The organism is Snodgrassella sp. ESL0304 (genome assembly GCF_013344995.1).
Taxonomy (GTDB): Bacteria; Pseudomonadota; Gammaproteobacteria; order Burkholderiales; family Neisseriaceae; genus Snodgrassella; species Snodgrassella alvi.
Genome location: NZ_JAAEDR010000010.1, coordinates 1 through 57,671, shown reverse-complemented (window position 1 = coordinate 57,671; position 57,671 = coordinate 1). Strand labels below are relative to the sequence as shown.

The window sequence follows — 57,671 nt, the reverse complement described above, 5'->3', positions numbered from 1 at the left end:
TATCTGAATATCTGGAAAGCGTGCTGTCATTTCATCTACTGCTTCCAGATTCATACTGGCATCTTCACGAATGGCAGTATGCGGACAGCCACCGGTTTCTACGCCCATAATTCGTTCTGGTGGCAACAGGCTGTTTTTGGTCAGAAATTCAGCATCTTCCTGCGTATAGATATCATTGGTAATCACCGCAATACTATATTCCTGAACCATATGACGGGTAAGTTTTTCAATCAGTGCAGTTTTACCGGAACCTACCGGACCGGCAACGCCGATTTTAATGTATTCACGCATGGTGTTCCTTCTGCACCATTCCGTTTACTCGGTCTGATACAGTATTTCACGACTAACTCAGCTGCTTCTATTCAGACAGAACAGCTTGTTTATTAAACAATCAGTTCAGAAGCCATTTCTGTCTGAACTGATTTTATCCGGGTATTGTTATCAGCCTGCAAACAGCATACCGAAACCAATCAGACCAATCACGCTGCCGGTAAACCGCAACACCCACTGATGTTTACTCATTACTGTACCCAGTGCAAATCCGATGGCATGCAAAGCCGCCGTTGCAATAATGAAGCCACAGGCATAACTGAATGCACCATGTGAGCCCATTTCGGCACCATGTGCAATACCATGAAACAAAGCAAACAGGCCAACCAGCAGCATAGCGGCACCAGCCGGTACTTTTTTCAGCCAGGCCGCAGCCAGCCCCAATACCAGTACGGAAACGGCAATCCCCTGCTCCAGCATTGGTATTCGGATATCCTGTGCTCCCATCACAAATCCGGCAGTCATCACACTGACAAAAGTAACGGGAATCAGCCAGCGTGCTTTACCCTGAAAAGTTGCCGCCCATAAACCCACTGCTACCATAGCCAGCAGATGATCCCAGCCACTGAGCGGATGCTGAACACCTGCCATCCAGCCTTCCGTAAGGTGTCCGGGATGGGCAAAGGCAAATACCGGGGTTAATAATAATAAAGCAAATATTTTTTTCATATTTTCCTCCAGTGTTGAGACATTAACTCATATACAAACGGCTATACAAACGTTCGTGCTGCATTGCCCGAATGTCCGTTGCCAGTGTTGTAGCGCCAAGTTGCTGTTGTTGCGGTTGCATACTTGCAATAACTATATGAGCTATTACTGCATGCAATTCAATTAACATTTCCTGTCCGGCCATCTGGCTCAGCGGTATCAGCTTAACCCCGTTGGTAATTAAACCTATTACGGCATTGTAATAAAATGCCTGCAATGCTGCCGCTTTATCCAGTTGCAGAGACGCAGCAAGTAATCCAAATACCAGCGGGTAAAACCCGCGTACCTGTTGTGCTGCTAAAGCAGCCTGATAGGAAGCCACTATTGCTGAGCTGGTATGTGGTACAAAAATTTTCAGCAGGCGTGTGCCAAGCTTATAACTGCTTTCCCGTAATTCACGTGCGATTTTTGTCGCCCCTATCTGCCTGTCCAGAGATATCAGGACATTCAGATTATGTTCAGTAGCGGCAGTATAAGCCAGAGACATGTAAGCACCATCATTATGTAACCAGTTTTGCTTTAGCTGTGTTTCAGCAAATGCTTTCAGTGTAACAGCATCATAAATAATGCCCTGCTGAACAAAAGTCTCCAGCCCTCCGGAATGGTTAAAACCACCGATTGGCAGCGTCGGGTCGGCCAGTTGCAGCAATAATCCTGCACGTGTCAGTGTTTCAATATCAATTTTTCGGTCTGAGCCGGACATATAGTGCAATTCATTAATGATGGTGATGACCGGTTATATCATGGCTATGGCTGTGTCCTGCGCCGATACCCGGCGCTGAATTAGCCCGCAACTGTTCACTTAATCTTCGTTGCTGACGTGTCGGTGCAAATCCGGCAGCCTGCAGCCACTCAAATAAAGGTTTATCAAACGGCAACAGTAATTCATTACCATCCAGAAACAATGGTGTGTGTTTATTGCCGATTTCATAGCAGGCACGTGCCATTTCCGGCAAAGTTTGCGGAGCAAGTACCATGACTTCACTTGGCTCGATTTGCACTGCAATGACCAGCTGTTTATCCAGATAAACCACATCATCATGATGCAGTCGCTGCCCCTCTTTCAGCAGGCGAAAAGCAATTTCGCACCCGCTGGCAGTTGTAGTACGGATAATGCGCCGGTCTGCTTCAAACCATTGCAGGCAGACAGTATCCAGCATCTGAGTAGTAATCTGCTTTTCCTGTTTAAGAGTTTGCAGATTGCCGATAATGGTTTGGACAATTAGATTCATTTGTGGTTTTATAAAAAATATTATTGCATATTAAAACAGAAAATATCGCTGCGCCAAAGCCACTTTATTTACTGGTTTACAGGTAATATGTTCGCCATTCACTTGCACTTCATAAGTTTCCGGATTTACGTTGATTTCCGGCATAGCATTATTGTGAATCAGGTCTTTTTTACCGATTGCACGGCAATTATGTACAGGCAGAGTCTGTTTAGATAAACCGTATTTTTTGCGAATATCATTATCCAACCCTGCCTGAGAGACAAATAACACGGCAGTATCCTGAACAGCACGCCCCAGCGCGCCAAACATCGGCCGGTAAATAACTGGCTGCGGTGTCGGAATGGAGGCATTTGGATCACCCATACGTGCATAACTAATGCTGCCGCCCTTGATAATAATTTCCGGCTTAACACCAAAAAATGCTGGTTTCCACAGAACCAAATCGGCAATTTTACCTGTTTCAATTGAGCCGACATAGTCACTGATGCCCTGAGCAATAGCCGGATTAATGGTGTATTTCGCCAGATATCGCTTAATACGGAAATTGTCATTCGCACCTGTTTCTTCGGCCAGACGTCCGCGCTGCTGTTTCATTTTATCGGCAGTTTGCCATGTTCGCAGAATGACTTCTGCCACTCTGCCCATAGCCTGCGAATCTGAACTCATAATCGAAAATACACCCATATCATGCAAAATATCTTCGGCAGCAATGGTTTCGGGACGAATACGTGAATCAGCGAACGCCACATCTTCTGCTACACTTTTATCCAGATGATGGCACACCATCAGCATATCTAGATGTTCGTCTATGGTATTAACTGTAAACGGACGGGTAGGATTGGTGGAAGCCGGTAATACATTCGGATACATCGCAGCCTTAATAATATCCGGAGCATGTCCGCCGCCTGCACCTTCGGTATGAAAGGTATGGATTACACGGCCATTAATTGCCCGCATGGTATCTTCAAGAAAACCGCCTTCATTCAGCGTATCAGTATGAATTGCCACCTGTACGTCCATCTCATCTGCCACCCGTAATGATGCATCGATGACAGCGGCTGTAGCACCCCAGTCTTCATGGATTTTTAACCCCAGTGCTCCGGCATTTATCTGTTCACGCAGCGGCTCCAGAGTGCCACAGTTACCTTTACCGAAAAAACCAAGGTTAACCGGCGCTTGTTCAGCAGCCTGTAACATTTTCTGAATATGCCATGCGCCCGGTGTGACTGTGGTGGCATTGGTACCATCAGCCGGACCGGTACCACCGCCAATCATGGTAGTAATACCCGATTCGATGGCATGAGTAATCTGTTGAGGAGAAATAAAGTGAATATGGGTATCAATCCCGCCTGCGGTCGCGATCAGGTTGGCGCCATTATGCACTTCGGTAGCAGCACCAATAATCATCCTGGGGTGCACTCCATCCATTGTATCCGGATTACCTGACTGACCTACAGCAACAATTTTGCCGTCACGAATACCAATATCAGCTTTTACAATGCCCCAATAGTCCAGTATCAGTACATTAGTGATAACCATATCAAGCACATTTTCATTACTGCGCGTTGCTGTAGCAGACTGTGCCATTCCGTCCCGGATGGATTTACCACCACCGAATTTTCCTTCGTCACCATATGTAAGCAAATCACGCTCTACTTCTACAAATAATTCGGTATCACCCAAACGTACTTTATCGCCTACTGTTGGTCCGTAAGTAGCAACATATTGCCGGCGGGAAATTTTCAGGCTCATAGCTGGTTTCTCTGTCTAAATAATTTGTATCGATTTTCGGTAAGTTATTTTTGCTATTAATCAGAATATATATCAATCTGTTATTGCTCAGACGGATAAATTATTCACTGTTTACGCTGCCATTTATGGCATTATGAAAACCAAATATTTTTTTGTACCCGCCAAATTCCGTCAGTTCAACCGTTTTCGATTCTCCGGGTTCAAACCGGACTGCGTTACCGGAAGGAACATTCAGACGCATGCCGCGTGTCTGTTCCCGCTCAAACTCAAGTGCCGGATTGGTTTCATAAAAATGATAGTGGGAACCCACTTGTATCGGACGGTCACCACGATTAATGACAACAATGGTCATTGTACGGCGGTTCTGATTGGCCATAATGTCATCTGCGGCCAGAATATATTCTCCCGGAATCATGCTGTTTCTCCTGAATTTGTTTTGAGCAGATATTATTTGCTGTTTAATAATAATTCGCCTGCAGCTAATCTCAGAATAACTGACGTTTATTTCAGCGGATAGGCTGATGTACGGTAACCAGCTTTGTCCCGTCCGGAAAAGTAGCTTCAATCTGGACTTCATCTACCATATCGGCAACACCTTCCATAACATCAGCAGTGGTGAGCAGTGTTGCTCCGTACTGCATAAGTTCGGCCACGCTCATACCGTCCCGTGCAGCTTCTTGTAGCTGGCTGCTGATATAAGCTATCGCTTCCGGATAGTTTAGTTTTACTCCCCGCGCCCGGCGTTTGGCCGCAAGTTCTCCTGCCAGAAACAGCATCAGTTTTTCCTGTTCACGACTGGTTAAGTGCATAGTTTCTCTCTGTAAATTATTGGATTGATGAATTAATTTTATATGACTTTATTATATATCTTAGATAGATTTATCTATCTTTGTAATATTGATAAATTTTATAAATGATCAGACTTAGAAAAATAATTAAAAATATTCTTCCTAAGATGGAGCCAGTTTTATAGGTGGTACTATTTTCATCCACATTCGCAAAAGCATTTGTTATAGGAATAGTAAATATGGCACTTGACCATAAAAAATGTTTTATGTATTTCATAATCTGATTAAATTTGAGTTAAAAAATTAGCTTTCAAAATGCTTATTTAAACTTAAATTTATTAAACAAATGTTATAAAAACATAATAAACTTAAATAAAACAGTTTGTACAGTTAAATCGTAAATCCTTATATAAAATTGCCTGTTCTGATTACTTATACCGTAACAGAAGCAGGCATTTTAAAATATTTAATTTTTAAGTCTTTTAACTTGCTTTACACTGATTAAATCACCCCCTGAGCTTTAATCCGCGGCTGACTATCCAGCTTATTCAAAGCAGACAAATAAGCTTTGGCACTGGCGACGAGAATATCGGTATCAGCTCCCTGGCCATTAACTATATAGCCTTCGCGTGATAAACGCACGGTTACTTCACCTTGACTTTCAGGGCCAGCAGTAATCGCATTTACCGAATAAAGCTGTAAATCGGCAGAACTGTTAACTTTAGACTCAATGGCTTTGAATACCGCATCTATCGGTCCTGAACCATGACCGCTGGCCCGTTTTTCGTTTCCGTCCAGATTAAAAACAATTTCTGCTACCGGCTCTTCTCCGGTTTCACTGTGAATACTCAGAGATACATATTTGTAACGATCCGGTGCACGGCTAACCAGCTCATCTGAAACCAGCGCATGCAAGTCTTCATCAAAAATTTCACGTTTTTTATCTGCCAGCTCTTTAAAGCGGGCAAAGGCTGCATTCAGTGCTTCTTCACTATCCAGCTCGATACCCAGCTCCTGTAATTTAGTCCGGAAAGCATTACGACCGGAAAGTTTACCCAGTGTAAGCCGGTTTGTACTCCAGCCAACTGATTCAGCAGACATAATTTCATAAGTTTCGCGGCATTTCAGCACTCCATCCTGATGAATACCGGACTCATGGGCGAAAGCATTTGCGCCTACAATGGCTTTATTTGGCTGGACAGGATAACCGGTAACTGTAGAAACCATTTTTGAGGTAGGAACAATTTGTGTGGTATCAATATTGGTTTCCAGACCAAAAATGTCGTGACGGGTCTTCAGTGCCATTACTACTTCTTCCAGACTGGCATTACCTGCCCGTTCACCCAGACCATTAATAGTACACTCTACCTGTCGTGCACCACCACTTACTGCGGCCAGTGAGTTTCCTACGGCCAGCCCCAGATCATTATGACAGTGTGCCGACCAGATAACCTTATCACTGCCGGGTGTTTTCTGAATCAATTCACGGAAAAATGCTTCAGTCTGAAAAGGAATGGCATAACCCACTGTATCCGGAATATTGATGGTAGTAGCACCTGCTTCAATAACTGCCTGACAAATCTCGGCAAGAAAATTGATATCACTGCGCAATGCATCTTCGCAGGAAAATTCCACATCATCAGTATATTCACGTGCAATTTTTACTGCTTTAACTGCGGTTTCTTTAACCTGTTGCGGTTTCATGCGCAGTTTATGTTCCATATGCAACGGGCTGGTAGCAATAAAAGTATGAATGCGTTTGCGCTTTGCCGGTGCAATGGCTTCGCCGGCCTTACGTACATCTCGTTCATTAGCTCGTGACAGTGAACATACCGTGGCATTCTGAATAATTTCGGCAATACTGTGAATAGCATCGAAATCACCCGGACTGGCAGCAGCAAATCCTGCCTCAATGACATCTACACCTAACTTCTCCAACTGGCGTGCGATGCGGATTTTTTCTTCTTTGGTCATGGCTGCACCCGGCGACTGTTCTCCATCGCGCAGAGTGGTGTCAAATATAATGACTCGATTATTGGTACTGGTCATTCTTGGTCTCTCCAAGGTAGTGTTATTGTGTTGCATAAATGCATTGATATCCAGCGGCTTATTTTGTTTCTCAGCCATCAGAATAATTTTTTGTAACTGATTTAATGGTAATGAACCACGCTTACGCCATTTATAAATAGCAGCTGTAGAAGCAGCATTATCCGGATAATGTTGTTTGAGTGCTTCTGCCAAAGCATTGACGCCACCAAAATAGGCAATTAAGCGGTCTATATTCAATTGCATAACTGACCTTTTGTCCAATTTACTCATTTTATTGTGCTACAATATATTCCGTTAAGCTAATATACGTAAAATTAGACATTAAAGCAAGTTAAATTTCTATTTTTCTTAATAGAATAATTTTATTTAGACATTTTAGACAAAAGAGAGATAATTATTTTTGAGTTTATACTTGTGATAAAAAACCGCCGGTTTATCTTTTACTCAGATAAATGGCGGTTGTATGGCAAACAGCTGTGATTTTAATTTGCCAGATCCCCTTTCAGAGCAACACCTGCAACCACTCCGCCGGCATGACACTCATATTCTTTTGTACTAGCCATACTGTTTTTCTTATAATAGCTGACAATATTGGTTACTTTACTGGCATTATGTGCAACGGCCTGTTCCTGTAGCTGTTTTACAGCAGATAGAAATGCCCAACGGCAGGCTTCTTCATCTGTTTTGCCTACACTATTGGTTTTACGGTTGCTAACCAGACCGGCACGCACTACCCGTCCGGAACTCTGAGCAAAATAAACTTTTATTTTCGGATTCAATACCTGTGCAGCTTCCGGTGCATTAATTGCATCCTGAATAGACAAAAGCAATTTATCATCACGTGCATAAGCAGCAGACACACAAGCCAGCAATGCTGCCAGCGTTATTACTTTAGAAAACTTTTTCATTCCTTACTCCTTTTAATTAATGAAGTGTACTACATGATGAATCAAGATTGTCTGATTTTGCTTGCATCATCCGAAGTCTCCGGACAATATAGTAACCTGAAACTGGATCAGGCAGACAAACAGCGTTTACAGAAAAATCCGCATTTAGCTCAGCATACCGACTGGCAAAGCAGCCGGTTTTTGAAACAGCAGCTTTCAGCTTTCTATAAACGGCTTTCTCTAACACATAAGAAAGGTTATGCCGGTTTAATCGCCTGTTCTTCAATACAGCATATTCCGGGTATTGATATGGAGTATGCACAGGAACGTGATTTTATATCACTGGCAAAGCTCTGCTGTACAGATAACGAACAGAAATGGCTATCTGAACAGCAGAATCTATCTTGCTCTTTCTACCAGTTATGGACACTTAAAGAAGCATTGATTAAAGTCAGACACGGTCAGTTATCTGATATGCACCAATATAATTTAATACCTGACGGATATGATGGAATTTATATTCCGGCATTGGATAATCCGGTTCAGGCATACAGCTGTATTGTTGATAATTGCTGGCATATCAGTGTAGTCTATCCTGCTGTCTGCTCTGCATCCCCGTTAAATTGTACTTATGGATTTGGTCGCTGGCATAACTACAAATTTAACTGGCATCAATGGCCCGTTAGCTCATCCGTTTAAATATCAGAGATGAATTTACCCCTCCGAAAGCAAAATTATTATTCATAACAAACTCTGTATCAATTTTGCGGGCTTCGTTGACAACATAATCCAGCTCACCGCACCGGCTATCAATCTGATTAAGATTCAAAGTTGGTGCAAACCAGCCTTCATTCATCATGTGAATTGAAAACCATGATTCCAGTGCACCGCAGGCGCCAAGAGTATGTCCAAGATAACTTTTTTGCGAACTGATCGGCACGTATCCGAATACATCCGCCGTAGCAAGAGTTTCCGCAATATCTCCCTGTTCAGTTGCTGTACCGTGACCATTAATATAACCAACCTCAGCAGCCGGCAGATGCGCATCTTCAAGTGCCATCTGCATACAACGGCGCATTGTCGTACGTTCCGGTCGGGTGATGTGCGAGCCATCACTAGTACAGGCAAATCCCACAACTTCAGCATAAATTCTGGCTCCGCGTGCTTTAGCCATTTCGTACTCTTCCAGCACCAGAATACCTGCACCTTCACCAATAACCAGACCATCACGATCAGCATCATAAGGACTTGGTGATAGCTCCGGAGTCTCATTACGCAAACTTGTTGCATATAACGAATCAAACACGAAAGCTTCAGAAACACATAATTCCTCACCACCTCCGGCCAGCATCATATCAATTTTGCCAGATTTAATTGCTTCATAAGCATAACCAATTGCCTGATTACCTGAAGCACAGGCACTGGATGTAGGAATCACCCTTCCGGTCAGACCAAAGAAAATTGACAGATTAGCAGCCGTAGTATGCGGCATTATACGTACGTAGGTATTGGCATTAAAATTTGCAGAGCTGCCATTAAGAACAAGTTCGCTGATGTCGCGAATATCCTGCGGACTACCTGTAGACGAACCACATGCTACGCCCATCCGCCCGTCCTTAATAGACTCATCTCCGAGCAGTCCTGCATCTGCCAGTGCATTTTCAGCAGCCTGTGTACACATCTGGGCTACTTTTCCCATACTGCGCAGTTGTTTGCGCGTCCAGTGTGCAGGAGGAGAATAGTCTGTCACCGGCGCAGCCAGTCTGGTATTTAAATCCTGATACCGATCCCAGCTTTCCATACGGACTACTTTATTTTTATAAGCCAGCAAACCGCTTTTAACTGTAGACCAGTCATTTCCCAGCGCGCTGACACCGCTCATGCCTGTAATCACAACACGTCTCAACATAAACCTCCGTTTACAGCCAGCACCTGCCGGGTAATGTAAGCAGCCTGTTCTGATACCAGAAAAGCTACTGCATGGGCTACTTCCTCTGCCCGTCCCATACGATTCATAGGTATAGCCTTCAGAATCTCAGCAACAGGTACATGTTCATCAATCATTTCTGTTTCGATCAGCCCGGGCGCTACACAATTAACAGTAATTTTGCGTCTGGCCAGCTCAACTGCCAGTGCCTTGGCTGCCCCAATCATACCGGCTTTGGATGCACTGTAATTTACCTGCCCCCGATTACCTATTATTCCGGAAACAGAAGCAACGCAAACAATACGCCCGGCTTTCCGCCGGCGTATCATGGGCATCATCAGCGGATGCAGTACATTGAAAAAACCATCCAGATTGGTATCCAGCACCTGATCCCAGTCATCGTTACTTAGTGCCGGAAAAGCGTTATCACGAGTAATACCAGCATTCAGTACCACACCATAATAAGCACCATGCTGTTCTATATCATTTAGTAAAACTTCCTGACAGGCTTGCCGGTCACTGATATCAAAAGTCAGTATGCGGCTGTGAGAGCCAAATGCCGCTATTTCAGCAGCTACTTTTTCAGCATCAGCACGCCGGCTGCGACAATGCAGTACAATATCCCAGCCAGCCTGAGCCAGCGTCAGTGCAATTGCTCTGCCAATTCCACGCGCGGAACCGGTAACCAGAATAGTTTTATCATTATTCATCATGTATTAGATCATTTTCAGTAGGACTGTATACATTAAGTGCTGCTTCCGCCAGCAACTGATTCGGATTTCTGGCTTCATCACACAACCATAACTGGCTGTCAAAAACGCCAAAGCCGTTTGTATCCTGTAAAGAAGCATGAATTTTAATCTGCAAAATAACGGGTACTGGTAATGCTGAAAAATAAAGTTGAAGCTTTCTTGTTCCCAGTAAAAAACCCAGTCGCACCGGTTCACCGGCGTCATGAGCTAATGCTCCGGCCCATGCTGCTACGCCCTGCGCCATGATTTCCATTGCTGCCCATGAATGAAGACATTCTCCCTTTACCAGGATCTGATCTGGTTTTACGTATGCATAGGCTGTTAAGCTATGTTCATCATAATTTACAATTTCATCCAGTAGCACCATTTTGCCACTATGCGGCAGCAGGGAAGCCACATCATAAATCGGGGTTTGCATTATTGCTCCCCATAATCAGTGCGGTATTATTACCACCAAAAGCAAATGAAGTACTTAATGCTATGCGCGGACTATCAGCATTGAATGCTTCTTGAAATTGTGTCAGATGAATGAATGCTAATTCGGGATCAAGATTTGTTTTTGCCCGATGCGGGGGTAATTTACCATCAGGATTAATTTGGCGACTGATTACTGTCCATAAAAAAGCTGCTTCGAGTGCACCTGCTGCCCCAAGTGTATGACCAGTAAGTGCTTTAGTTGAAGCACAGGATACTTCCTCACCCAATTCGTTATGAATAGCCAGCGCTTCCATAGCATCATTCTGAGTAGTGCCAGTACCATGCAGATTAACCCAGCCAATAGCACTGGCCGGCAACTGTGCTTTATGTAAAGCCTGCTGAATTACTTTTCTGGCTCCTTCTGCATCAGGTCGCGGACTGGACATATGATAGGCATCACTGCTTGAACCATATCCTAATAGAGGCAGACCTCTGGACGGATTCCGGGTCATTACAAATACAGCTGCTGCTTCACCAATATTGATACCATCACGCATGGCGGTAAATGGCTGACATTGCCCGGAAGATAATACCTGTAATGCATGAAAACCATTAATAGTCAGCGCTGAAAGAGTATCTACTCCGCCACAAATTACAGCGTCGCACATACCAGTACGCAATAACCGTGCCGCACTTATGAGTGCTCGTGCTCCTGAAGTACAGGCAGTTGATATACCATAGCGGACATTACGCAGCTGATACATCTCAGCCACAAAATCTGCCGGTGAAGACATTAACTGCAAGGTCTGATTATAACCACTGTTTGCCCAGTCCTGCCGCGTAAAACCATACTCAATAGCGGCCCTGTTATCATCACTGCCAGTTGTCGATGTACCGAGTACAACTGCTACCCGATCGGTCCCATATTCAGTAATGGCAGCCTGAATGTCATCTTCAATCTGTAAAAGTGCGTGCCAGAGCAACTGATTATTACGACTACAGAAATTCGGATTCAATCCGGCCGGAAAAGGTCTTAATGCTGTCTGGACTGATCCGAATAAATATGATTTACCGTTTACCCAGAAATCGCTACGGGTAAGATAGCTGTCTGCTTCACCCAGCAAAGCACTTATATGCTCATGCACACCATAGCCAAGAGCACTGACCATAGCAGGACGACTTAGAAAAACCGGTTTATTCATCAGTCACCTCCCGGATTTTCCAATGCTGTTTATGCCATTCTATTTCTGCAGCCATACCATCTGTACCAGAAGAAACTCTTACATCATTCAGTTCAGCAGGTACAGACCAGTGATACTGATGACCAAGATAAACATAGGCAGCAGTAAATAGCTGACGTGCTTTGGGATTAGGAGGTAAAAAACCGTCATTATGCCATTTTCCCTGTTGCAGAATCTGTCTGGATATCGGCGCACCTAAACCATCAACCTGTACAAACCGCCATTGCTGCTCCGACAACGGTTCTATTAACAGCAAACTGTTACTGCCATCTTTATCTGTAACCTGCAAAGTGAGCGTTTGCTTCAATACCGGTAACGAATCAATCACAGGTAAACTTTGACAGGCGCTCAGACAAAACAACATCATCAGCCAAATAACAAAATTCTTTAACATATTTTGGCTTGACCACAAATTTCTGCCAGAACAGCCAGACGACGTTCTGAATTGATAACATAAGGGTTGGTTTCATCCCATGCATAGCCGGCAAGAATAGAGCTTATCATACGTCTGATTTCAGGATTTATTTTTTCAGCATATATAACATCCTGAAAAGCTGTGCTATACCAGCCATTGACATAAGTCTTAAAGGTGTTAATACCTATCTGTAATTTATCAGCAAAATCCTGCTGCCAGTTTACTGTTTCTCCGGAAAACTGCCGGTGCAACACATCTGTAGCCAGTTTGGCCGAATGCATGGCAATCGTTACGCCGGATGAAAAAACCGGATCAAGAAATTCTGAAGCATTTCCTAATAAAGCAAAGCGTTTTCCATACAGACTTTTAACGTTAGCAGAATAATTGCGTAAGGTCCGGAATGGTACATCGTTGTGCCATTGTGCATTGACCAGAATGCGTCTAAGCATTGGCACTTCACTGACAAATTTTTGTAAAATAGCCTCCGCTCCCTCTGCTCCATGATTGTTCAGACATTCCGGCAGGCCGACCACACCAATAGAGGTACGATTGTTACTGAACGGAATAAACCAGAACCACACATCACGTAAATCAGGATGGGTACATATCAGAATTTTGTTACGGTCAAATACCGGATCTGTAACATTATCATCAATATGAGTAAAATAAGCCATGCGTTCAGGCAAGAAAGACGGCTGTTCCAGATCAAGCAATTTTGCCAATACCCGTCCGTATCCGCTGGCATCCAGCACAAATTGCGTCCGAATCTGATAAGGCATTCCCTGTGTATCCGTTACTGACAGAACAGCAGCATCCTCCTCAAACTCAATCCCGTTAACACTATGCTCAAAACGAACTTCTACGCCCTGTTTCTGTGCTTCACTAATAAGAATATGATCAAAACGCCCCCGCATTACCTGAAAGGTAGTACCCGGACCCGGTGAAAATTTATCGGTAAAATCTATAGTGGTATAGCGATTACCCCAGCTAAATGCCGCACCATTTTTAAACTGGAAACCATCGTCAACACCTGCATTTACTGCTTCCAGCATTCCGGCCTCTGCAATAAATTCCATGCAATGAGGTAACAGGCTTTCACCAATCACAAACCGGGGAAAAACTTGTTTTTCAAGTACACAAACCCGATAACCTTTTTTATTTAATAAAGCACCGGCAATAGCTCCGGACGGACCTGCACCAATTATTACTACATCAAACTGACTCATTACACCTCCCCCTGTTATCGGCTCCGGGCAACAAGGCCAGAGCCAGTATCATGCTAAAAAATACCCCAAGAGCAACACTGCGACCAAAACTGGCAATAGCCGGAGTTGCGCTGAAACCAAGAATAGCAAACGAAATCATTGTTGTTGTCGCAGCCAGCAATACACCGGCCAGACGTTCGGCTACTGCCATCTGTTTGACGGAAACATAGATTGCATAATCCATACCTATTGCCGTTACCAGAAACAGACCAAAAATAGCAAATAAAGACAATGGCCAGCCTGCATAAGCAAATACAGCCAGACAGGCTAATGAAGACAGAACAGGTACAGCCAGCATTAAAAGTCCTTTACGCCAGCCAAAAGCATAAGCCAGCAATACGATGGCCACCAGATAAGAAGCTATCTTCAAAGCAATTGCCTGATTTCGCGTATGTGTAAATAACTGATTTAATGCCTGTAAATTATTAACAAAATAAATACCGTTATTTTTATCGGCCAGCTTCTGTAAAGCAGTAACCTGACTTACTCCTGACAAACTGACAATAGCCGCAACTTTTCCGTTACTCATTTTGCCCAGATACAAATCCTGCCATGCGGTTCCCAGTTCATTATCAAGACTTTGGGAAATTGTTTGCAAAGGTAGTTTTTGTAAACCAGTCAGATAATCCCGGATACTGTGATCATCTATGCCCAAATTAACTAAATCACGCCAGTTATCTGTATTGCTTGACAGACGACTTACATCCTGCTGGCGCTGCTTTTGGATGCTAAGCGGCATAACCCACTGATCAAGAGACTGAAAACCAGATAATTGTTTTTGTATAACCAAATCCTGTAATGATTTGCCCAGAGTACGACTTTTCAGTAACAATTCATCATCATTATCTGCCTGTAATACAAAATACTGTCCGGACGGCATCGTCTGAGTAAGTAAACCGATTTTTTGTGCCTGTGCCATCCATTGTGGTGACAGATTGGCCCACTGGCGGATATCATCCTGAGTGTTCAGCCGCAATAAGCCTCCGCCAATAAGCAGCAGAATCAGTAATACCGGCCATTTTTTCTGTACCATAATCTGCCTCTTGCGGACGATAAATTTACCGAAAGACAACATGGCACTCAAAGCCTGAGGATAGATATATGCCTGAGTAGTAGAAAAAAATGCAGGTAAACAAAGTAAGCTGAATAAAAATGCACTAATCAGCGCAGCAGCAGAAAATATCGCCGTCTGCTGCAATATCGGCAAAGGTGTAATCAGTAAAGCCGCATAACCCAGTAAAGTAATAATCAAACTTAATAAAAAGGCTTTAGCTGCAATATGTAAAGCCTGCCAGCGATTCCATTGCTGCTGAATCACGCCACTGGCCAGCCAGTGCAAAGGAAAATCCAGCAATACACCCATCAAACTGGTTCCCACTACCAGAGTGAGAATATGGATATGTCCGAAGAGCATTACGGTAGCTGCCAGACCAAATAAGATGCCTACTGCCAGAGGAAGTAATAAATATAAAATACGCAGACTGCGGAAAAGCAACAACAGCAGCAGAAAAGTTAAACCCATACCCAGTATACTCATATACTGGCTTTCCTTCTCTCCGGTGGCTTTATTTTCTGCGGCAAAAATAGCACCACCAGCCATCAGTACCTGCACATCCTGAGATGCCTGAGTATCATGAATTACTTTAAGAAGACCATCTGGTACATTAATCAGTCCGGCTTTTTCCGGTAAACGCGCCCGTAGTAAAACCCATGTAGTATCACCATCATCTATATTCAGCCAGCCCGTCTGAAAATTATAATAAACAGGTCCGTCCTGACTGGCCTGATGCATAATGATGTTACCCAGTCCGAGCCAGTCCTGATCAACAGGCAATATGCTACGCTCAGCAAACGGATTAACGAGTGTTTGCGCCTGTCTGGCAAAAGCTTCTTCAGGCTGATTGATAATATTGCGCCAGCTTTGTTCTGAAACGACAGCCAGGCTCAGTCGTTGCATACTGGCCTGCAAAGCAGCAATATCTGGCTCAAGTTTACCTGTAACAGACTGGAATATATGACTATCCTGCCATTTTTGCTGAATCATCTGTGCCGCCTCAACCGCCTTATCAGGCGATTTACTGCCCACTAAAACCACAATATCACGGTTCATGCGCTGATTCATGCGCATTTTAGCCATTTGCTGTGCCTGTGTATTCTGCCCGTCATCAGGCAACAGGCTGGTTAAATCAGTATCCAGACGATTCTGTTGCAGAAAGCTATAAAATAACGCTACCGCCACAAAAAATATCAGCAGTAAATAAAGACCAGCCCAGACGCGTTTACGGTAAAACGGCATTTTGCTCAAACCTGTTCAGGGCTGTATTAATTTTCAAAGCGGAAAATGTAATTTCTGTACGATCGCCCTGCACTTCAGACAGTACAATTTTTTTCACCGACTCATCACCCTGAATATCAATTCTGGTGAAAATTTGTTTCATCAATACACTTTTCGGCTGTAATTGTAATTTCCAGTTTTGAGCAGTACCTTGCAACTGCATAGTAAACTGGCTTTGTATGCTATTGGTTTGCCCGGCAAGCAGATCCAGAAAAAGCTTTACCTGATTTTTTTGCGCACTGGCTGATTGTTTGCTGGCAATCCATTTATTATTGGCGTTTAGCTGATCAATACCTGATTTACGCACCCTCATGGTATCTGCAAAAGGTTTTTTCATCTGCCATAATAAGCCGGCTTTTGGTACCAGTACAAACTGTCCCTGTGCAATAATGGGTTTATTGGTACCGCGCAAAAAACGCTGCTGCGTGAAATCACCTTTTATATTTTGCGGCCGTTGCAATTGATTTTGTAGCTCAGTTAAATCAAAAGCCCATAACAATCCACTAAACAGGCAACACCAGCAAATAAATAAAATTTTTCTCAACATATTAATCTTCCCCTTTCAAACCATTTTGCATGGCATTTCGCACTGCCTGTAACCAGCTTTCAGGCGTCTGAAACTGAGTTTCCCGTGTCTGCATACACACAGCAACCTGCATACTTGATGCCTTGGTAAGCTTTTTGCCGCTGATAATGTCACTAATGACATAATCAAACTTCAAACAGCTTTCATATTCTTTTAATACAACTTCAACGCGGATTTTCTGTCCGAAAACAGCCGGTCGTACATACTTGAGATTCAGTTGCACAATCGGCCAGCCATAACCGTTGGTTTTCATGACGTTGTAATCATAACCTATAGCACTTAAAAAAGCACAGCGTGCTACTTCCAGATATTTGACATAATGTCCGTGCCAGACAATATCCATTGAGTCGACATCAAAGAAAGGTACTTCAATAATCACACTGTGCCGTAACTGCTTATATTGCTCTGTCATTCTGATTCCAAAAATCAAAAAAATTAAACCATTGTCTTGGTGCTTTACAGCAATAAGTACCTAACAATTGAGCATATTGCTGAACATATTGTTTAATACAATGCTCCCTTTTTTGCCGTTTCCAGTTCACATTTGCTGCAAAACGCTGAATATGTAAATGATACTTACCCTGCTGTTTAAAACAGAACAAGGTATTGACTGGTACTTTTAATAATCCGGCTAATAACCATGGTCCCTGCGGCCAGTTTGCTGTCTGCCCGAGAAATGGGATGGCTACAATTTTCTCTCCTCTTACCGGTACACGGTCAGCAGCAATAGCCAGCCACTCACCACGCTGCACTCTTTCATTCAGCTCCATCATTACCTTTGTATCCAGAGATGTCACCTGAATTAAACGAATCCGTGAAGCACCGGCGTCTTTTAAAGCCTGATTAAATTTCACTGCATGGCTGCTATGAATCAGCACATTCAGTATAAGACTCTTATGTTTTTTGACTAATGCACGGCAGATTTCTGTATTTCCTAAATGTGAACAGACAAATATCTGACCCGTAGTACCTGCAACAGGATGATCAATATACTGAGTAAGATTATCCGGATCATGAATAATCAGATCTTCATATCTGATGCGCCCCTGCCAGACCGCGAAGCGGTCGACTATAGCCTGAGCAAAAGCATAAAATTGCCGGAATACAGATCCTTTTACGGACAGAATCCGGGACAGCTCTGTATGGTTTTCTGCTAATAAATGCTGATAACAGGCAACATTTCGGCGTGCCGATGACGCGGTCAGATAAAAATATGCCACTACTATACAAACTATCGGTGACAAAAGCAGTACAGGACAATATTTAACCAGATAACGGGTCAGAAGCAAGGCAAAGCTACTTCCCCGTTCCTGCTGATTAGCCCAGTGTCGGATTGAATTAGCCATGGAGCTTCCTTTTCCGGCGCTGCCTCAAAATCTCCGGTAAATTCAATAACATATTGACAAATAAACGTGCATGCATTCTGGAAATCAGAACATTATCCTTCCAGACCCGAAAATGGGAAATACCATCGGAAGCATAAGTAATCGGCGTATCAATCCAGATAAAGACACAGCCCCGCCGATGCAGATGCACCAGAAGCTCAGCATCAAAATCCATGTAATTACCGATTTTTTTTTCTCTGATCACATCAAAGGTAGGAACCAGCGGATAAATACGGAATCCGCACATTCCATCCTGAATATCCATTGATAACGTATTTACTGCCAACCAGAAATTAGTAATTTTACGTCCATAAAGACGTGCTTTTGGTGTATCGTCATTGTAAACTGGTCGCCCGCAAATAACTGCATGAGGCTGTGCTTCAGCGGCAGTTATCAGTTTTTGCGTATCTTCCAGACAATGCTGTGCATCAGCATCCACCTGTAAAATATGTGTATAGCCATGTACGGCAGCATACTTTATGCCATCCTTAACCGCTGCACCTTTGCCACCGTTACAGGCACGATAAATTATTTCAATACCGGGTTGTAATAATTCACGTAATTGCGTACGAATTGTTTCATCAGAACCGTCATCTACAATCAGACAATCTATCCCATAGCCCAGCATCGACTGAGCTACCTTACCTACTGTATGCAAATGGTTATAATGCGGAATCAATGCCAGCACTTTCATGATGCATCACTTTCACTATCAGGTATCACCAACCGGCCGGAAGTAATTTTTTTATCCTGCATTGTGCATTGAAAGGAAATTTTTCTGCGGACACAATCACGCTTAAATACCAGTTCAACAACATCAGCCGGCCGGAGAAAATGTTGAAATTTCAGATTTTCCATCTGTAACGGTGCCTGAACCAGCCACGAACATTGTTGTAGCAGTTCTATGATCCATTTAATCTGAATAACACCCGGTACCAGATGAAATACATCGAAATGACCTTTGAAATACTCCAGATCCAGAGGGACCTGAATACGTAACCAGTATTCATCTGCAGAAATCATTTTTTGATCCAGAACAACAGGGTTGATAACTGGCTGTAAAATGGCCTGTTGTACATCCTCCGGATTCAGTTTACTTTGTGTATTGCGCGGTAACACTGTTGTAAACCGCCAATGGCGCGGCAAGGCAATTTTTTCCTGACTTTTAGCCAGATAGTTTTTTAACTGATGAATAATAACTTTGCGTCCCTGTTTGCACCATTCCTGAATGCCGGTATTGGTCAAAGCCACCCATGCAGCGAGATGAGTACCCTCAGGATGCTTTAGAATATGAATATCAGCAACCCATTCATGCTGCATAAGCTGATTTTCCAGTTGCATAAGGGAAATACGTTTATCTGCCAGTTTGATAATCCGGTCTATCCTACCTAACAAATCAAAACCATTTTCATGTTCCACCACTGCATCAGCCAGTAATTGCTCGGTAGTACAGCGCTGCGACTGAACAGCCAAACCATTCTGACTAACGCTATAACTAATATCAGGAAAAAACTGCCAGTATGGCTGTTTGATTCGACTGGCTACTGCGCCAGTTTCAGTACTACCATAAATTTCAATTACTTCAGAGCAGATATGTTCATGCAAAAAATCTTTATTGGTTTGTGCCAATATTCCGCCGGCAGAAATAACAGCACTCACATGCCCTTTAGCCAGAGAGATATCATGAGTTTGCCGGAATGTATGCAGTAAAGTCGGGCTGCTGATCCAGATCACTTTTTTAAAAGCCTGACTAGTTACCAGCAATAACTCCGGAAAAATAAGGCGCTGGCGATAAAGCGGCAATCCAAGATACATGCTGAGCATAATAAGAAAGCTCAGCCCATACATATGCTGTACACTGACACTGCCCAGCACAACCGGCCGGTCTTTGATAACTGAATCCGGTAATACCGCTGCCAGAATCTGTGCCTCAAGACACAATACGTTCCAGTCTTTTTTAATCAGTTTGGCTTTACCGGTAGAACCTGATGTTTGCAAAAATACCGCGATATTATTTATTGGCTTTCTGTCAGACTCACTGTAACTCTGTGAAATCCATGCAGATGCCGGTAATGACGGAATATTTAGTTGATTATTAATTTCATCAGACAGATAAATATCTACAGTCTGCTCCAGCCACTGAGCATTTTCATCAGAAAGATTAGCCGGCAGATAAACATCTGTACCGGCCTGCACACATGCCAGTAAAGCGATAGCAAAATGAGCATTATCATCAAAATACAGACCGGCACGTTTGACAGAATGATCAGACAAATACTGGCTTAATGCCGTTATTTGTGCCATGGCCTGCTGCCAGCTCAGGCTGCTCTGACCAGTAGTAAATAAAGCCTGACTTCGGGCCCGCTCTGCCCAGAATTGCTCTGACGTCATCATATTTATATTTTTAATATTAACCGCCGATACAGAAACTCTCCGCCAAACAGTATTCCCATCAGCAGATAAGAAATCAGCCCTGTATATACAGTCCATGCGTGCCAGTATTCACCGGTAATCAAACCAGCGGTAATTATGATATTCACACAAAAAAAACCGCACCATATCTGAGTAATACGTCTGGTATAGCGTACACCTGAAGCAGGCAGATCAGGACGCTGTAAGCGGGCAAGGCGCTCAATTAAAGACTGCCGGCTATACAGACTTGCTCCAAATACCAGCAAAAGCAGCGCACTTACCATTACCGGATACCAGTACATGGCTTTAGCTGAATGCAGCCATGCTAAAACGATAAACAGTAACATTACTGTACATGACAACAGCTTTTGTAATGGCTGACGATTAAGTAATGCCCGTAACAGCCAGATCAGCGCCATCAATACTGCAACCGGAATAACACCGGTGTATTTTTGACCAAAATACCAGATAAACGGATAAAGGATACTGACCAGAACGAGTACAGTATTAATTACCGGATATAATTTAGGCATTCTCGGCCTGTTTGGCCTTGTTCATGACTGCCTGAATCACATCAGCTACCGTACGCACATTGCGAAAATCCTCTGCCTGTAATTTGTGTCCAGTCTGGCGCTTGATATAATCAATCAGATCAATAGCATCAATACTGTCAATTTCTAAATCTGCAAATAAATCGGCTTCCGGCTTGATTCGCTCTGGAGCAATTTCAAACAGATTTTCCAGTGCATTTGCCAGAATGGCATAAATTTCCTGTTCAGTCATACACAGGTTTCCCTTTTAAAATAAAAACAGGTTATCTTTAACGTTTGCTTTGGATGTAATTTGCTAATGTATTAACACTAAAAAAATACTCGCGCAGCTGGCTGCTGTCACTTTCCATTTGCAAACCAAATTTTTTCTGAATGGCCAGACCTAACTCCAGAGCATCTACTGAATCCAGTCCTAGACCATCATCCCCGAATAAGGCCATATCATCACCTATATCATCTGTTGTGATATCTTCCAGCCCTAAACTGTCAATAATTAATTCTTTAATCTGAATAACTAAATCGCTCATTTACTACTTTCTTCTACTGCATTCCTGCTGGAAATATTCCTGCAACTGCTGGTTAAGTTGTCTTGCCGCAATTGGCAAAGGCTTGTGTTGTAACCACTGCTGTGGATCGATATCATCACCAACATAAAAATCATAATGAATTTTCTGTTTTGGTATCTGATACCAGGGTTGGTTTTTTTTCAGTGCCGGCGGATTCATGACAATCACGACCGGAGTAATTACGCTGGCACTGCGTAATCCGATAGACACAGCACCACGATTAAAACAAATTTTATTATCCCATCCGGTACGTGTGCCTTCAGGAAAAATCAGCATACTCTGCCCGCTGCGCAGTATTGCATCCGCATCCTCAATAACCTGTAAGGATTCATCATTCGGTAAAAATCCACAGGCAAGTATCGAGTTTTTCATTACCGGATTATGCAACAAATCCTTCTTAACAATACAGTTGAGCACCGGCACCTTGGCCAGCATAAACACAACATCCAGTAATGAAGGATGATTCACCAGAATCAGTTGCCCGGGGCGACCCAAACGTTCAAAACCATGATAGCGGACAGCAATAACTCCTGTGATACTCAGATAACGGATAAATGCCGCCCAGACAGATGCAACCAGTCGTCGCGCTTTTATCTGGCTATCTGCATTTTTTCTTGCAGCAGGTAAGGTATAAGGCCACAGAATTATTTTAAACAGCAGCCCGAATACACCAAAAATTACAAAACCCATTGCTGTTGCACACCAGCGCCACAGCCAGTTACACCAATCCGTTAACCAATTTGCCACTGCCAGATACCTTGCTCCGCAGATTGATGACGCACCGGTTGCGCTGTAATCTGCTGTGTAATCCATTCCAGTGCACTACTGTAATAATTCAGTTCACCAGATAATAATTCGTTGCCAGTATCTGCTGTTGAATAAGTCAGGCTTACCTGTTCACCTCTGGTAATAATTAACCCCAGTGCCAGCGGAAACGGAGCACGTACAGCAGCTACGTTATATTCCTCAGCCAGAGGTTCTTCTACTACGACTACCAAAACCTGTGATGCCCCCTCTTCCAGCAGACCTACAGCCTCAGTAACTCCGATTTCCAAACCATTGTATCTGGCAGTCAGCGCAATACTTTCGCTCATATCACCCCGCATCAGCGACCATTGTCCGATAATGGCATTATGTACTGATAAGGCAAACGAAGTGGGTGATAACTCTTCTTGCTGTATCAGGCTTTTCCACAATTGAAAACTGCGGTTGATCTCACCATCATGAGAAACAAAAACTACCGGACAGGAAGCATCCTCTTGCAGCAGCGGCCATGACGCAGCAAACATCAAACGAGCAGCAGAGCTTAAGCGGCGTCTTTTCATTGCCGGCAAAAAAGATAAATCCACATCTTTAACCGGTAAACCACCTATATTTCTGCGCTGAGCAACCCATTTTTGCCAGTCTTCCGGCGTATGATGAAAAGGACTAACAGCATGCCAGTCAGATATTGAAAATTTCATATATCTGTTGAAAATCTTATAAACTTGACATTATATGTAAATATATAACAATAAACAATAAGATTTTTTGTTAATTGTTAATGTCATTTGAATCAATTTAATTTCAATATATTTGGTAAATTTTAAAGTATTTGATTATACAATATTAAATGCCATAAATAACTAATAGTTAATGATTAAAAATAATAAGAGTAAATGGTTAAATGTAATTTAAAATTTAAATTAAGTGTTAATTATTATTTGGATTTTAAATTAATTTATTTGCAGATATTAGTATATACCTATCAGCACATAAACGCCGTGCTCCTCTGTTAAAGCGCTTATTTATGGAAATTTCAATGTCATATCCGCAAAGTAATGCACATCTAATCTTACTGATTACTTCGATAATAGTTTGCTAGTTAGTCTTTATTACTTATTGTTACCGTACCATAGACCATGAATATTTTCGTTGTGTCTGCCGAACCGGTATAGCAGCCTTCACCGCCGCTGAGGTAACACGCAAGTGCAGCAAATCCCCATGCATCATCCATAGAAATCTCAAGTTTGCGAGTGGTGAGTGCTTCCAGATTATATTCTGTACCAAAATCTCGTACTTTTTGTGCAGCTACACTGAGCGATTCACTGACTGACGGATGATCCCATCCCCATAACCAGGTATTGTCTTCAGTATTGTATGTACCAACTATTTGTACTGGGGCAGTTACCATCAGTTTTTTTTCATGACTGACAAAAGTAATCGTACCGGTATCAAGGTCTGCACTCCATTCAGCAGTATCAAGACCCCAAGTATCTATTGCTATCTGCGTGCGTAATTGTATCTCGTTATTTGCGCGTGCAATGGTAAGCTCTGGCTCGGAAAGCTCTGTTGTATGCTGATCAGTATTTTTCTCTTTGCTGCCAAAAAGTTTTTTTAAGAAATTACCCATGTTTTATCCCCTGTTTATAATACTGGTTAAGAAACAATTATTTTATATATTTATTGATTGTTATAACTACTTGAATTATATCACGATAATTATTAAATTCTAAATCAGTTTTTTATAGTTAACTAAACAAAGTATATACTTACAATATTATTAAGCATTTATTATCAGATATTTACCACTTTATTAGCATGCATGACCGGATTAAATTTTTCGCCAGAAGCATCAACAATTTATTTTTTAAGTTGATTATTTTCTATAAAACATTGATGCTCTGGCTAAAAAATGAATTCGATTTGTAAGCAATTTAATCCATTGCGGTTTTATTCGAGCCAGATTGCACTGAGCATACGTCCGGTTTTCCCGTCACGACGATAAGAAAAATAACGCTCACGCTGCAATACAGTACATTCCGTTCCACCATATACCTGATGCACGCCGGCATCTGCGAGAGCCAGCCGTGCCAGAGCATAAATATCAGCCAGATAGTGCTCATTACCAATATCTGTAAATGCAGTCTGTGCCTTTGGCTGTTTCAGACAAAACACCTCCCATACCTCAGCGCCGACTTCAAAAGCTTCCGGTCCGATTGCAGGACCAAGATAAGCTAATATTTCCAGAGGGTTAACCTGCATAGCCTCTACAGTATTCTGCAATACTCCGTTTGCCAGCCCGCGCCAGCCGGCATGTGCAGCGGCAACTACTGTTCCGGCACGGTCACACAATAATACCGGCAAACAATCGGCTGTCATAATCGCACAGGCTGCCGATTCGCCGCGGTGACAAAAGCTTGCATCAGCATTGGCCGGTGTACCTGACTGCAATGCAGTTAACGCAGACACAGCATTAATAACATCTGCGCTGTGCACCTGATTCAGATAAGCCAGAGGTTTTGCTACCTGTTGTTGTACTAATGCACGATTATGCTGCACGGCATCTGCGTTATCACCGACATGTGCTCCGACATTCAATGAACTGAACGGTGGCTGGCTCACACCGCCCTGACGTGTTGTAAACAAGGTATGCACACTGGCTGGTGCCGGCCATTGTGCATTAAAAAAGACATTTTTATTCTGATTCAGACCGAGTGCCTGATTCATGTCCCATTGATTCATTCCTCTGTCCTATTCGCGTACATAAATAACATCCACATCATAATCATCGTCGTCCCAGTCATCATCTTCTGCTGCTTCCGCACTCAGCCGCTGCTGCCATTGGTCTTCGGTTTTAATGGAAGAGTCCATGCCAGCCTGTAAACGCAGTACAGACAGTAAATGATAAATATCAGCCGGTAACGGAGCTTCAAATTGCATATTCTCCTGAGTTTGCGGATGAATAAAACTCAGCCGGTAGGCATGCAGTGCCTGACGTGCCAGCATTTTAATAGCGTCTCTGACTTCTGTTGTGGTGTGATGGCGCGGATTACCATAAAGAGCATCTCCGGCAAGCGGATGTCCGGCAGCTTTCATATGTACGCGAATCTGATGAGTACGGCCGGTTTCCAGCTGACATTCGATATAGCTGAAATCGGCATAACGTTCGAGTACTTTTACATGCGTAATGGCCTCTTTGCCGCCAAAAGGGACAACAGCCATACGGGTACGATTATGCGGATCACGTCCGATCAGTGTTTCAATTTTACCGTCAAACGGCACTACCCCGTCAGCAACAGCACGATAGGTACGTTTGACTGTCCGTGCCTGTAACTGACGAACCAGATGAGTTTGTGCGACTATGGTTTTAGCAACAACCATTAATCCGCTGGTATCTTTATCCAAACGGTGCACGATACCGGCTCGTGGTACTTGTGTCAGTGCCGGGCAATACGCGAGCAGACCATTGAGTAATGTGCCCTGCCAGTTTCCTGCTGCAGGATGTACAACCAGCCCGGCCGGTTTATTCAGTACCAGTACACTATCATCTTCATATATAATATCCAGTGACATAGCCTGCGGTATGAAAGCCATCTGGCTTTCATCCTGCTGGATGGCTACCTGTATGGCTTCGCCGCCTATCAGTTTATACTTGGGCGGGACTACGCTGCCATTGACTGTGACATGGCCGTCTTTTATCCACGCAGTCAGCCGGCTGCGGGAAAATTCCGGTGCCAGTTTTGCCAGTGCGGCATCCAGACGCAGGCCGGCCAGTTCATTAGGTACTGTCCAATTTTTATAACTTTGTGTACTATCATCTGCCGTAAATGGCAAATCATCGTTATAATCGTCATCATTCTCTAACAAAGAAGTGTCTTTCATGAAAAATTTGTTTTTGGCGGTGGCCTTAGGCCTGTTACTGAGTGCCTGTGCCAGCACAAGTACGGTAGATAAAGATTCCCAGATTACCCAGGACTGGTCAGTTCAGCGTCTGTACAATGAAGCACATGATGAGCTGATGCACCGTAATTATACTCATGCAGAGAAATTATACGAAATTCTGCAGGCACGTTTTCCTTATGGTTCTTATGCCGAACAGGCTCAGCTGGATACGGCTTATGCTTATTATAAGGATGATGAGAACGATAAGGCACTGGCTGCGATTGAACAGTTCCAGCGTCTTTATCCGCAACATCCGAATATGGATTATGCGCTATATTTGAAAGCGCTGATTCAGCTCAATGAAGACAAATCATTTGTCAGCAAACTGGCAAAACAGGACTGGTCTGACCGCGATCCTAAAGCAAACCGTGAAGCTTATGCTACTTTTGCTCTGCTCGTACAGTATTTTCCACAGAGCAAATATGCTGACGACGCCCGTGCCAAAATGCAGAAACTGCTGGATGCACTGGGTGGTAATGAACTCTCCGTGGCACGCTATTATATGAAGCGCGGTGCGTGGCTTGCTGCGGTAGGACGGGCACAGACTGTCATTTCTCAATTTCAGAACACGCCAAATGTTGAAGAAGCTCTGGCAATCATGGTTTCAGCATATGCAAATCTGGGCGAGCAGAAACTCAGTGATGATACCAAACGTGTACTGGCACAGAATTTCCCGAACAGCCCGTATTTACAGAAACCATGGCAGGATCACAATACCATTCCATGGTGGCGTTACTGGAAGTAATTACGGCTGATATTCCGGTACTCAGTCTCAGATAAGCTACACTTCTTAATCAGACCAATGCGCAGATGTTGGTCTGATTTTTTGTATATGCGCAATTGATTATTCTGCTCTGTATAGTTATTGCACATGGTGCACAGAAGTCATCAGGACTTACAAATACAAGTACAAGTAATCTGTATTCTTTTTTACAGCAAATATTTATTCAATATGCTCGGAATTTCTGCAGGCATCGTTTCTGAAATTGAAAAGTATGTTCTGATTATTGTTACCCTGATTTCAGTTCAGAAAAATTTTATACTTTTGGCAAATATTCGCGTGCTAACCAGCGAATCTGCATCTGTGCATCCGGTAATAATTTTTGTAATTTTGCCACAGCAGCTTCAGTCAGTAACTGTCCGCACATAAATATATCAATGGCAGCATAGTGATGTTCAGGCCATGTATGGATACTGATATGTGATTCAGCCAATAACAATACACCCGTAACACCACCATTGCCGCCGAAAGTATGAAAATGACTGGTAAGAATATGCGCCTGTGCTGCCTGCGCAGCCTGACGCAATAATTCTTCGATGGCAACAGCATCCTGCAACCAGTTACCGTTTGTTTGATAAACATCCAGTAAACAGTGCTGCCCTACACTATGACTAAGCTGTTTTATTTGTGCCATCGCCCGCTGCTACTATAATAATGCCCGCCCGAAGAGTTTGTATCTGTTTCATGCGCGGCATAATCTATCCATGTAAATGCAATTAATAGTATTGCAGCAATATAAATATTGTATTTCCTGGTGTTATTTAATTGACTAGTTTTTAATTTGGGCACAGTCGGCAGTAAACTAAAAGCAAGTATAAACACTAGCACCGCATCAATTCCATAGTCATAATCAGCCGGTCCGCCGACCAAAATTATAAAAATTACCGGTAAATTTAAAACAACAAATAAAGCTATCCAGAAATTAGGGTTATAAATATTAAACAGAGAATTTATAAAGGTTTGCCGGGACCATTTTCTGATATTGTCGGCATTAAAATCTTTTGCTTTAATGCCTTGATGTTCACGCACAATTTCAACAGCTTTATCCCGCTCAAGGGGTTTTGCTTTAATACTGATATTTTTATCATTTTGAAACCATGCAGCCACCAGAGAAGCAGGGATGGTGCTGACCACAGACCATGATTGTTCGTTGTCCGTGAGCGTTGTAGACAGTTTATGCGCCTTGCAACCATAATCGATATAATACATTCTATCGCCCGGAGCAACCTGCCAGTAAAATGCACCGGCAGCATACATTACATGGGCAGCATAATCATATAAAAACGGAATATCTTCTCTTTTTAAATCGAGCGGTTGTAATGGTCCGTTTAAAATAGGCCAATCGTCCAGTGTTGAAGACATTGCCCATTGATTATTTTCCAGCTCCAGCAGCCATAAAAAGCCTTTTCTGGGTGAGTAAAGCAGATATTCAGTCCAACCAAGACTGTCTTCTTCCTCTGTCTCTTCACGCATAACCTGAACATACAAAGGTACATCCGGAAAAGCTATCTGTACTGGTAATTCCACCAGTATCATTGCACCCAGTACCCACCAGTCTTCATTGTTGATACGTGCTTTACTGCCAATTTTAATGGTTAACTGACGCTCATACCATTCACGCTTCTCACTGATGTTTTTCTGTAATGCCGCGTCTTCACTCATATCCATCTGACCGTGGCAATACTGGCATAGTACGTAATCGGTTACCCCGCTTACCCAGAGAATTTCACCGCCGCAACTCGGGCATTTACCTCTTTTAGTACTGCCTTTTACATAACCGGCCTGGCTGCGTATCTGTTCTTTTCTGCGAGTGTTTTGCAGTTTCAGTGATTTCAGGGTCACTCCCCGGCCTGCAAAAACTTCAGGCTGTTGCTGACCGGATGAGTAATCCAGCGTAATAAATGACAAACCATTACGGCAATCAGCTACCAGTGCTGTTTCAGAATTTGGCAGCGATACAGGTAACTCACCTTCAGCCACATACTGACCGCGGCTGGTTTTGTGAATATCAGCTACAGCATACCAACGTGACTGATACTTAAAAAATGTTTTACCGACTTTCAGACTACTGAATTCGGGTAATTTTTCCTCACCGGCAGATGCCGGCTGCAAACGGGTAAAAGCAAAACGGTCATTAGTTTCAGACAGCCATGCACTGCTGCCATCTTCTAACAGTGCATGCCACTCATTCCATAAACCTGCTTCATAATGTACTTGTATACGCCCGATCAGAATAAATGACTTACCCTGCCACTTACCGGTAGTACCGATTTGCAGCGGAGATAAATCATTCAATACTGCAGAATGGCGTCCTGACTGAAGCAGTTTATTCTGATTAACTAATAAAACAGAATGACAATAGCCGCAAACCGCAGTGACTGCGGTGGCTGAACGGATTCCGATTTCAGCCCCGCAGCTGGGACAGCTTGTGTGCAGAAGATAAGAGGATGAACTATTCATACTGCGAATTAACCGGTGATTTTTTTGATAATCTCAGCCTTGGCAGTATCATAATCATTCTGACTAATCAGGTTTTGCTCCAGCAATGTTTTCAGTTGCGCGAGCCGGGCAGTTAAATCTGAAGTTCCGTTTTCAGTACTACCGGCCGGTGCAGTCTGTGCAGCCACCGTTCCGGTCAGACCGGAAGTCATCACAGTGGCTATATTCATACCGGCAGCCAGTCCGGCACCAATTCCGGCAATACCGCCTTCATTCTCCGCTGCCAGCGGAATGGCCTGTGCAGTCTGATACTGGGTATAACGTGCTATATCCCCGACAATACCCATGCCGATACGCTCATCCAGACGCTTTTGCAGATTTTCCGGCAGAGTAATACTTTCCACAGTAAACTTTTCCAGCTCCAGTCCGAGCTCTGCAAAAGCCGGTTTCAGTAATGTGATCATTTGCTGTGACAGCATTAGCTGGTTAGCAGCCATATCCAGAAAAGGAATAGAAGAATTGCCAAAAGCAGTGGCCATCTGAGTAATGACCAGATTACGCAACTGCTCTTCCAGTGTTTCAGTTCGGTATTCTTCACAGACACCGCTTACTTCACGAAAGAAAACTGCCGGCTGGGCAATGCGAAAAGTGTACATGCCAAACGAGCGTACAGCGATGGCGCCAAAATCACTGTCGCGAATGGTAACCGGCTGTGCAGTCCCCCAGCGTCTGGATAATTGCTGACGCAGATTGAAAAAATACACATCCGATTTAAATGGAGACTGAAATAATTTACTCCAGTTTTTCAGATTGGTGAGTAAAGGCAGATTCTGGGTATTAAGGGTAAATGTTCCTGTACCAAACTGATCTGCGATCTGACCTTCATCCACAAAAAGAGCAGACTGTGCCTCACGCACCACCAGAGCGGCACCATTCTGAATTTCCTGATCTTGTAAGGGAAACCGCCACATTAACACATCCGGGTCAGGATTTTCCCACTGGATAACGTCAATAAATTGTTTCTTAATGAAGCCACCCAGACCATTACTGCCAAAAATTGAATTCATTACCATTGTTCGTATCCAGTTTAAATTAGAGTTAATTATTAACTTAATGCTGCAGCATTAAGAATACCGATAGCCACAGACAAACCAAAAAACAGAATTCCGACTGCAATATTATTATTTACCAGTTCCTGATTAGCTTTAGGTATCAGCAATGTAGCAATCAAATACACCAGAATCTGAATAATCATGGCTGCTATGCCCCAGATAATAAAACTGACCAGATTAACTGATTGCAGCATACTGGAAGTCAGAGTGATGCAAAAACCAATCATTGAGCCGCTCAGCGAAACAGCACAGGCAATATTCCCCTGTTTAATTAATTTCAGCTCAGCTACAGGAGTAATACGCATATATAACAAAGCAAATGCGATTAGCATGGATAGCGCCACCGCAAAATATTTTAAATATTGGAGATATTGCAATAAAGGAATTGTCATTATTTATTATCCCGATTATTTCTGATGTTAAACATACCGTATAATAATTATTTTGTATAGTATTGAATTTACTTTAATATGCATAAATTTAACATCTGAATATAACTATTGCCTTATCAGTATCAGTATATACAGTTTAGTCAGACAGGATGCCTCACAGCAGCCTGTGCCTGAAGCAGACAAAATGAATAAAAGGATAAACGGTGAATCCTGCTTTAATTGTATCGGTATTTGTGGTAGCCAGCTGCGGTCTGGCATATGAACTGATTATTGCTGCTCTGGCCAGTTATCTGCTTGGTGATTCGATACTTCAGTTTTCTTCAATTATCGGCGTGTACATGTTTGCGATGGGTATCGGTGCACATATGACACGCTATATCAGGGACAAAGATGCATTAAGCCGTTTTATTGATATCGAAATTCTGGTGGGTATCGTTGGCGGTATTTCTGCGCTGCTGCTGTTTGTTCTGTTTGGCTTCTCTGAGACACCTTTTCGTTCGATACTGTACGGAATGGTACTGACCATCGGTATTGTTACCGGAATGGAACTGCCGCTGGTCATGCGGGTACTCAATTTACGGGAAGTTGAATTTAAAGAAGTCGTTAGCCGGGTGCTGACTTTTGATTATCTGGGTGCCCTGGCTGTTTCCCTGCTCTTTCCTTTGATTCTGGCACCCAAACTCGGTATGGCCAGAAGTGCTCTGCTGTTCGGTATTCTGAATACGGTTGTTGCATTATTAACTGCGCGGTTATTTAAAAAAAACTTACGCCGCTACCGCAGCCTGTATCTGCGCGGTAATGTGGTTCTGCTTATTCTGATTCTTCTTTTCTGCTATGCCAATAAAATTACTGATAAGGCAGAACAGCATTATTTCGGCGATCCGGTCGTATACAGCACAGCCTCTCCTTATCAGCGTCTGGTCATTACAAAATGGCATAATGATACCCGTTTATTTATCAACGGCAATTTACAATTTTCTTCAATGGATGAAGCCCGTTATCACGAAGCACTGGTCTTGCCGGTAATGGAACAGAATCCTCAGACTGCCAGTGTTCTGATACTGGGCGGCGGTGACGGACTGGCTGCTCGTGAAGTACTGAAATACCCTCAGGTTAAGCAGGTTACTCTGGTCGATCTGGATGCCAGCATGACTAAAGTATTCCGTAACTCTACTCATTTGCGCCAGCTTAACCAGAATTCACTGAATAATCCGAAAATGCATATTATCAATGCGGATGCGGCACAGTGGCTGGAACACAATCAGCAGAAATTTGATGCAATCATTATTGATTTTCCCGACCCGTCTAATTTTTCTCTGGGCAAGCTGTATTCAGTTCCGATGTACCGGATGGTTGCACAGCATTTAAATCCGCAGGGCAATATCGTAGTGCAGTCCACTTCACCTTATTTTGCCCCGAATGCGTTCTGGTGTATTGTAAACACGCTGGAAACGGCCGGCTTAAAGACTCTGCCTTACCATGTTTATGTTCCGTCATTCGGTGAATGGGGTTATGTAATGGCAAATCAGAGCGGTGAATTTCTGATTCCTGATCATTATCAGGTACCAACACGCTATCTGGATGCCGATAGTACAAGAGAAATGTTTATTTTTCCGAAAGATATGCAACGCCGCTCTGTTGAACCCAATCATCTGAATACACAAAAGCTGGTAGAGTATTTTGAAGCTGACTGGCGCGCTGTCATGCGCTAAAGGAATAGCAGAAATGAAAATCAGTCGTCGCCGTTTTCTCAGCCATGTGCTCGGTGCCAGTATGGTAGGTCTAACCGGCTATGAGGCATGGCGCTATTTCAGACCTGGGCAGCCGCCAGTCAGTATAGATTTTCCCGGTAAGGCAACCGGCCATGCTATTCGTGATGCTCGTATAAATGTCCCGGCAGAGATACCCAGATTCAGCGTGAATACTGTGATTGTCGGCAGCGGGGCGGCAGCTCTGGCTGCGGCGTGGCAATTATCCAGACAAGGCATGCAGGATTATATTTTACTTGACGGGGCTGAACGCAATGGCAATAACCGCGGCGAACAGCAGTTTGGCGTAAACTATCCGACCGGAGCCCATTATCTGCCCCTGCCTTCGCCTGAATCAGAACATATTCGCGAACTACTTAGTGATTTACAGCTCTGTCAGCATGGTGTCTATGATGAGCGGGCTTTACTTCAAGTACCTAATGAGCGTCTGTTTTATCAGCAGCAATGGCAGAACGATTTACTGCCGCATACAGATGCCGACAGTAAACGCTTTTTTCAGTTTATACACAGGCTCAGTAGTCAGCGTGGTACAGATGGTAAACGTTTATTCACTATTCCGCTTGATTTAGCCAGCATGGATAGCCAATGGCGCCGTCTGGAAAAAATAACATTTGCTGACTGGCTTGAGCAGCAAAACTATCGTTCGCCGACATTTTTGTGGTATCTGGACTATTGCTGCCGTGATGATTACGGACAAGGTATCAGACAAATCAGTGCCTGGGCAGGTTTGCACTATTTTTGCGCGCGCGGTAATCAGCAAAATGAGCATGGCACAATAATGACATGGCCTGATGGTTTGAATGAACTGTCGCAACGGATACGCACATTCTGCCGCCTGCATCCGGCAACCGGTCTGGCGAATATTAGTTTGCCGCGCACTCAGCCATATAGCATCAATGCCTTTGCTGTTTCAATTGAGGAGCATAATCAGGGTGTTCGCCTGCTTATCTGTACAGAGCGGCAACAATATTACTGGCTTGAGGCTCAGCATGCTGTATGTGCCATGCCACTTTATATTGCAGCCCATGTAGTTAAAGATATTCAGCAGTACGGATTCAAACCGGATATCCATATGCCGCAATATGCACCATGGATTGTGGCAAACTTTCTGCTGCGTGGTTTTCCGGCAGAACGCAAAGGCAGCAAACTCGCCTGGGATAATATCCTCTATCAGGGAAAAGGATTGGGTTATGTGGTGGCAACCCACCAGCAAATCCGGCAAGGGCCGCCGGCCTATACCTCATTTACCGCCTATACTGCACTGAATCATGATACCCCTGCTAATGTGCGCCGCTGGATGCTGTCTGCATCAACCGATGAAATTTATCAGTGTGCGGCCGCAGAACTGGAGCAAATCTATGGAGTTAAACTACGCCGGCGAATGTTGCAGGCGCGTTTAAGTTTACGTGGCCATGCCATGGCTGTACCGCAACCGGGCTATCTGTCCAATCAGGGTTTACAGTCACTGCGTACTTATACCGGTCGCTTACAGTTTGCACACAGTGATTTATCCGGTTATTCGATTTTTGAAGAAGCCTGCTACTGGGGTAAACGTGCGGCAGTTCAGATACTGGCAAAACACTAATATGCGGTATCAGAACAATCAAACAGCCTGCTGCCAGAAATATGACAACAAGCTGTTGATTCAGATAACAAATTTTCTAAATTTCAAGATAATCCATAATACTTTGTGCCGCATCACGACCTTCGGCAATAGCAGTAACCACCAGATCAGAACCACGGGTAATATCACCACCGGCAAAAATTCTGGGGTTGGCTGTCTGCTGTTTATATTCACCACAGGTCTGAATCCGGCCGCGTTCATCCACAGTAACACCAACACTGTTTAACCAGGGCATACTGTGCGGAGCAAAACCAAACGCCACAATCACCGCATCGCAAGCAATCACTTCTTCACTGCCGGCAACAATTTCAGCACGCCGGCGCCCGCGTTCATCCGGCGCGCCCATTATGGTTTTTACTACCTGAATACCGCTTACTATGCCATCAGCATCGGTCACTACTGCCTGTGGCTGCACATTGAATCTGAACTGAACACCCTCTTCACGCGCATTATTGAATTCTTTTTTTGATCCGGGCATATTGGCCGCATCGCGGCGATATGCACAGATAACCTCTTTTGCCTGCTGACGTAAAGCTGTACGCACACAATCCATGGCAGTATCACCACCGCCAAGAACCACTACGCGCTTATCGGCCATAGAAACATAATCTTTACTGGGAATATTCAGCAAATGTTCGGTATTGCCGATTAAATAAGGTAATGCCAGATAAACACCAGCAGCATCTTCATTTTCAATTCCTGCACGCAGCCCCTGATAAGTACCCACACCCAGAAATACCGCATCATACTGCTGTTCGAGTTCTTGCAGGGTAACATCTTCACCTACTGTTACCCCCAGTCTGAACTCAATACCCATATCAGTCAGTACATGACGGCGGCGCATCATCACTTCTTTTTCCAGTTTAAAAGCCGGAATACCGAAAGTCAGTAAACCGCCGATTTCTGTCGCCCGTTCGTAGATCGTAACATCCACACCATTGCGAATCAGTACATCGGCACAGCCCAGCCCGGCCGGACCGGCACCGACTACCGCCACTTTTTTGCCTACTTTTTCCACCTTACTGATATCAGGATGCCATCCCTGTGCAAAAGCCTGTTCAGTAATGTATTTTTCAATGGCTCCAATCGTAACAGCTCCGAATTCAGCATTCAGCGTGCAATCACCTTCACACAAGCGGTCTTGCGGGCAAACCCGTCCGCAGACTTCCGGCAGACTGTTGGTAGAGTGTGCCAGTTCAACTGCTTCGATAATTCTTCCTTCATTGGCCAGTCGCAACCAGTTGGGAATATTATTGTGTAAAGGACATTTATTCTGACAGTACGGATTACCACAGGCCAGACAGCGGTCTGCCTGGGCAATAGCCTGTGCAGTAGTAAACGGCTGATAAATTTCCGCAAACTCATGCCGACGTACAGTCAGCGGTTCTTTCGGGGGATCCACACGCGGCACATCAATAAACTGATAAACATTTTCGCGTTGACTCATCTGGTGTTCCTTGCAATATTTCTAATTATTTCTGCATTATCCGGCGGGCTTACTGGGTCACTGCACGCAGTTCTGTAACTGTACGCGGCTTATGTCCCAGTAACGCATCAACATCATTGGCTTTCGGTTTAACCAGCACAAAACGGCTGACATAATTATCCCATTCTGCCAGAATGCGCTCCCCTAACGGACTGTGGGTATTCTCTACATGCTCGGCAATTAACCCGCGCAGATTTTCCTGATGCATAGTTAATTCGCTGATATCTAGTCCTTCCACCAGCTCCGGATTAATCCGCTGTTTAAAGCAGCCGTCTACATCCAGTACATAGGCAAAGCCACCGGTCATACCGGCACCAAAATTAATTCCGGTTTTACCGAGTACGCATACCACACCACCAGTCATATATTCACAGCCATTGTCACCAATGCCTTCTACGACCACCGTAGCGCCGGAATTACGCACGGCAAACCGTTCTCCGGCCTTACCGGAAGCAAAAAGCTTGCCACCGGTAGCACCATACAGACAGGTATTGCCGATAATTGTCGTGTCTTCAGGACGGAAAGCTGTGCCGCCGTGCGGATGAATCACAATTTTGCCGCCGGCCATACCTTTACCCACATAATCGTTGGCATCCCCGGTGAGATATAAATTCACTGTTCCGGCCAGCCATACGCCAAAACTTTGTCCGGCTGTTCCGGTCAGATAGATATCAAAACGCTGGAGCACGTGACCGCGATTACCGTAAGTTTCTGCAATCCGGCCGGATAATGAGGCACCTACTGAACGGTCGGTATTATTAATATCATAATTTAATTCAACATCCTCACCGCTTTGTATCGCATCGCCAATATCCTGCATGATGGTACGGTTAAGGCGTCCCGGATCAAACGGAGGATTGGTCTGCGTACAGTAACGTGAGCTGCCATCCGGTACTTTCGGGGAATACAGCAGCTTGCTCAAATCCAGCGTACCTTGTTTAGGCGTAATTCCGGAAACAATTTCCAGTAACTCAGTACGGCCGATTAAATCAGTTAACTGAGTTACGCCGAGCTGCGCCATAATTTCGCGGACATCCTGTGCAATAAATTTGAAATAATTCATTGCTTTCTCAGGCAGGCCGTGGAAATGTTCATGGCGCAGAGTATCATCCTGTGTCGCTACACCGGTAGCGCAGTTATTCAGATGGCAAATGCGCAGATAGCGGCAGCCCAGTGCAATCATCGGTCCGGTACCAAAACCAAAACTTTCAGCCCCCAGAATAGCTGCCTTCACAATATCCAGCCCGGTTTTCAGACCACCGTCGACCTGTAAGCGCACTTTGTGGCGCAGATTATTTTCTACCAGAGCCTGCTGAGTTTCAGCCAGACCCAGCTCCCACGGGCTGCCGGCGTATTTCACACTGGTTATCGGACTGGCACCGGTACCGCCGTCATAGCCGGAAATAGTAATCAGATCCGCATATGCCTTAGCCACACCGGTAGCAATCGTACCCACACCCGGTAAAGACACCAGCTTAACTGAAATCAGCGCACGCGGATTAATCTGTTTCAAGTCAAAAATCAGCTGTGCCAAATCTTCAATTGAATAAATATCATGATGCGGTGGCGGCGAAATCAGCGTAGACCCGGGCACGGCAAAGCGCAACTGAGCAATGTACGGAGTCACCTTATCCCCAGGTAACTGACCACCTTCACCCGGCTTGGCACCCTGTGCCACTTTAATCTGAATAACATCAGCACTCATCAGATAAGCCGGTGTTACACCAAAACGGCCGGAAGCTACCTGTTTAATCCGTGATACCCGTTCAGTACCGTAGCGGTTCGGATCTTCGCCACCTTCTCCTGAATTGGAGAAACCACCCAGACGGTTCATCGCAGTAGCCAGCGCTTCATGCGCTTCCGGACTCAGTGCACCGATAGACATTGCCGCACTGTCAAAGCGCTTATACAGATTTTCTGCGGCTTCTACCTGTTCCAGTTTAACCGGCGTTGCATTATCAGTTTTCAGACGCAGCAAATCTCGCAGCATAGCAGGCGGACGGTGGTTAACTGCATCTGCATAGCGACGGTAACGGCTATAGTCTCCGGTATTTATGGCCGCCTGTAATGTATTCACCACCTCAGGATTATAGGCATGATACTCACCCTGCGGCTTGTATTTCAGATAACCGCCGATTTCCAGTCCGCGGCTTTTCTGCCATGCCCGCTTGTGAAGCCATCTGAGCTCATCATCCAGCTGGGCAAATGTTGCACCTTCAATCCGGTTAATCATATTCTTAAAACATAACTGCATCACTTCGTGATGAAAGCCCACTGCTTCGAACAAACAGGCACAACGATAGGAAGAAATCGTTGAAATACCCATTTTGGAGATGATTTTATACAGTCCCTTATTAATACCATTGCGGAAATTCAGCATTACCTGCCGTAATGGTTTGGTAATTGCACCAATGCTAACCATTCTGGCCAGACTTTCATACGCCAGATACGGATACACTGCCGTGGCACCCAGACCAATCAGTACCGCAAAATGGTGCGGATTACGTGCCGAGGCAGTTTCAACAATAATATTGGCATCACAGCGCAAATTGGTTTCAACCAGACGCTGCTGAATGGCACCGACACTGAAAACAGCAGGAATAGCAATAGCATTCCGGCTGACATTGCGGTCTGATATCACCAGCAGAACAGCACCGTTTCTGACAGCAGCCACAGCTTCATCGCATAAATGTACCAGCGCTTCCTGCAAACTGGTTTCGTTCGGGTTATAGACAGCATCCAGATGATGATGCTGATAATGCTCAGCTGATAGCTGCAATAACTGCTGCATATCAGAGTACAGCAATACCGGCGATTTAAAATTCACCCGGTGTGACATTCCCTCAGCCTCAAAAAACACACTCATTTCGCGCCCGATACAAGTATTCAGGCTCATCACATGTTTTTCACGCAAGGGGTCAATCGGTGGATTGGTTACCTGAGCAAAATACTGACGGAAATAGTCGTACAGTACCCGCGGCCGTTGTGACAACACCGCAAATGGCGTATCGTCACCCATTGATCCTACCGGTTCCTGTCCGTTTTCTCCCAGTATCCGCACTACATTTTCCAACTCTTCCATGTCATAACCGAACAGTTTCTGGTAAACCAGCAACTGGTCTGCTGACAAACTGGAGGTACCGGCCTCTTCATCCGGCAGTTTTTCAAACGGAATCAGCGATAATACATTTTTATCCAGCCATTCTTTATACGGATGCCGGGTTTTCAACTCAGTATTGATATCCGCTGAATGCATCAGCCGGCCTTCACGCGTATCAATCACCAGCAACTCACCCGGTCCGACACGGCCTTTTTCCAGTACTTCATCCGGTGCGTAATCCCAGATACCCACTTCAGAAGCAATCGTAATCAGTTTATCCTGAGTAATAACATAGCGCGCCGGCCGTAAACCATTTCTGTCCAGCGTACAGGCCGCATAGCGGCCGTCACTCAGTACAATACCGGCCGGACCGTCCCATGGTTCCATATGCATGGAATTAAAATCGTAAAATGCACGCAAATCCTCATCCATATCCGGATTGTGCTGCCATGCCGGCGGTACCAGCAGACGCATAGCCCGGAACAAATCCATACCGCCGTTCACAAACAGCTCCAGCATATTGTCCAGAGAACTGGAATCCGAACCGGTTTCATTGACAAACGGCGCAGCAGTCTGCAAATCGGGAATCAGCGGTGTATGGTATTTATACGAGCGTGCGCGCGCCCAGGCACGATTCCCTGAAATAGTATTAATTTCACCATTGTGTGCCAGATAACGGAATGGCTGTGCCAGCTGCCAGCGTGGCAATGTATTGGTTGAAAAGCGCTGGTGAAACAGACAAATAGCACTTTGCATGCGCAAATCAGCCAGATCAGGATAAAACCGCGGTAAATCCTTGGGCATACACAGCCCTTTATAAATCATCGTCTGATTGGATAAGCTGCAAATATAAAAATCACGATGATTAATCCGTTTTTCAACACGCCGGCGGGTCATAAACAGCCGCCGTTCCAAATCACGCGGCAGCCAGCCGGCAGGCGCATTAACAAACACCTGCTGAATATAAGGCATATCCGCCAGAGCAATGGAACCAAGCATTTTCGGATTAGTGGGAACAGGCCGCCAGAATGAAATATTCAGCGTTTCACGCGTCAGTTCTTCCTCAATTATTGCTTTATATTCTTCTAGCAAAGCCTCATCTCGGGGAAAGAAAATCATCCCTACGGCAAAGTTTTTGGCCAGCGTAATTCCTTCTTCTTCGGCAACAGCCTGAAAGAATTTTTTCGGCATTTGCAGTAACAGGCCACAACCATCACCTGTTTTGCCATCCGATAAAATCGCACCGCGATGCTGCATGCGTGACAGCCCAAGAATTGCGGTACGCACCACCTTGTGGCTGGCTTCGCCTTCAATATTGGCAATCAATCCAAAACCGCAGTTTTCTTTTACCAGAGAATGGTCGTATAAGCTGGACATCGGGAAACCTCATTTGCTGCACTAACTGCAAAGCACAAATTAATTAGACAAGGTAACAAACATACAAAAATTTACCTATAAGCGTCAAAACCTTTTTTCTCCGGCACCGCAAAAAAAACTCTGTGATTTCATTTAAATTTAGATTAAATCACTACGATAATCCGTTTTACTGCGTATAAAAATGGAATTGAGTACAATATCTGCTATTTTTCACCAATTTAGAGATAATTAATAATAACTGCCTAAAAGGCCAAAAAAATTGCCAAAAGCACAAATTATGCTATTGGCAAATTATTTTAATTGAGAATAATAATCAATTATTATTCTAATTCAACAATATAAAATTATCTGATTTAATTATTTCCGGCTTTAAATATTAAAAAACAGGCGCATTCTGTTTTTATACTTTTCGGCTGTAATGAATAAAAAAGGAGATGCCGGCATCTCCCCGATAAATATTATTCATTAACGACACCCGCATGTTCAGCCTGAACATCAGCATGATAACTGGAGCGTACCATGGCACCAATGGCACCATGCTTAAAGCCCATCTCGTAAGCACGCTTTTCAAACTCTTTAAACTGCTGCGGCGTAACATAACGCAATACCGGCAAATGGCTGTTACTTGGCTGTAAATACTGGCCGATAGTAATCATTTCCACATCATGAGCACGTAAATCCTGCATAACTTCCAGAATTTCCTCATCACTCTCTCCCAGCCCTACCATCAGACCGGATTTGGTTGCCACTTCCGGCCTTAATGCCTTGTACTGTTTCAGCAGTTTCAGTGAATGCTGATAATCGGCTCCGGGGCGAGCCTGCTTATACAGGCGCGGTGCGGTTTCCAGATTGTGATTCAGTACATCCGGCGGTGTCTGTGCCAGAATATCCAGCGCAGTATCCAGACGGCCGCGAAAATCAGGCACCAGCACCTCAATCTGTGTATGTGGGCTGGACTCGCGAATGGCAGTAATGCAGTCGGCAAAATGCTGTGCCCCGCCATCGCGTAAATCATCACGGTCAACCGAAGTAATCACCACATAACGTAAATTCATTGCTTTCACTGAAGCAGCCAGATGCTTTGGTTCCTGCGGATCAAGCGGATTAGGACGGCCATGCCCCACATCACAGAACGGACAGCGGCGGGTGCAGATATCACCCATAATCATAAATGTTGCCGTACCTTTGCTGAAACATTCACCAATATTCGGACAGCTGGCTTCTTCGCATACAGTATGCAGCTTCTGCTCACGCACAATGCTTTTAATTTCAAAAAACTTCTGGCTGCTTGGCAGTCGTGCCCGTATCCATTCCGGCTTTTTCAGTTTTTCTTCCAGCGGCACAACCTTAATCGGAATGCGCGCAGTTTTTTCCGCACCTTTATGTTTTACCCCTTGGCTGTTATCTTGATTCATAGTACAACTTTCTGTGTAGATTTCCGCTCAGGCGGCGGTGCATTCAATTCTAAAGTCAGGTAGCCGGTTAAACGCTCAGCCACATCGGCCAGCTCAGGACAGGGCTTAACAAAATCCGCTATCTGGGTCATATGCAAACCGGCATAACCGCAGGGATTAATATGTGTAAACGGAGTCAGATCCATATTCACATTCAGTGCCAGCCCGTGATACACCGCGCCTTGTTTAATACGCAGACCAAGCGAAGCAATTTTCTGCCCGTTCACATAAACACCGGGACGTTTCGGATCATTTACCGCTGTAATTCCATAATCAGCCAGCGTAGCAATAATACTGTTTTCCAGCCGGCTGACCAGCTCGCGTACAGTAATATGCCGGCGCTTGAAATCAATCAGCGTATATACCACCAACTGCCCCGGACCGTGATAGGTAACCTGTCCGCCCCGGTCAATCTGCACTACCTCAATATCATCATGCACCAGAATATGTTCGGGCTTACCAGCCATACCCTGAGTAAACACCGGCGGATGTTCAACTACCCATAACTCATCTTCAGTATCAGCCGTACGCTGTGCAGTAAATTCCTGCATAGCCGCAAAAACCGGCTGATAGGAGCGTAAACCCAGCTGCACCACTTTCATAGTACAACTTTCACCATCGGATGGCTGCTTAAAGCACGATAAATATTATCCAGCTGTTCCTGATTTTCCGCACGAACCACCACCGTTGCACTAATATAATTACCCTTACTGCTCGAACGGGTATTAATATTTTCTGCTGCTGTATCCGGTGCATGCTGCTGCACCACCTCCAGCACTTTAGCCTCAAATTCCGGATGCTGTGCACCCATTACCTTAATCGGGAAATCCAGCGGAAATTCAATAATACTGGTTTTCAGATTATCACTCATTTCTGTACCTTTCCTGTCTGCTCACGTTTGTACCATGTAAATCCCATGCAAAACAGGCTTATTCACGTAAAATTTTTTAATCCAAAGCTAAGAACAGCTGCACAGCCAGACTAAACACCTGTTTTTTGTGCCAGATAGGTCTGTAATCCCCGTTCGCGCAACACACAGCTCGGGCATTTACCACAACCGCCCTCTATACCATCATAACAGGTATGTGTGTGTTTCCGTACATAATCCAGATAGCCCAGCTCATCCGCCAATGCCCATGTTTGCGCCTTATCCAGATACATCAGCGGCGTTATCAGCCTGAATTCATAATCCATAGCCAGATTCAGCGTCACATTCATAGACTGGACAAACACATTACGGCAATCAGGATAGCCGGAAAAATCTGTTTCACAGACACCGGCAATAACATCATGAATACCCTGCCCCTTAGCGAAAATGGCCGCATACAGCAAAAACAGCGCATTCCGTCCGTCGACAAAAGTATTGGGCAACCCTTCAGCCGGTGCCTCAATCGTCTGCTGTTTATCCATCAGCGCATTATGGGTAATACTTTGCAGCAGCGACAAATCCATCACTGTCTGTGCCACACCCAGATCCTGTGCAATCCAGCGTGCTTTTTCCAGCTCAATCGCATGACGCTGACCATACTGAAACGTAATCGTCTGCACATTCTCACGCCCGTAAGCAGCAATAGCCTGCAACAGACAGGTAGTTGAGTCCTGACCGCCGGAAAAAATTACCAGAGCCTTAGAATATTGTTTCATTATCCAGATTCCTTAGTTTTGATTTCAGAACCAGCCGGAAAGCCCTCTTTCCGGCCGCCTGACGTGGGAGGTTTGCGAACCACGCAGTCATTTATTACAAATTATAAAACATTTGCCCTCTTATACTGACAGTTTGGTCACGAAAGCGTGTAAAACAGGTAAAATAACCGGCTTTATTGCTGATATTTCAAATACACAAACATGTTGGTACTGGGAATAGAATCTTCTTGTGATGAAACCGGCGTCGCCCTGTACGACAGCACGCGCGGTCTGCTGGCTCATCAACTGCATACACAAATTGCCATGCATGCAGAATATGGCGGTGTCGTACCTGAACTGGCCAGCCGCGATCACATCCGCCGGCTGACACCGCTTACTCAGGCCTGTCTGCAAGAGGCAGATAAAACATACAGTGATATCGACGCTATTGCCTACACACAGGGACCAGGTCTGGGCGGTGCACTTTTGGCCGGTGCCAGCTTTGCCAATGCACTGGCATTCGCCCTGAACAAACCGGTTATTCCGGTACATCACCTTGAAGGACACATGCTCTCGCCATTACTGAGCGAAGACAAACCTGTCTTTCCCTTCGTCGCCTTACTGGTTTCCGGCGGCCATACCCAGTTTATGGCCGTAAAAGGGATTGGCGACTATACCCTTCTAGGGGAAAGCATCGATGACGCTGCCGGAGAAGCTTTCGATAAAACCGCCAAACTGCTTGGTCTGCCTTATCCCGGCGGTGCCAGACTGTCAGAACTGGCCAGACTGGGACAACCGGGCAGCCTGCATTTTCCCCGCCCCATGCTGCATTCACACGACTTAAACATGAGTTTTTCCGGTTTAAAAACCGCAGTATTAACCGCAGTAAACAAAATCCGCACAGAAACAGGCTGTAAAGAACAGCTTCCGGAGCAAATTCGCAATGATATTTGCCGTGAATTTCAGAACGCTGTAGTAGATGTACTCACCAGCAAAGCCAGACAGGCATTAAAACAAACCGGTTATCAGCAGCTGGTTGTTGCCGGCGGTGTCGGCGCAAACTGGCAGTTACGCCAGAGCCTCAGCAACTTGCCGGGAATACAAACATTCTTTCCGCCAATGGCCTACTGCACAGATAATGGCGCCATGATTGCTTTTGCCGGTGCCATGCACCTGAGCAACGCACAGCCTGCTGCCGGTTTTAATGTAAAACCGCGCTGGCCGCTCAGCCAGATTGTTCAGTAATACCGTGCACCCTCAGCACGGTTAACCGCACAGATTAATATGATTGAAATTAAAAACCTTAGTTTACAACGTGGTAATAAACAACTTTTAAATAATGCCAGCCTGACCATCTATCCGGGTCAGCGTATCGGCCTGATTGGTAAAAACGGCACCGGCAAATCCAGCCTGTTCGCTCTGATTGAAGGTAAAATCAGCCATGACAGCGGTGATATCCGTTTACCCAAACACTGGCAACTGGCCACTGTCAAACAGGAAACACCGGCACTGGATATACCCGCGCTGGACTATGTTTTGCAGGGCGACAGCGAATTGCAGCTACTGCAACAGCTACTGCAACAGGCCGAAGATGACGACGACGGCTTCAAACAGGCAGAATATCATGCAAGGCTGGATGAAATCGGCGCCTACAGTGCACCGGCACGTGCAGCCAAACTGCTCAACGGTCTTGGCTTCTCACAGCAGGAACAGCAGCAACCGGTAAAATCATTCAGCGGCGGCTGGCGTATGCGCCTGAATCTGGCTCAGGCACTGATGTGCCGTACGGATTTACTCCTGCTGGATGAACCTACCAACCATCTGGATCTGGAAACAGTATTGTGGCTGGAACAGCATCTGGCCGGTCTGGATACCACCCAGATAATCATTTCGCATGACCGTGATTTTCTGAATGCCACCACCACTCAGACAGTTGAACTGACACAACAGCAGCTTATCCTCTACGGCGGCAACTATGATTTTTATCAGCAGGAACGTGCACAGCGGCTGACTCAGCAGCAGGCTGCCTATCTTAAACAGCAGGCTCATATTCAGCACCTGCAATCCTTTATCGACCGCTTTAAAGCCAAAGCCACCAAGGCAGTACAGGCACAAAGCCGAATCAAAGCACTGGCACGGCTTGAACGCATTGCCCCGGCACATCTGGACAGTGAGTTTTCGTTTCAGTTTGCGCAGCCTGACCATCTGCCCAATCCGCTGCTGAAACTGGAACACATCAGCCTTGGCTATGGTGACAAAACCGTTCTGCACGATATCGACCTTTCAGTTGAATCCGGAGCACGTTATGGTCTGCTCGGGGTAAACGGCAGCGGTAAATCCACCCTTATCAAAGCCATTTCCGGCAGCCTGAAACCACTAAGCGGCCAGATTATCCGTGCCGAAAAACTCAAAATCGGCTATTTCGCCCAGCATCAGCTCGAAACACTGCGTGCTGACCAAAGTCCGGTCTGGCATATCCAGCAGTTATCACCGGCCGTACGCGAACAGGAAATCCGCAACTTCCTCGGTAGCTTTGCCTTCATCGGAGATATGGCTTTACAACCAATCGCCCCCTTTTCCGGTGGAGAAAAAGCCCGTCTGGCACTGGCAATGATAGTCTGGCAAAAACCAAACCTGCTGCTACTGGATGAACCGACAAACCATCTTGATCTGGACATGCGCCATGCATTAACTGTAGCATTACAGACGTTTAAAGGCGCACTGATCGTAGTCTCTCACGACCGCAGTCTGCTTGAATCCACTACTGATGCCTTAATTTATCTCAGTGATGGCGAACTGAAACACTTTGATGGTGACCTCAGCAATTACCGCCAGTGGCGTTTAACTCAGGATCAGCATAACGGTGAACAGCCGCAGGATTCGCGTGATAACCACAATCGCAAAGAGCAGAAACGCATTGAAGCACAACAACGTCAGCAGCGTGCCCGTCTGATTAAACCGTTATTGAAAAATATCGAAAAAGCCGAACGGGATATGGGAAACTGGCAGCAGCAACGCAAACAACATGAAGCATTTCTTGCCAGTGAAGAAGCATATCTTGACGAAAATCAGACAAAATTACAACAAACCCTTACCCAATTGGCCGAGCTCAAAGTAAAATTAGCTCAGACTGAAGAAAAATGGCTTGAATGGCAGCAAGAAGTCGAAAACATTAACCAGACTACTTGAATTATTGCAGTATAAGGCTCAATAATGACATACAAAAAAATCATTCCCATACTAATATTTACCAGTGGCCTGTTTATAGGACAGAGTGCCGTTGCAAAAGTGTATACCTGTCTTGAAAACGGCGAAGTTGTCTATACCTCAAAACTAAAGGGAAATTGTGCCGTAGCCAACTTACCGGCTATCGGTAGCTACAGCGACAGCCGTCCCAGCTACCGCAACAGTAGTGCTTCGGCCACAATACGCAGCCGCCCTCGGCCTGCAACCAAGGTAGCAACAGCCTATAGCGGCCTGCAACCCACAGTTAATATCGTTCCTAAAGGCAGCGACAATACCCGTCGTGCCATTTTGCAGCAGGAGCTGACCAATGAACGTAATGCTCTTGCTCAGGCACAGCAGGCACTGAACCGCAGCCGTACCGGTAAAGGCGGTAATATTACCGAACTGCAAAGTGCGGTACTTGACCGGCAGCAGAACATTCAGGCCATACAGCGGGAACTTGGTCGTATGTAAACCCAGATAAAGGATAAATCATGAGAAAATCCCTGATACTTGCCACATTGTGTACACTGATAAGCACTTCTGCACTGGCACAGATATATGAATGCACCGACAGCAGGGGGAATCACAGTTACAGCGAAGTTCCGAAAGGTAAAAACTGCCATTCTGTCAGCAATCTGGGCGGGAATTTCTCAACCACTTCTGCCTATAAACCGGCCGTAGCTACTCCTGATACCAATTCCAAAGATGCAGATTCAGCCGCCCGCAACCAGCCCGATCAGGCCGCAATTTCTGCTGCCCGTAAAAACCTTGCCGATGCCAAAAAAGCACTGGAAGACGGTAAAAAAATTCGTATGGGAAATGAACGCAACTACGTGCGCTATCAGGAACGCATAAAAGGTCTGGAAGATGCCGTAAAATCCCGGCAGCAGGATTTGGATAACGCTCTGAATGGCAAATAAAATCTGCTTAGAATTTACCGGCTTAAAATACTTTTTAGCCGGTAAATAATTTGAATGATTCATACATAAAAGTATATATCTGAGAATTAGCTCTATTATTCAGGCAGTATTATCAAATATAAATCGTAAATAAAACCATATAAAAGCATTCCTGATATAAAGTAATAACATCATTCTCAGCCTCAACGCATCAATCAAATATCTGTTAAAACTACTATCAATACTGATTAAATAATAGATAAGCATCACTATCAGTACAAAAAGATTTTCATTTCCTGATTAATCAATTACATCTGATGATTATTTTCTCAAATTTTTAACTTAATTACTTTGTGAATAATCCTGTAGATTTAATTTTATCGCACTGTTTGGTAACTCCACTTGTAAACCTTTTGTCTTATTCTCTATTGACGGAATAAAAATTAAAGTTTTGGAACCAACGTTAGTCAGTAGAATATCTATATGTTCTAGTTCGCACATGTTATCATCACATGGATTTTTTAAATCGGATTCAGACTTTTGGGAATTTAATTCATTTATTTTTTTTTGCAGTACTAAGTTGAAATAATTTTTATCTACATATAACGAAACATCAGTTTGCCTTATACCACAAAAAGCAAAAGAATATTTAATTAAATTATTTGAAAACTGACCTACTACTAATGGAATTAAAAATAAAAGCAATATAAATATTAAATTAAATTTAACTTTTTCGTTTTTGTCTGGTTTCTTTTTCTCAATATTTTGATTTACTGTTCTTTTTATTTTTATAAAAATATGATTATTATAAAAAAATATTACCGCATATAATAGCAACATCAAAAATTGTACAAAAATTATTTTTAGTAAAGAAAAACTCCTGAGTATACGCTAAGAAGTAAAATTATTTCCGCTATTACTCCATAAATATATATTATTATCCTATCACTCAATGACGGAATTCCTTTTAATTTATAATTTTTAAATTTATAAGATTTTATTTTATTATAATAAATATTTGGCCGTAATTTTACTCTTGATACATAAAGAAAAAAGAAAATTGCTAAATTTGCCCAATATAGTAAACCCACAAGTAACACATAAAGCATTCCAAAACTTATAGCTATTAATATAAATACTAACGTATCACTAATTTGTACATCTGGAGGATAAAAATGTATCTTCATACAGTACAAAGTAAAAATAATAATCCCAATAGCTGGGCATGTAATACTTATAATCTTGAATATATTTAGTATTAATTGAGTAATTTCTTTAATTTTTTCCATAAATAAATTTTGACATATCATCATGTTATATCAACAAAAAATCCACCAATATTAACATACACTAGTTAACATTAGTGGATTTGATTTTATTCCATCTTTTAAATTTTTATTCACTCCAGTTTCGGATGTAAATCAATATATTGCTGCTTACGCTTTTCCAGCTCACCTATCTGCTCCTGTAAGCGGGCAATTTCTGCATCAATATCATCCACACTTTGCTCAATATGCTGATAAGTCTGCACCAGCAGCTCACGCGCTTCCTGCTTATTCGAAGCAGAAGGAGAGACACCTCGCAGCGGGCGGTTGGCCGTTTCTTTCAGGCAGACACCGGTAACAATACCGATAATTCCCACCAGCATCAGATAATAAGCCGGAATAAACAAATCATTAGTAGCATCCACCAGCGCAGCGGCAATAGTCGGCGTTAAACCGGCAATAATAATCGCAATATTAAACGCACTGGCCAGAGCACTGTAACGGATACGGGTAGGAAACAGTGCCGGCAGCGTAGAAGCCATAACACCGGTAAAAGAATTCAGAATCAGCGCCAGAATAAACAGCCCGAGAAAAATCAGCCCTACTTTGCCACTGGTAATCAGCTGAAAACACGGAATAGCCAGAATCAGCAAAGCAATTGAACCGCCAATCACAAATGGCTTGCGTCCGATTTTATCGCTGACAAAACCAATAATCGGCTGCATAAACATCATACCAATCATAATCGCAATAATAATCAGCACACCGCGATCTTCACCATAATGCAGATTATGCGACAGATAGCTGGGCATATAAGTCAGCAGCATGTAGTAAGTGATATTTGTGGTTAACACCAGCCCGACACTCACCAGCAATGTAGGCCAGAAACGCTGCATAATTTTCTTAAACGAAACCTGAGGCCGGTTACCAACGTCTTCCTGCTCGGCCTTTTCCATCATATCCAGATGTTGCTGAAAAGCCGGAGTTTCCTCCGCAGCATGGCGCAAATACAAGCCCAGCAGACCTAAAGGAGCAGCCAGAAAAAACGGAATGCGCCAGCCCCACGAGAGAAAATGTGCCGAACCCATAATATTTTCCAGCAATACCACCAGTCCTGCACCAAGCACAAACCCGCAGATTGAACCAAAATCCAGAAAACTGCCCAGAAACCCGCGCTGCCTGTCGGGTGAATATTCCGCGACAAAAATAGCCGCTCCCGTATATTCACCGCCCACAGAAAACCCTTGAGCCAGCTTACACAACAGCAATAGCACAGGTGCCCACATACCAATACTGTTATACGATGGAATCAGACCAATACAAAAAGTACTGAGTGCCATAATAATAATGGTAGTCGACAATACTTTCTGCCGGCCGAAGCGATCGCCAAGTATCCCGAAAAATACACCACCAAGCGGGCGCACCAGAAATGGTACGGAGAAAGTACCCAGTGCGGCGATTATCTGCACACTGGGCGAAGCAGACGGAAAAAATACCTGTCCCAGCGCATAAGCCACAAAACCATATACCCCAAAATCAAACCACTCCATGGCATTACCCAGTGCAGCGGCAGAAATGGCCTTTTTAAGCTTATTCTGGTCAACAATAGTGATATCGTGTAATTCCAGCGTTCCGTTCTGAGTAGGAATCAGTGGTGGAACATGAGAAGAAGCCTCATTTTGTTTATTAACAGCTGTCATGATAATCCTCTCATTATTAATATTTAAATGATATTTCAATTATAACATGCGTCTGAAAAACGCTTTGTAATTGAATTTTAAAGAAAATTATCTACAGCATAATCGATAAAAGAGCGCTTGTGCTACAATTATTTTATTCCACCCCGATTTTTCATAGTTTATTAATTCACTTTCACAGCCTGTTTGCCGCATTACTGAGCCGCTATCCTGCCTGCTCCGGCATCAGCCCGCAAAGCCTGCCTGTACAGTGGCAGCTGTACATGAATCTGATGCAATTGCCGCCATAATACCTTTTCAACCACATCATCATCCGGCAGCGGCCTGCTCACATTTAACTGCTCTGCCAAAGCCGCCCATTCAGTTTGAAAAAGTGCAGAATCGGGTTTCTGCTCCATCAATTCTGCCAGACTGCCGGCAATCGTCATCCAGTATTGCACCTGTTCCGGCGTCAGCTGTGATCGCAGGCGATCCACCTGAGCACGAATCGCACCCAGTGCAGAAATACAGCTTAACAATACATAATTCAGTTGCAGCAAGGTTTTACCCTCAGCCAGATGTTGCCCGTAACGTTTTGGTTCCATCGACATATCAGCTACAGTATTACTCAGCGTAACCGCCAGCTCGTGTGCATTGCGTCGCGCCGCGCGATAAACAACATCGTCGCTTAGCCCGTTCTGCAACTGCTGCGCTACCTGTCGCAGATAGACACCGTCACTACTTAAGGCGCGTCCGGCAATCCGCCCCAGCGTCAGATAACGCCAGTCTGGCCACAAATACGATACCGCACACCATGCCAGCACAGAGCCAAGAATCGTATCCGTAAAGCGTGACAGCATGGCTGACTGCGTATCCATACCGATAATCGCAAAGCCCACCAGCACCTGAACCGTAATAAAAAACGTAGAGAAACTGTAGCGGCGAACCCTGAATGCAAAAAACAGCACCGTACTAACCACCACAATTATCAGCCTGCCAGACAGCGCAGGCACAAAATAGGGCAATGCCGAACCCACTACTACTCCAAGCAGCGTACCCACAATTCTTTGTTTCAGCCTGGCTGTTGTTGCCGAATAATTCGGCTGACAGACAATAACCCCGGTCAGCAAAATCCAGTAACCCATTTTCAGATGGAAACTTTCAACCACCACACAGGTAACAGCAGTCAGAATGGCCAGACGCACAGCATGGCGCAACACATTCGACTGAAAAGTAAAATGTGCTTTTAACGCCGGCAGAATATCGCGTATCCGGTCAACATCCAGCCCGGCAATCTGCAAATCACCGATGTTTTGTTCTTTACTGTTATTTTTTACCTGTTCCAGCCACAACAGCTGTTCATTAATCGCCAGAATATTAGCCGTTAACTGCTGCAAACCCGGTAAATCCTCATCACTGCCATGTTCTGCACAATAACGTGCCACAGCCTGCTGTACACCTTCACCGGCACGCTGAAGCATCAGATTAAATGCATACGGTTTATCTTCCTGCAGGCATTCACCCATCTGCCGGCAAGCCTGAGCCTGCAACACAATCAGGCGCTGAATACGGTAAATTAAATCAGAATGTGCCAGCTTGTGCGCCAGTGCCGCATAATCAACATGGCGCGAACTGATACGTTCATGGATATTCTGTGCAGTCAGATAATATTGCAGCAGCATACCAATACTACGCTGCCGGTGCTGCCGGCGCAGACGATAAAACAAAGCAGTACGGCACTGATTAAAACCATTAATCACCGCCGTATTTTTCATTGCCAGCTCAAGTTCCCTTTCTGCAAGCAAATCCACCTCATCCGGGTCAAAAAACTGAGCTTTTACCAGCATATAATCGGCCAGTCTGGCAAAAGAGCCGGCCAGATTGTCCTGCACCGGCCGGTTAGGAAACAGCAGATGCAGCACCAGCGTACACAGACTAAACAAACTGGTACCGCAAACCAGCATAATCGGATTGGTATACCAGGGTAAAAGCGGCGAATAAGTCAGCACCGTATACAGCATCACCAGCAGCGTACCAAAAGCAATCGTGCGGTATCGCACATCAATAGCACCCATCATCGTCATACTGAATGCCGCCCACACCATCAGCAGCGAAAACGCCAGCGGATGCCCGAATGTCCACTGCACCGCAGTAGCAGCCAGAGAAAAATGTATCAGCGTAAAAAACAGATTGCGCAAACGGCCGGTAAATCCATCATCCAGATCCACCAGCCCGCCGGCAATAATTCCCAGAAACAGCGCCGTACTTTCTGCCGTATTGCCCGTATACCATACCCACAGTGCCGCCAGCATCATACTGAGCAGCATTGGTAAATTGGCCAGATAACCTGCACGTACCGGAATTGTTCGCATCAAACCGCCTCTAATGACCAGAAAACACAACCTGCCCCATTTTAGCAAGCTGCCGGATAAACCGGACAGATTATTTACAGCATAAAAAAACCGGCTTCAAAAAGCCGGTTTTCCATATACAGACACAATTATTTCTTCTCAGCCTGTGCCTGCCAGGTATCACGCAAAGTTACAGTACGGTTAAATACCGGATTTTCCGCAGTATGGTCATAGCGGTCAGTCACAAAGTAGCCCAGACGCTCAAACTGATAGCGCGTTTCCGGTGCCAGCGTATTTGCTACCGGCTCCACCAGTGCATCAATTTCTGTTACCGAGGCCGGATTCAGAAACTCAGTAAAATCACGATACTGACCATCATCACCGCGTACCGCATCCGGACGTTCCACAGTAAACAGCCGGTCATACAACCGCACCTTAGCCGGCACAGCATATTCAGTAGACAGCCAGTGAATAACACCTTTCACCTTACGTCCCTGCGGCTTAGAAGCCAGCGTGTCATGGTCTATCGAGCATTTAAGCGACACCACCCGTCCGGACGCATCCTGCACCACTTCCTCACACTTAATCACATAGCTGTAACGCAGGCGCACTTCACCGCCCGGCGTTAAACGCTGCCAGCCTTTAGGCGGCTCCAGCGCAAAATCATCTGCTTCAATATAAATCGTTTTCGTTAGCGGTATCAGACGCTCGCCCATTTCCGGATGATGCGGATGAAACGGTGCTTCGCGGCTTTGCGTTACCGTCTCATCAAAATTAATCAGCTCAACTTTAATCGGATTGAGCACCGCAATCATCCGTGGTGCCACACTTTCCAGATCTTCACGAATAGCACCTTCCAGAACACTCATATCCACCACATTTTCGCTCTTGGAAATACCTACCCGTTTGGCAAACAGACGCAGCCCTTCTGGCGTATAACCGCGGCGGCGCATACCGGAAATAGTTGGCATACGCGGGTCGTCCCAGCCGGACACATGGTCTTGCACTACCAGCTGATTCAGCTTGCGTTTGGAAGTAATCGAATACAGCAGTTCCAGCCGTGAAAACTCATACTGATGCGGCTGATGCGCAATTGTAATATTCTCCACCACCCAGTCATACAGCGGCCGGTGTGATTCAAATTCCAGCGTACACAGCGAATGGGTAATATTTTCAATCGCATCCGAAATCGCATGTGTATAATCATACATCGGATAAATAACCCATTTATCACCAGTGCGATGATGATGCACGCGGCGGATACGGTAGATTACCGGATCACGCAGATTAATATTGCCCGCAGCCATATCAATTTTCAGCCGCAGCGTTTTACTGCCATCCGGAAACTCCCCATTGCGCATACGGGCAAACAAATCCAGATTTTCTTCTATCGTACGCTCACGATACGGGCTGTTTTTACCCGGCTCCGTTAACGTACCGCGATACTGACGCATTTCCTCAGCATCCAGATCATCCACATACGCCTTACCTGCTTTAATCAGCTCCAGCGCATACTCATACAGACGTTCAAAATAATCTGAAGCAAAACGTTCCTCATGCCACTGGAAACCCAGCCACTGCACATCTTCCTTAATCGAGCGCACATACTCATCCGATTCTTTCTCAGGATTCGTATCATCAAAGCGCAGATTACACAAACCATCATAAATATAAGCCAGACCAAAATTCAGGCAAATCGATTTAGCATGGCCGATATGCAGATAACCATTAGGTTCGGGAGGGAAACGCGTAATTACCTGCCGGCATTTCCCGCTTTGCAGGTCTTCCTCAATAATAGAGCGTATAAAATGATTATCGGCAAACTGATCTTTATTAAGCATAGTTCTTCTGAATATGTGCAAATGTGTTTTGCAGAATAAAAACGCCTGAAAACACCAACTAAAAGGTAATAATTATATACCCAATTTATATAAGCAATATACAATTATACTAACCAAAAACGTATCAATTAAACAGTTTAGTAATAATTAAGCAAATACTAAACCAAATCAGATGAAATACAAACAATAATTTACCGATTAATTAAATTCAGCATCCATCACCGGAAAAACCCAAATTGCCTTTGTCTGCCATCGGGCAGACTCAACAGCGACAATACCTACCTGTCAGACGCACACTGCCCGTATAAAATAAAATATGCTTAATATTCAAAGCATAAAAATCCAGCCAGCCGTAAAGCACAGAATACAACACACAAGCTGTCATACCACATCCGTTAAAATGGCATTGCGCCTTCAACACAATTCATTCCGTAAACATATTTTCAGCAAAACATCTTCCGGAAACGAACCCCATCACATCAGCCAGTTACAAAAAGCCATAATAAATCACTGAGCCGCCATAAACCCATGCATACATTAATATCTGCATTAATTTATTTCATATAATAATCAGACTACAAAACAAAGTTTTTATGTACAATTATCAGAATTAAATTTGAAAATTCATTCAAATAAAAATACACACATCTTTACCCGCACAATCAACAACCCAAAATTTTTATCAACACATGCTTTCTTCCAGTTTCAGTGCCAGACACAATCCGGCATACAACCTGCATAGTTACCAGCCTTAGTGCAGGTCTTAATACCGGTAAATAGATATTCAGGCATTAAGAGCACGAATATCCGGCAGGAAGCAACTGATATCAAAGGATTAATCATGGTACGAGTAAACAAATTCAACCGGCAGAATAAATTTAAAAAAATAAACCGGCAACAAACAGGCAGTGATAAGCAGCCCCAAAGCAAAGGCAAAATCAGCTCGGAAACACAAACATCTGCACGCACCGCAACCTCTTCCCTGCTTTTGCGCCTGTATCATTACTATTTCAACCCTGATAAAACCGTAAGAAGAAAAAACCGCATAAGCTCACTGCAAACAAGCGCCAGATTCTCCGTATTAATATGTATTGCTTTAATTATCTTTGCATCGGTCAGAAATATTATCAGATTAAAACATGCCAGCATCACCAACACACACACTTTACAGAATTCCGGTATCAAAAATACACCTGCTCCCATCAAAATCCGCAATAGCAGTACACAATCCCGAAACAAAGAGCACAAAATCCGGCAAGAACATCATTAACCAGATAAATTTTTAATAGTCACATACCGTATTATTAGCGAGAGAATAATAACAGAGAAAATAATTTATAATATCAAATAAAACCATCGGCATATCTAACCAATCCGGCAAAATTAACAGCTGAACGTTTTATCTTTATATTCAGGATTTAGCTGTTAATTTATTTTTCCACTGGTCTGTATTCCTATTTATATTTATTGCTTTATTAAAAATAATTAAATACATCCATCAGCATTTTATGCAAATATATTATCAATAACCAGCACGGAACTGGAGATTTGTTATTATTCAAACGATATTTGCCATATTCACTGCGGATAATAAAACGCCACTGCCCCAATAGAGGAACAATGGCGTTATTTTAATAAAATTCCAGATTCCGGCTATGGCTAAATCAGCCGGCTTTTTTGCAAAGAGAACAGTTCAGGCTTGCCGGCGCAAGCTTACTTGCACCGGTAAATTGTCAGCCGGCGACCACAGCAAGCCTGCAAAACTTACTTACTGCTAACCGGCAGCTTGCCCTGCTGTTCCAGTTCCTTTATATATTCGGGCAGAATCACCTGCTTAATATTTGCCCGTTCCTGTTTGATTGCATCCATCTTAGCTTTATTGCGCCGGTAATCTGCCATGGATTTGATTGATGGGCGGGGGGTACATAGTTTCTGGCTTTTCGCAAAAAGCTGGTAATGCATCGGGGTATTTCTGCCTTCTTCTACTGTACCGTAAGTAATATACAATTGATTACAGGCCAGAAAATGCACTGTGATATTTCTTACTTTGCCAAAATCATCACCGGCAGACGGTGGCGGAGGTGGTAATGGGATTACTGCTGAATAGTTTTCACTGTATTGCTGAATAGCAGCCCGTTCTTTTTCGTCAAAATTTAATCCAGGCAGATTTAATACTCTGGCATTCCAGCCAGGATATGGCAAAACCCGCCAGTTAATACGTGCTATCATGCCCGGTTTCCATTTCGCCGGCAGATAAGCAGCGCCACATGTAGAACCACCGCCGTAGCGTTTTTTACCAACCTCATAATCATCTACGCCCGGTGTTTTGGGAATACAACCACCATTAATCGAACCGCCAGACATATTTTCATAATTGTATTCCAATGCCTCCACTGGTGCCGCATAGGCTTTGTTTTTACCGGAAGTAACGCCGACAAAAGGTTCGAAGCCGCCGCCGCAGGAGGTAATGGCGCTAGCCGACAGCAGCAATAAACTTAGCCGGATAAAGCGGCTTGCAGTAAATATTTTTCTTCCAGACATTTAATGCTCACTCTTCTATTCTTGTTTTAAAAAGCACTACAGATAAAATTCAAAGCCTGTTATGTATCTATTTACTAGTAACCGGCAACTTGCCCTGCTGCTCCAGTTCCTTTATATATTCGGGCAGAATCACCTGCTTAATATTTGCCCGCTCCTGCTTGATTGCATCCATTTTTGCTTTATTGCGCCGGTAATCTGCCATGGATTTAATTGATGGGCGCGGTGTGCATAGTTTCTGGCTTTTCGCAAAAAGCTGGTAATGCATCGGGGTATTTCTGCCTTCTTCTACTGTACCGTAAGTAATATACAATTGATTACAGGCCAGAAAATGCACTGTGATATTTCTTACTTTGCCAAAATCATCACCGGCAGACGGTGGCGGAGGTGGTAATGGGATTACTGCTGAATAGT

55 protein-coding genes (1 of these 55 running past the window's edge) are annotated in these 57,671 nt (G+C 44.3%); 9 read left to right on the top strand and 46 right to left on the bottom strand.

Annotated features, from left to right (window positions below; translation table 11 throughout):
* From ureG to GYX91_RS02015, 9 genes are all read right to left on the bottom strand, one after another.
* Positions 1 to 291: the 5' portion of an urease accessory protein UreG gene (ureG, locus tag GYX91_RS02055; RefSeq protein WP_025330080.1), read on the bottom strand. Its footprint begins 345 nt before the window's first position; the window shows 291 of its 636 coding nt (coding positions 1–291); its start codon is at positions 289 to 291; the stop codon falls past the left edge of the window.
* Positions 292 to 441: 150 nt separating this feature from the next.
* Positions 442 to 999, bottom strand: a complete 558-nt coding sequence (locus GYX91_RS02050; protein ID WP_174829816.1) for a HupE/UreJ family protein — start codon at positions 997 to 999, stop codon at positions 442 to 444.
* A 22-nt stretch (positions 1,000 to 1,021) separates the two neighbouring features.
* Entirely contained in the window at positions 1,022 to 1,741 is a 720-nt protein-coding gene (locus GYX91_RS02045) for an urease accessory protein UreF (RefSeq protein WP_038648660.1), read from the bottom strand.
* Positions 1,742 to 1,754: 13 nt separating this feature from the next.
* Entirely contained in the window at positions 1,755 to 2,270 is a 516-nt protein-coding gene (ureE, locus tag GYX91_RS02040; RefSeq protein ID WP_174829815.1) for an urease accessory protein UreE, read from the bottom strand.
* Positions 2,271 to 2,300: 30 nt separating this feature from the next.
* Entirely contained in the window at positions 2,301 to 4,022 is a 1,722-nt protein-coding gene (ureC, locus tag GYX91_RS02035; RefSeq protein ID WP_174829814.1) for an urease subunit alpha, read from the bottom strand.
* A 100-nt stretch (positions 4,023 to 4,122) separates the two neighbouring features.
* On the bottom strand, positions 4,123 to 4,437 hold the full coding sequence (locus tag GYX91_RS02030) for an urease subunit beta (protein ID WP_174829813.1): 315 nt from the start codon (positions 4,435 to 4,437) through the stop codon (positions 4,123 to 4,125).
* Between the two features lie 91 nt (positions 4,438 to 4,528).
* Entirely contained in the window at positions 4,529 to 4,831 is a 303-nt protein-coding gene (ureA, locus tag GYX91_RS02025) for an urease subunit gamma (protein WP_025330073.1), read from the bottom strand.
* 480 nt (positions 4,832 to 5,311) lie between these two features.
* Positions 5,312 to 7,102, bottom strand: a complete 1,791-nt coding sequence (locus GYX91_RS02020; protein WP_025330072.1) for a 2-isopropylmalate synthase — start codon at positions 7,100 to 7,102, stop codon at positions 5,312 to 5,314.
* A gap of 239 nt (positions 7,103 to 7,341) precedes the next feature.
* Positions 7,342 to 7,767: a hypothetical protein gene (locus GYX91_RS02015; protein ID WP_025330071.1), complete on the bottom strand. Its 426-nt coding sequence runs from the start codon at positions 7,765 to 7,767 to the stop codon at positions 7,342 to 7,344.
* 33 nt (positions 7,768 to 7,800) lie between these two features.
* Between GYX91_RS02015 and GYX91_RS02010 the strand changes: the two genes are divergently transcribed.
* A complete protein-coding gene (locus GYX91_RS02010; protein ID WP_084553265.1) occupies positions 7,801 to 8,445 on the top strand; it encodes a 4'-phosphopantetheinyl transferase superfamily protein in 645 nt (214 codons plus the stop codon).
* Here GYX91_RS02010 and GYX91_RS02005 read toward each other — a convergent pair.
* From GYX91_RS02005 to rluD, 20 genes are all read right to left on the bottom strand, one after another.
* Positions 8,429 to 9,655 carry a beta-ketoacyl-ACP synthase gene (locus GYX91_RS02005; RefSeq protein ID WP_084553267.1) on the bottom strand — a complete coding sequence of 409 codons (1,227 nt, stop codon included), beginning with the start codon at positions 9,653 to 9,655 and terminating at the stop codon, positions 8,429 to 8,431. The two genes, GYX91_RS02010 and GYX91_RS02005, sit on opposite strands and share 17 nt — an antisense overlap.
* Positions 9,649 to 10,383: a 3-oxoacyl-ACP reductase FabG gene (gene fabG / locus GYX91_RS02000; RefSeq protein ID WP_025330068.1), complete on the bottom strand. Its 735-nt coding sequence runs from the start codon at positions 10,381 to 10,383 to the stop codon at positions 9,649 to 9,651. The genes GYX91_RS02005 and fabG overlap by 7 nt, the downstream gene beginning before the upstream one ends.
* Complete coding sequence (locus GYX91_RS01995) at positions 10,376 to 10,843, bottom strand: hypothetical protein (protein WP_084564751.1); 468 nt, start codon at positions 10,841 to 10,843, stop codon at positions 10,376 to 10,378. Before GYX91_RS01995 ends, fabG begins: the two co-directional genes overlap by 8 nt.
* Entirely contained in the window at positions 10,824 to 12,044 is a 1,221-nt protein-coding gene (locus tag GYX91_RS01990; protein ID WP_174829812.1) for a beta-ketoacyl-ACP synthase, read from the bottom strand. The genes GYX91_RS01995 and GYX91_RS01990 overlap by 20 nt, the downstream gene beginning before the upstream one ends.
* The gene (locus tag GYX91_RS01985) at positions 12,037 to 12,477 is read right to left on the bottom strand and encodes a hypothetical protein (RefSeq protein ID WP_025330065.1); all 441 of its coding nucleotides are present in this window, start codon (positions 12,475 to 12,477) and stop codon (positions 12,037 to 12,039) included. Before GYX91_RS01985 ends, GYX91_RS01990 begins: the two co-directional genes overlap by 8 nt.
* Positions 12,471 to 13,724, bottom strand: a complete 1,254-nt coding sequence (locus tag GYX91_RS01980) for an NAD(P)/FAD-dependent oxidoreductase (protein WP_084551340.1) — start codon at positions 13,722 to 13,724, stop codon at positions 12,471 to 12,473. Before GYX91_RS01980 ends, GYX91_RS01985 begins: the two co-directional genes overlap by 7 nt.
* Positions 13,711 to 16,059, bottom strand: a complete 2,349-nt coding sequence (locus GYX91_RS01975) for an MMPL family transporter (RefSeq protein WP_110413907.1) — start codon at positions 16,057 to 16,059, stop codon at positions 13,711 to 13,713. The genes GYX91_RS01980 and GYX91_RS01975 overlap by 14 nt, the downstream gene beginning before the upstream one ends.
* Entirely contained in the window at positions 16,043 to 16,645 is a 603-nt protein-coding gene (locus GYX91_RS01970) for an outer membrane lipoprotein carrier protein LolA (RefSeq protein WP_078474300.1), read from the bottom strand. The genes GYX91_RS01975 and GYX91_RS01970 overlap by 17 nt, the downstream gene beginning before the upstream one ends.
* Before the next feature lies 1 nt (position 16,646).
* The gene (locus GYX91_RS01965; protein WP_084551338.1) at positions 16,647 to 17,096 is read right to left on the bottom strand and encodes a thioesterase family protein; all 450 of its coding nucleotides are present in this window, start codon (positions 17,094 to 17,096) and stop codon (positions 16,647 to 16,649) included.
* Positions 17,080 to 18,030 (bottom strand): glycosyl transferase family 2, encoded by a 951-nt coding sequence (locus GYX91_RS01960; protein WP_174829811.1) that lies wholly within the window; start codon positions 18,028 to 18,030, stop codon positions 17,080 to 17,082. Before GYX91_RS01960 ends, GYX91_RS01965 begins: the two co-directional genes overlap by 17 nt.
* A complete protein-coding gene (locus tag GYX91_RS01955) occupies positions 18,023 to 18,763 on the bottom strand; it encodes a glycosyltransferase family 2 protein (protein ID WP_174829810.1) in 741 nt (246 codons plus the stop codon). The genes GYX91_RS01960 and GYX91_RS01955 overlap by 8 nt, the downstream gene beginning before the upstream one ends.
* Positions 18,760 to 20,463 (bottom strand): AMP-binding protein, encoded by a 1,704-nt coding sequence (locus GYX91_RS01950; protein WP_174829809.1) that lies wholly within the window; start codon positions 20,461 to 20,463, stop codon positions 18,760 to 18,762. The genes GYX91_RS01955 and GYX91_RS01950 overlap by 4 nt, the downstream gene beginning before the upstream one ends.
* 2 nt (positions 20,464 to 20,465) lie before the next feature.
* Positions 20,466 to 21,014 (bottom strand): hypothetical protein, encoded by a 549-nt coding sequence (locus GYX91_RS01945; protein ID WP_174829808.1) that lies wholly within the window; start codon positions 21,012 to 21,014, stop codon positions 20,466 to 20,468.
* Positions 21,007 to 21,264, bottom strand: a complete 258-nt coding sequence (locus tag GYX91_RS01940; protein ID WP_025330056.1) for an acyl carrier protein — start codon at positions 21,262 to 21,264, stop codon at positions 21,007 to 21,009. Before GYX91_RS01940 ends, GYX91_RS01945 begins: the two co-directional genes overlap by 8 nt.
* A gap of 37 nt (positions 21,265 to 21,301) precedes the next feature.
* Entirely contained in the window at positions 21,302 to 21,559 is a 258-nt protein-coding gene (locus GYX91_RS01935) for a phosphopantetheine-binding protein (RefSeq protein WP_037392583.1), read from the bottom strand.
* A 3-nt stretch (positions 21,560 to 21,562) separates the two neighbouring features.
* Positions 21,563 to 22,288: a 1-acyl-sn-glycerol-3-phosphate acyltransferase gene (locus tag GYX91_RS01930; RefSeq protein ID WP_238791308.1), complete on the bottom strand. Its 726-nt coding sequence runs from the start codon at positions 22,286 to 22,288 to the stop codon at positions 21,563 to 21,565.
* Between the two features lie 41 nt (positions 22,289 to 22,329).
* Entirely contained in the window at positions 22,330 to 23,061 is a 732-nt protein-coding gene (locus GYX91_RS01925) for a beta-ketoacyl synthase chain length factor (RefSeq protein WP_174829806.1), read from the bottom strand.
* Between the two features lie 401 nt (positions 23,062 to 23,462).
* A complete protein-coding gene (locus tag GYX91_RS01920) occupies positions 23,463 to 23,990 on the bottom strand; it encodes a DUF6882 domain-containing protein (protein ID WP_174829805.1) in 528 nt (175 codons plus the stop codon).
* A gap of 320 nt (positions 23,991 to 24,310) precedes the next feature.
* The gene (gene pgeF / locus GYX91_RS01915; RefSeq protein ID WP_174829804.1) at positions 24,311 to 25,102 is read right to left on the bottom strand and encodes a peptidoglycan editing factor PgeF; all 792 of its coding nucleotides are present in this window, start codon (positions 25,100 to 25,102) and stop codon (positions 24,311 to 24,313) included.
* Positions 25,103 to 25,111: 9 nt separating this feature from the next.
* Positions 25,112 to 26,242: a 23S rRNA pseudouridine(1911/1915/1917) synthase RluD gene (gene rluD / locus GYX91_RS01910; RefSeq protein ID WP_174829803.1), complete on the bottom strand. Its 1,131-nt coding sequence runs from the start codon at positions 26,240 to 26,242 to the stop codon at positions 25,112 to 25,114.
* Between rluD and GYX91_RS01905 the strand changes: the two genes are divergently transcribed.
* Positions 26,241 to 27,047 carry an outer membrane protein assembly factor BamD gene (locus tag GYX91_RS01905; protein WP_038648650.1) on the top strand — a complete coding sequence of 269 codons (807 nt, stop codon included), beginning with the start codon at positions 26,241 to 26,243 and terminating at the stop codon, positions 27,045 to 27,047. The two genes, rluD and GYX91_RS01905, sit on opposite strands and share 2 nt — an antisense overlap.
* Before the next feature lie 292 nt (positions 27,048 to 27,339).
* Here GYX91_RS01905 and speD read toward each other — a convergent pair whose 3' ends face one another.
* From speD to GYX91_RS01885, 4 genes are read right to left on the bottom strand one after another with little or no spacing between them, the layout of a single operon-like run.
* Positions 27,340 to 27,717 carry an adenosylmethionine decarboxylase gene (speD, locus tag GYX91_RS01900; protein WP_025330048.1) on the bottom strand — a complete coding sequence of 126 codons (378 nt, stop codon included), beginning with the start codon at positions 27,715 to 27,717 and terminating at the stop codon, positions 27,340 to 27,342.
* Positions 27,705 to 29,543, bottom strand: a complete 1,839-nt coding sequence (locus GYX91_RS01895) for a DUF4178 domain-containing protein (protein ID WP_174829802.1) — start codon at positions 29,541 to 29,543, stop codon at positions 27,705 to 27,707. Before GYX91_RS01895 ends, speD begins: the two co-directional genes overlap by 13 nt.
* An 8-nt stretch (positions 29,544 to 29,551) precedes the next feature.
* Complete coding sequence (locus tag GYX91_RS01890; RefSeq protein ID WP_370520361.1) at positions 29,552 to 30,595, bottom strand: SPFH domain-containing protein; 1,044 nt, start codon at positions 30,593 to 30,595, stop codon at positions 29,552 to 29,554.
* A gap of 32 nt (positions 30,596 to 30,627) precedes the next feature.
* Positions 30,628 to 31,026 carry a DUF350 domain-containing protein gene (locus GYX91_RS01885; RefSeq protein WP_025330045.1) on the bottom strand — a complete coding sequence of 133 codons (399 nt, stop codon included), beginning with the start codon at positions 31,024 to 31,026 and terminating at the stop codon, positions 30,628 to 30,630.
* A gap of 203 nt (positions 31,027 to 31,229) precedes the next feature.
* Between GYX91_RS01885 and GYX91_RS01880 the strand changes: the two genes are divergently transcribed.
* A complete protein-coding gene (locus tag GYX91_RS01880; RefSeq protein WP_174829801.1) occupies positions 31,230 to 32,738 on the top strand; it encodes a polyamine aminopropyltransferase in 1,509 nt (502 codons plus the stop codon).
* Between the two features lie 13 nt (positions 32,739 to 32,751).
* Positions 32,752 to 34,380 carry an FAD-dependent oxidoreductase gene (locus GYX91_RS01875; protein ID WP_174829800.1) on the top strand — a complete coding sequence of 543 codons (1,629 nt, stop codon included), beginning with the start codon at positions 32,752 to 32,754 and terminating at the stop codon, positions 34,378 to 34,380.
* Positions 34,381 to 34,456: 76 nt separating this feature from the next.
* On the opposite strand, the gene GYX91_RS01870 is transcribed toward GYX91_RS01875, so the two are convergent.
* The 6 genes from GYX91_RS01870 to queC all read right to left on the bottom strand — a co-directional run bounded on the left by GYX91_RS01870 (position 34,457) and on the right by queC (position 43,480).
* Complete coding sequence (locus GYX91_RS01870; RefSeq protein WP_174829799.1) at positions 34,457 to 35,866, bottom strand: FAD-dependent oxidoreductase; 1,410 nt, start codon at positions 35,864 to 35,866, stop codon at positions 34,457 to 34,459.
* Positions 35,867 to 35,915: 49 nt separating this feature from the next.
* Complete coding sequence (gene gltB, locus GYX91_RS01865) at positions 35,916 to 40,382, bottom strand: glutamate synthase large subunit (RefSeq protein WP_174829798.1); 4,467 nt, start codon at positions 40,380 to 40,382, stop codon at positions 35,916 to 35,918.
* Between the two features lie 458 nt (positions 40,383 to 40,840).
* Positions 40,841 to 41,797, bottom strand: coding sequence for a lipoyl synthase (gene lipA, locus GYX91_RS01860; protein WP_025330040.1), 957 nt, complete (start codon positions 41,795 to 41,797; stop codon positions 40,841 to 40,843).
* Positions 41,794 to 42,438 carry a lipoyl(octanoyl) transferase LipB gene (gene lipB / locus GYX91_RS01855; RefSeq protein WP_025330039.1) on the bottom strand — a complete coding sequence of 215 codons (645 nt, stop codon included), beginning with the start codon at positions 42,436 to 42,438 and terminating at the stop codon, positions 41,794 to 41,796. The genes lipA and lipB overlap by 4 nt, the downstream gene beginning before the upstream one ends.
* Complete coding sequence (locus GYX91_RS01850; protein ID WP_174829797.1) at positions 42,435 to 42,707, bottom strand: YbeD family protein; 273 nt, start codon at positions 42,705 to 42,707, stop codon at positions 42,435 to 42,437. Before GYX91_RS01850 ends, lipB begins: the two co-directional genes overlap by 4 nt.
* A 110-nt stretch (positions 42,708 to 42,817) precedes the next feature.
* A complete protein-coding gene (gene queC, locus GYX91_RS01845) occupies positions 42,818 to 43,480 on the bottom strand; it encodes a 7-cyano-7-deazaguanine synthase QueC (RefSeq protein ID WP_037475338.1) in 663 nt (220 codons plus the stop codon).
* Between the two features lie 201 nt (positions 43,481 to 43,681).
* Between queC and tsaD the strand changes: the two genes are divergently transcribed.
* The 4 genes from tsaD to GYX91_RS01825 are packed head-to-tail and all read left to right on the top strand — an operon-like array spanning position 43,682 to position 47,607.
* Positions 43,682 to 44,704 carry a tRNA (adenosine(37)-N6)-threonylcarbamoyltransferase complex transferase subunit TsaD gene (tsaD, locus tag GYX91_RS01840; protein ID WP_174829796.1) on the top strand — a complete coding sequence of 341 codons (1,023 nt, stop codon included), beginning with the start codon at positions 43,682 to 43,684 and terminating at the stop codon, positions 44,702 to 44,704.
* 39 nt (positions 44,705 to 44,743) lie between these two features.
* On the top strand, positions 44,744 to 46,648 hold the full coding sequence (locus GYX91_RS01835) for an ATP-binding cassette domain-containing protein (protein WP_174829795.1): 1,905 nt from the start codon (positions 44,744 to 44,746) through the stop codon (positions 46,646 to 46,648).
* A 24-nt stretch (positions 46,649 to 46,672) separates the two neighbouring features.
* The gene (locus GYX91_RS01830; protein ID WP_025330034.1) at positions 46,673 to 47,158 is read left to right on the top strand and encodes a hypothetical protein; all 486 of its coding nucleotides are present in this window, start codon (positions 46,673 to 46,675) and stop codon (positions 47,156 to 47,158) included.
* A gap of 20 nt (positions 47,159 to 47,178) precedes the next feature.
* On the top strand, positions 47,179 to 47,607 hold the full coding sequence (locus GYX91_RS01825) for a DUF4124 domain-containing protein (protein WP_174829794.1): 429 nt from the start codon (positions 47,179 to 47,181) through the stop codon (positions 47,605 to 47,607).
* Positions 47,608 to 47,928: 321 nt separating this feature from the next.
* Here GYX91_RS01825 and GYX91_RS01820 read toward each other — a convergent pair whose 3' ends face one another.
* The 5 genes from GYX91_RS01820 to GYX91_RS01800 all read right to left on the bottom strand — a co-directional run bounded on the left by GYX91_RS01820 (position 47,929) and on the right by GYX91_RS01800 (position 54,719).
* Complete coding sequence (locus tag GYX91_RS01820; RefSeq protein WP_174829793.1) at positions 47,929 to 48,426, bottom strand: hypothetical protein; 498 nt, start codon at positions 48,424 to 48,426, stop codon at positions 47,929 to 47,931.
* 23 nt (positions 48,427 to 48,449) lie between these two features.
* Positions 48,450 to 48,875 (bottom strand): hypothetical protein, encoded by a 426-nt coding sequence (locus GYX91_RS01815; RefSeq protein ID WP_174829792.1) that lies wholly within the window; start codon positions 48,873 to 48,875, stop codon positions 48,450 to 48,452.
* A 110-nt stretch (positions 48,876 to 48,985) separates the two neighbouring features.
* Complete coding sequence (gene proP / locus GYX91_RS01810; RefSeq protein WP_174829791.1) at positions 48,986 to 50,551, bottom strand: glycine betaine/L-proline transporter ProP; 1,566 nt, start codon at positions 50,549 to 50,551, stop codon at positions 48,986 to 48,988.
* 191 nt (positions 50,552 to 50,742) lie between these two features.
* On the bottom strand, positions 50,743 to 52,899 hold the full coding sequence (gene yccS / locus GYX91_RS01805; RefSeq protein ID WP_174829790.1) for a YccS family putative transporter: 2,157 nt from the start codon (positions 52,897 to 52,899) through the stop codon (positions 50,743 to 50,745).
* Between the two features lie 128 nt (positions 52,900 to 53,027).
* Positions 53,028 to 54,719 carry a glutamine--tRNA ligase/YqeY domain fusion protein gene (locus GYX91_RS01800; RefSeq protein ID WP_174829789.1) on the bottom strand — a complete coding sequence of 564 codons (1,692 nt, stop codon included), beginning with the start codon at positions 54,717 to 54,719 and terminating at the stop codon, positions 53,028 to 53,030.
* Between the two features lie 841 nt (positions 54,720 to 55,560).
* Here GYX91_RS01800 and GYX91_RS01795 point away from each other — a divergent pair.
* Complete coding sequence (locus tag GYX91_RS01795; RefSeq protein ID WP_174829788.1) at positions 55,561 to 55,989, top strand: hypothetical protein; 429 nt, start codon at positions 55,561 to 55,563, stop codon at positions 55,987 to 55,989.
* Between the two features lie 494 nt (positions 55,990 to 56,483).
* Here GYX91_RS01795 and GYX91_RS01790 read toward each other — a convergent pair whose 3' ends face one another.
* Complete coding sequence (locus GYX91_RS01790; protein WP_174829787.1) at positions 56,484 to 57,260, bottom strand: DUF3304 domain-containing protein; 777 nt, start codon at positions 57,258 to 57,260, stop codon at positions 56,484 to 56,486.
* A 67-nt stretch (positions 57,261 to 57,327) separates the two neighbouring features.
* Positions 57,328 to 57,671, bottom strand: a 344-nt coding sequence (locus tag GYX91_RS01785; protein WP_174829786.1) for a hypothetical protein, incomplete at its 5' end; no start/stop codon positions are given.

Coding starts and splice junctions, on each gene's coding strand:
- GYX91_RS02050 (WP_174829816.1), bottom strand. CDS start 999: ATGAAAAAAATATTTGCTTTATTATTATTAACCCCGGTATTTGCCTTT.
- GYX91_RS02045 (WP_038648660.1), bottom strand. CDS start 1,741: ATGTCCGGCTCAGACCGAAAAATTGATATTGAAACACTGACACGTGCA.
- ureE (WP_174829815.1), bottom strand. CDS start 2,270: ATGAATCTAATTGTCCAAACCATTATCGGCAATCTGCAAACTCTTAAA.
- ureC (WP_174829814.1), bottom strand. CDS start 4,022: ATGAGCCTGAAAATTTCCCGCCGGCAATATGTTGCTACTTACGGACCA.
- GYX91_RS02030 (WP_174829813.1), bottom strand. CDS start 4,437: ATGATTCCGGGAGAATATATTCTGGCCGCAGATGACATTATGGCCAAT.
- ureA (WP_025330073.1), bottom strand. CDS start 4,831: ATGCACTTAACCAGTCGTGAACAGGAAAAACTGATGCTGTTTCTGGCA.
- GYX91_RS02020 (WP_025330072.1), bottom strand. CDS start 7,102: ATGCAATTGAATATAGACCGCTTAATTGCCTATTTTGGTGGCGTCAAT.
- GYX91_RS02015 (WP_025330071.1), bottom strand. CDS start 7,767: ATGAAAAAGTTTTCTAAAGTAATAACGCTGGCAGCATTGCTGGCTTGT.
- GYX91_RS02010 (WP_084553265.1), top strand. CDS start 7,801: ATGATGAATCAAGATTGTCTGATTTTGCTTGCATCATCCGAAGTCTCC.
- GYX91_RS02005 (WP_084553267.1), bottom strand. CDS start 9,655: ATGTTGAGACGTGTTGTGATTACAGGCATGAGCGGTGTCAGCGCGCTG.
- fabG (WP_025330068.1), bottom strand. CDS start 10,383: ATGAATAATGATAAAACTATTCTGGTTACCGGTTCCGCGCGTGGAATT.
- GYX91_RS01995 (WP_084564751.1), bottom strand. CDS start 10,843: ATGCAAACCCCGATTTATGATGTGGCTTCCCTGCTGCCGCATAGTGGC.
- GYX91_RS01990 (WP_174829812.1), bottom strand. CDS start 12,044: ATGAATAAACCGGTTTTTCTAAGTCGTCCTGCTATGGTCAGTGCTCTT.
- GYX91_RS01985 (WP_025330065.1), bottom strand. CDS start 12,477: ATGTTAAAGAATTTTGTTATTTGGCTGATGATGTTGTTTTGTCTGAGC.
- GYX91_RS01980 (WP_084551340.1), bottom strand. CDS start 13,724: ATGAGTCAGTTTGATGTAGTAATAATTGGTGCAGGTCCGTCCGGAGCT.
- GYX91_RS01975 (WP_110413907.1), bottom strand. CDS start 16,059: ATGCCGTTTTACCGTAAACGCGTCTGGGCTGGTCTTTATTTACTGCTG.
- GYX91_RS01970 (WP_078474300.1), bottom strand. CDS start 16,645: ATGTTGAGAAAAATTTTATTTATTTGCTGGTGTTGCCTGTTTAGTGGA.
- GYX91_RS01965 (WP_084551338.1), bottom strand. CDS start 17,096: ATGACAGAGCAATATAAGCAGTTACGGCACAGTGTGATTATTGAAGTA.
- GYX91_RS01960 (WP_174829811.1), bottom strand. CDS start 18,030: ATGGCTAATTCAATCCGACACTGGGCTAATCAGCAGGAACGGGGAAGT.
- GYX91_RS01955 (WP_174829810.1), bottom strand. CDS start 18,763: ATGAAAGTGCTGGCATTGATTCCGCATTATAACCATTTGCATACAGTA.
- GYX91_RS01950 (WP_174829809.1), bottom strand. CDS start 20,463: ATGATGACGTCAGAGCAATTCTGGGCAGAGCGGGCCCGAAGTCAGGCT.
- GYX91_RS01945 (WP_174829808.1), bottom strand. CDS start 21,014: ATGCCTAAATTATATCCGGTAATTAATACTGTACTCGTTCTGGTCAGT.
- GYX91_RS01940 (WP_025330056.1), bottom strand. CDS start 21,264: ATGACTGAACAGGAAATTTATGCCATTCTGGCAAATGCACTGGAAAAT.
- GYX91_RS01935 (WP_037392583.1), bottom strand. CDS start 21,559: ATGAGCGATTTAGTTATTCAGATTAAAGAATTAATTATTGACAGTTTA.
- GYX91_RS01930 (WP_238791308.1), bottom strand. CDS start 22,288: ATGGGTTTTGTAATTTTTGGTGTATTCGGGCTGCTGTTTAAAATAATT.
- GYX91_RS01925 (WP_174829806.1), bottom strand. CDS start 23,061: ATGAAATTTTCAATATCTGACTGGCATGCTGTTAGTCCTTTTCATCAT.
- GYX91_RS01920 (WP_174829805.1), bottom strand. CDS start 23,990: ATGGGTAATTTCTTAAAAAAACTTTTTGGCAGCAAAGAGAAAAATACT.
- pgeF (WP_174829804.1), bottom strand. CDS start 25,102: ATGAATCAATGGGACATGAATCAGGCACTCGGTCTGAATCAGAATAAA.
- GYX91_RS01905 (WP_038648650.1), top strand. CDS start 26,241: ATGAAAAATTTGTTTTTGGCGGTGGCCTTAGGCCTGTTACTGAGTGCC.
- rluD (WP_174829803.1), bottom strand. CDS start 26,242: ATGAAAGACACTTCTTTGTTAGAGAATGATGACGATTATAACGATGAT.
- speD (WP_025330048.1), bottom strand. CDS start 27,717: ATGGCACAAATAAAACAGCTTAGTCATAGTGTAGGGCAGCACTGTTTA.
- GYX91_RS01895 (WP_174829802.1), bottom strand. CDS start 29,543: ATGAATAGTTCATCCTCTTATCTTCTGCACACAAGCTGTCCCAGCTGC.
- GYX91_RS01890 (WP_370520361.1), bottom strand. CDS start 30,595: ATGGTAATGAATTCAATTTTTGGCAGTAATGGTCTGGGTGGCTTCATT.
- GYX91_RS01885 (WP_025330045.1), bottom strand. CDS start 31,026: ATGACAATTCCTTTATTGCAATATCTCCAATATTTAAAATATTTTGCG.
- GYX91_RS01875 (WP_174829800.1), top strand. CDS start 32,752: ATGAAAATCAGTCGTCGCCGTTTTCTCAGCCATGTGCTCGGTGCCAGT.
- GYX91_RS01870 (WP_174829799.1), bottom strand. CDS start 35,866: ATGAGTCAACGCGAAAATGTTTATCAGTTTATTGATGTGCCGCGTGTG.
- gltB (WP_174829798.1), bottom strand. CDS start 40,382: ATGTCCAGCTTATACGACCATTCTCTGGTAAAAGAAAACTGCGGTTTT.
- lipA (WP_025330040.1), bottom strand. CDS start 41,797: ATGAATCAAGATAACAGCCAAGGGGTAAAACATAAAGGTGCGGAAAAA.
- lipB (WP_025330039.1), bottom strand. CDS start 42,438: ATGAAAGTGGTGCAGCTGGGTTTACGCTCCTATCAGCCGGTTTTTGCG.
- GYX91_RS01850 (WP_174829797.1), bottom strand. CDS start 42,707: ATGAGTGATAATCTGAAAACCAGTATTATTGAATTTCCGCTGGATTTC.
- queC (WP_037475338.1), bottom strand. CDS start 43,480: ATGAAACAATATTCTAAGGCTCTGGTAATTTTTTCCGGCGGTCAGGAC.
- tsaD (WP_174829796.1), top strand. CDS start 43,682: ATGTTGGTACTGGGAATAGAATCTTCTTGTGATGAAACCGGCGTCGCC.
- GYX91_RS01835 (WP_174829795.1), top strand. CDS start 44,744: ATGATTGAAATTAAAAACCTTAGTTTACAACGTGGTAATAAACAACTT.
- GYX91_RS01830 (WP_025330034.1), top strand. CDS start 46,673: ATGACATACAAAAAAATCATTCCCATACTAATATTTACCAGTGGCCTG.
- GYX91_RS01825 (WP_174829794.1), top strand. CDS start 47,179: ATGAGAAAATCCCTGATACTTGCCACATTGTGTACACTGATAAGCACT.
- GYX91_RS01820 (WP_174829793.1), bottom strand. CDS start 48,426: ATGTTGCTATTATATGCGGTAATATTTTTTTATAATAATCATATTTTT.
- GYX91_RS01815 (WP_174829792.1), bottom strand. CDS start 48,875: ATGGAAAAAATTAAAGAAATTACTCAATTAATACTAAATATATTCAAG.
- proP (WP_174829791.1), bottom strand. CDS start 50,551: ATGACAGCTGTTAATAAACAAAATGAGGCTTCTTCTCATGTTCCACCA.
- yccS (WP_174829790.1), bottom strand. CDS start 52,899: ATGCGAACAATTCCGGTACGTGCAGGTTATCTGGCCAATTTACCAATG.
- GYX91_RS01800 (WP_174829789.1), bottom strand. CDS start 54,719: ATGCTTAATAAAGATCAGTTTGCCGATAATCATTTTATACGCTCTATT.
- GYX91_RS01795 (WP_174829788.1), top strand. CDS start 55,561: ATGGTACGAGTAAACAAATTCAACCGGCAGAATAAATTTAAAAAAATA.
- GYX91_RS01790 (WP_174829787.1), bottom strand. CDS start 57,260: ATGTCTGGAAGAAAAATATTTACTGCAAGCCGCTTTATCCGGCTAAGT.